This is a genomic window from Blautia sp. AF14-40 (assembly GCF_003479665.1).
Classification (GTDB): domain Bacteria; phylum Bacillota; class Clostridia; order Lachnospirales; family Lachnospiraceae; genus Fusicatenibacter; species Fusicatenibacter saccharivorans.
The window spans coordinates 179179-236398 of record NZ_QUHK01000001.1 but is presented as its reverse complement, the minus strand read 5'-3'; the positions used below and the strand labels follow the sequence as shown (position 1 = coordinate 236398).

Below are 57220 nucleotides of genomic sequence, written 5' to 3'. Positions count from 1 at the left end.
TTTTGCTTCCATTGGAAGCATATCGTATAAAAAGACGTCATTTGCCGTAACCCGGACGACACACTGTGCCTGAAAATGGGATTCCCGAAGGACATCCGGCATTTTTTTCAGTACAGAGTACGGAATCCGTACCCGTTCAAGCCCCGTCGCTGCCTGTACAGCCCAGGTTACTCTCTCGTTATCCGGCATCGTATCATCCAGAGTAGGCTCTTCCATTGAGATTGTAATCACCTGCATGCTGTTTTTCAATTCCAGGCCGGCGTCTGTAATTTTCTTTTTCGTATCTTCAAAAATTGCAATTTCACTCGGTGAACTAAGGTCTGCCACTTTCATGCGGCTCCGGTAAGCGGATGCAATGTCCGGCACTTCCACTTCAACATCGCCTTTGACGGTGCTGACGCACGCCAGTCTCCAGCCATTCTGATATTCTTCCTCAGAAATATGGCGGGTTATTTTGGAATCCAGCTCACCGCTCACAAGACGAACGCGGCATTTACCGCACGATGCGTTTCCGGAACACGGTGCATCAATCGGCACATTGCTCTTCTGCGCTACTTCAAGAAGGCGCTCACCCTCGGTTGCGTAGGTGACTACCGGTTCTCCTTCTTCAAATCGAAAGGTTACTTTTGCCATAATCTGTAAATCCCCCAGTCGTATATATTCTCCGCTTTTTTTATTTTTCCGCTTTTAGATAGAAAAACCCCTGATGGTGCCTCAGGTTTTCGCAAACGCTGCGGCACCATCAGGGGAAAACCTGCGAGATTTAAAGATTAAAGCTCCAGATAAGAATCTGCATACAGAGTGTTGCCTTTGAATACGTCACAGGATTTAATGGTCTCCATCAGTCTCAGGTCATTCGGGTTAACGATGGCGCTGGTCAGACCCTGCATCATAGCCATAGCTACAAGTGCGGAATCCATGATCGGACGGATGTTTTTCGGCATACCGTTGGAGTTGTTGGAAAGTCCGCCGGTAGAATTCAGTCCCATATCGCTGAACATCTTGATGCACTCAAGAACTTCCATCTGTTTGTCCTGCATTCCTTTTACAACCAGAAACAGCGGGTCAAACCACAGATCGGTCGGCTCCATACCATGCTCCATACCTCTTTCCAGAAGGGTCTGGCAGTACATCATACGCTCGTCGTTGTCTTTTGCAATTCCTTCACCGTTGCAAAGTGCAATAACGATTGCATCGTTTGCAGCCGCAAGGTCAACGTACTCGATTCTTCCTGCAGCATCTGCAGAGTTTACGATCGGTTTTCCTTTGGAACGATTGTATACAGAGATACCAGCCTCAATTGCTTTTTTGTTGGATGTATCCAGAGCCAGCGGAACATTGTCAAAATTGCTCTGCAGCAGCTCAACAGCCCACTTCATAATGTCCTCTCCATCATTTTCAGCCGGTCCGATGTTTACATCAAGGTAAACGGCACCAGCGTCCAGCTGCTGTTTTGCTCTCTTTAAAATTGGCTCTTCATCTCTTGCTGCGAATGCTTTGTTTACAGTAGGAGCTGTAACGGAAAGTCTTTCGCCGATGGTTACAAATTTTGCCATATCTCTTCTCCTTTTCTTTTGGGAATCCCCCATAATTATTTTTTCACGGAAGAAACTTCCGGATACCGGAGTTCCTCCCGGATTTTTTATGTATTACAGTTCTCCGTTTGCCTGCAGATCTTTCATGAATTTCACAAGCTGAACTGCCTCAAGCGGAGCAACGATTACTTCCCATCCAGGAAGTTTGGACTCAATGTCGCCCTTTAATACGGCTACTTTACCAGGAATGATAACTTTTCTGGATTTTACTTTATCTTCTACATTCTCTTTGAAGAATTTGGAGATAGAGTTACCGGAGAATTTACCTGCTGCCCAGGAAGTCAGTACGGAAAGTCCGCCGGCATCGTTGATTACAAGGTTAACCGGAACTCCGGATCTCTCGAGCTCTCCGGATACCAGGAAATAGGTCAGGGCAAAGTCTACTGTGGTCAGGCAGATCGAATTTTCATCTGCGCCGTTCAGCGGGTAGATGCCCGGCTCTACTTTCATCGGTTTCTGCGGATCGGTAAATACGTTCTGGCGAAGTCCGAATACCGGAAGTGCCTCTGCGTATCCCATCTCCTCAAGAACGATGATGGAACCGTATTTCATGGTGAACAGGGAAAGCAGTGCCTGCTGCATATATCTGTCGCCCTGTGCGATTTTTGCCAGATTTACAATAGACGGATAACCGAAGGTACGGTCTGTATCCTTTAAGGATGCACGTCTTACCTGTACGGTAGTAGCGAAAGTCTCTTTGATGGTCGCTTCTGTGGTATCAAGAACAAGGTTCTTGTTGCCGAGTTTCTCGATTGCTTCTACGGTGTCGTGAAGCTCATCAATGTTTGCGCCGCTAACGCCGAGAACAACGCCTGCCTCTGTGGCAAGTTTGCTCATCTCTTCATAGTTGGATGCATTTGCACCATTCAGGATCGGTTTGCCTGCTTTGCATACTTCCAGAGCAGCTTTTGCAGCATCTGCGTCTTCACAGCCAAGTACCAGAACTTTTCCGGTTGCTGCTGCTTTCGTTACAAGAGATACGTATTTGTCTACGCCATTTCCGGCATAGTTTACATACAGCATCTCTGCGCACATACGCTCACCGATACGGTCGTAATCAACTTTTTTGTCTTCTTCCAGTTTTGCATCGATCTCTTCGTCAGACATGCAGCTGCAGAGAGATACCGCATAACGGGTTTTGCTTACAAATGTTTTCTCATGACGATAGAGGACCGTCTCTCCGCCAAGAGTGTACTCACTGTCGCCGGTTCCGACTTTGATCGTCTTCATTGGCGGTGCGGTAGCTTCGGAAAGCTGTGCCATAGCGTCGTCAGACATATATGGGCACGCTGAAATATCCATAGCGCCCTGTGCAACCTTCATGGAGAATGCCATACAGGTCGGACATCCGCACTCCTTACAGTTTTTCTTTGGGGTCATTTTAAAAATCTGAATACCTGATAATGCCATAATTCTTTATCCTCCTAATCTCTTCCTTACGTACTGATTACATCAGTTCCTGAATCATTTTGGAAATGGTTGCAACAGACTGTGGATGTTTGAGGATAACTGCATCAGAACCAGAAGCCAGAGATGCGGCTGCTGTCTGAATCTCCATAGAGACTCCTCGTACTTCCTGATTTCCCCATTCCGGAGATTCCTCTTCTGTTGCCATTGCCTCTTTTACATTCCATGTCTCAGAAGCGATTGGAGTAATAATTGGCATCTGCAGCATTTTATCGTCCTGGGATAATGCTGCTGCTTTGATACGGTCCAGTGTAGATACTACGTACTCATATCCGTATCCGACTGCTGCAGAACCTACGTTCATAACAATGCTGTCTGCGCTGACACCGAGCTGGGTCATAACAACATTCAGCTGTTTTGCAAGGTTGATATCTACAGCGGACTCAGCGCCGACTTTCTGGTTGTATGCCAGACCTGCGGCTGCACCAACTGCCTTGTAATCTTCTTCTCTTGCGGACATAACAAGAACGTTTCTTCCCTGAAGGACCTCTGCTACTTTTGTGAGCAGTTCGGAATCCTTCTCAACGTTTTTACATCCTTCTACAACAAGCGGCACGTCAACGGCATCAGCAACCTCTTTGACTGTCTCAATGAGTTCTTCTACCGATTTGTTCAGACCGTTCGGGTCTCCGCCTGCCAGACGAAGGCAGAGGAAATCTGCACCTTCCATAGCTGCTGCTTTTTTTGCAATCTCGCCCATGGTAGCTGCACCTTCATAGTATGCTTTTACGCTTTCCGGTTCTCCTTCCATACCAAGGTCTGTGATTTCAACGCCGACCTTCGGTCCGTTTTTGATTTCACCGTCGAAAGCATAGAATGGTAATACGTTTTCTCCGCCAAGAGTTACGGTTTTGTCTCCGCTGCCGATTACAACGGATTTAATTGCTGCATTAAACTTTTGTGGTTTGCGATTAAACGGCATAAAAAAAGCCTCCTTAAAAATAAAATTCCATACAGGCATATCTCCATGATTCCGCTTCATGGACACACCTGTTATTATTTTAACGTTTTTTCCCGGAGAATGCAAGATTTACCAGGATATTTTCCAAGATTTTCTGACAAAAAGTATCCGTTTTCTTTTCGTCAGCCGTTTTTTCCCAGAAAATCACTTTACAGCTGCCGGCATGTGCCGGAAAGGGCTTCCTCCTCCGCTTTGGAATCCCCTCCCAAGCCATGCCGGTCTGCTTATTCTTTCACAGGATAAGCCTGTAAAATACGAATTACATCATTGGATCCATGCCAAGTGCCGGATGACCTTTCTCGGTCAGGAATGCAACCAGTGTCTCCGGATCTTCTGCGATGGTCTCATCACCGATCATATCGGTAAAGTTGTCGATACCGTACAGCTCTTTTGCTGTTTCATTCAGTTTCTCTGCAACCTGCTCTTTCAGCTCTTTCGGCATCCATACGATACGGGCAACACCGCCTTCTGCTTTCATAAACTTCTTGGAAGCGATAAAGTGTTTGCCGTGTCCCATGAATCCAGGAGTCTGAACACCGCCGCCTGTCATGGAAGCCAGCTCGGAGAAAGTCATTCCCAGAGGAGTCATGCCTGCGTACTCACGGTTTGCGATGCAGACACCGTTGGAGAACGGCTCGATACCACAGATACACTCGAAGCATCCGCAGGATGTCATTGGTTTTTCCATGATGGAGTACAGAGATACATCATCAAGAGCACCCTGGGAAAGTTTACGAACAGCCTCGTTAACATCCTCGTACTCACCGATTCTCTCATCGATTACTTTTTCTTTTGTGATAACCTGGCAAGGTCCGTTCGGATCCAGCTCGTTGGTAGCTTTTGCATCCAGCCATGAAACAGCACCGCAAAGTCCGAGACGCTCTGGTGTAACAACACATACATGGCTCGGGGAGAATGCCTGGCACATGATACAGCTGTAGTATACCGGTACGGATTCATCTGTCATGGTAGACAGACGCTCGTCACGTTTGTCGAATACCGGGATTGCAATTTCGTGGCGGATCTTGGTACAGTCTTCCGGATTGGTGTAGATCTTAACCTGGCATTTGTCAACAACAGCCTCGAACTCGTTCTTCACCTGTGCGTACAGAACTTCTCCGAAGTGTTTTGCACGGAAGCCTGCGTTGAAAGCTTCTTTGCTGACACGGATACGGATCATATCACGCTGTCCGGTATGCATCACACCTTCGATGCAGTTCAGGTAGCTGTGGAATTTACGCTCAAATACAGGCTCGAAATCCGGCTGCATGCTCTTTCCGGCAACCTCAACAACGTATGCAATGCTGTGCTTGGAACCTACTTCGAACTCGTCGATGTCCGGTCCGATCAGCTCGATCTTGTGATCTTCTACTTCGGAAGCATCTTTTGTCTGAACCAGCTCGCAGCAGTCTACGCGGGAACCGTCAAACTCAACCTGCATATCACCACGGCGGATGATTTCACCCTCGAATGCAGATGCGAATGCAACCGGGATATCAATGTTGGTGATTTTGATCTTGATATCGCGTGCTTCCAGAGAAGTTGCGTTGAATTTGGAAACGTCCTTCTGGATAATAAGGCTCTTCGGAATAGCCGGAACGTCTTTGTCATCGTTTGTGATAACCGGAAAGCCAAGTGCAATCGCACCAGCGCCGCATGCAACGATCACATCATCCAGAGGAGCAAAAGCATTTACGAATGCCGGTACACGGTCTTTGGTGTAGGTCATCAGTGCGCCTGCATCGCCTGCAGTTACGTTACCGAAGATCAGGGCTGCACGGATTGCTACGGATACAGCATGGATAACAGATGTTACGTCTTTTCCAAGCGGGATGACACGTACGTTTGCGCCGGTCTTGTATCCCAGTTCCTGACACTGATCAATGATTCCGCCAACCAGTGTTACAAGAATACCCTGTGCCTGATAGCTCTTAACCAGATCCACGCCTTCCTGTGCGGTCGGAGCGCTTCCAAGGATAACAGCTACGCCCGGGATATCGCCTGTTACAAGCGGCACACCAAGCTCACGGATGATGGCATCGCTTAAATGGCCGTAGCACGGCTCATCATATGGTTTTGCACCGTCGATGTATTTAATTGCCTCGATGAACTCTGCGCAGAGTGCAGTTGCAACACCGGACATAAATACATCATTCAGCTGATTTTCTCTTGTCATCAGAGATTTTACCACGCCAAGAGCCTCTTTCATCTCTTTTAAGTTGGTAACCTTTACTCCTGTTACAGCATAGTAACACGGAAGTGCGTAAGCAGTGTCCGGGAAGCTGACTGCTTTTTCCTCTCCGTTTGCTGCGATTGCGGCATCAACGGCAGCTTCGGTAAGACCGTATACTGCATCATTTCCGCCAAATACTCTCTCGAATAATGTCATGTGTTTTTCCTCCTATCACACTTTTTCCATGCCAGGCATGTTTGACTTATCGATTTTTGTTTTTATTTTCCGTATCTCTTCTACTGCAGCCGCGCTGTAATCATATGGAGACGAACCTTCCCTGTCCGCTTCCATAATTTCCGGGTTGTAGTGGACCATGCCCAGAAGATCCTCCGGGGGGATACGGTCCTGTATGAATGCCTCATCTTTTTCGTCGCGTACTTTGTTTGCCACGACATGAACCTGATGAACGCCAAGCTCTTCGGCCAGACGTTTGACATTCTTATAGGTCTGAATACTTCTTGCACCCGGCTCGATGACTACGATGAACATATCCATGCCCTCCGTCGTTCCTCTTCCCAGATGCTCAAGGCCTGCTTCCATGTCGAGGATGACAACATCCCCTCTGTGAAGGACCAGGCTGTTGATGATTCTCCGCAGCATCACATGCTCCGGGCAGACACAGCCGCTTCCGGCCGTCTCCACGGTGCCAAGCGTCAGGAGTTTGACTCCGTTGTACTCTTTGCTGTATTTATCGGGAATATCACTTACTCTCGGATTTATTTTGTAAAACCGGTTGTCTGCACTTGCCTCGGTGCGCTCTTCGATCAGTTTTCTCATTTTGGTAATCGGAACGATCGAATCGAGGATTTCTTCCGGAAATCCAAGCGCAAGGCCCAGATTGGCATCCGGATCGACATCTGCAGCCAGAACCGGATGGCCTTCTTCTGCATAAAGTCTTGCAAGGGTCGCTGCGATGGTTGTTTTTCCTACGCCACCCTTTCCAGTTACTGCTATTTTCATTTTACACCTTTTCACTTCAAAAAGGGCGGTCTCTTTTTACGTCAGGGACCGCCCTGTCCTTTTTATACGCCGAGTGCGGCACGTTTCTCTTCGATTCGTGCGAGCATTGCATCGCCCAGCTTGTCGATGTCTTTTTCTACTGTGTAAGCTGCCTCAACCCAGTCGCGGACACCGTTGGTCAGAAGTCCTGTTACCTCAGTGGATCCGGATACGTACGGCTCTACGCCAAGGTAAGTATCGATACCGGTTGCTACAACATAGTTTCCGATGGAAACTGCTTTCTCAGACATCCACTCCGGAGCACATCCGACAACCGGAAGCTGGGAAATATTGACATTACCGATTTTAGCAAGTTCTGCTACAAGAACCATCATACGGGAGATATCAACGCAGGATCCCATGTGGAGTACCGGCGGGATATCAGCCAGCTCGCAGACACGTTTCAGGCCTGCACCGCAGAGATCTTTAGCACGTTTGTCCATCAGACCTGCTCTTGCTGCTGCCTGTGCAGAGCATCCGGAAGCAACGATGATAACGTCGTGCGCGATCAGCTTCTTCATCAGCTCGATGTGAGCGGTGTCCGGACGGACTTTCGGGTTGTTGCATCCTACCATGGCAACTGCACCGCGGATAACGCCGGATGCCACACACTGCCACAGCGGCATCAGAGTTCCGGTCTGGTCAACCTGGGAATTGGTTACTTTATCCAGAGTCTTAATGATGGACTCAAAAGAGTATCCCACGGTTGCTTTCTGCTTCATATGCGGGATATGTACCAGCTCCGGTTTCCGGTTTTTAAAGTTTTCAATTGCCATTTTTACGATGGCTTTTGCATTCTCACCTGCTGTTTTTGCGTTGAAACGAATGTATTCTGCATCCGGCATCTGCGCAATCGGGCTGGTGGTAACGAATTTAGTATGGAAACATTTGCTTAAAGGTCCAAGGGCCGGGAAAATACACTGTACGTCAACAACGATGGCCTCGCAGGCACCGGTCAGTACCACGTTTTCCTGCTGCAGGAAGTTACCTGCCATCGGCACGCCGCGGCGCATTGCTACTTCATTGGAAGTACAGCAGACACCTGCTACGTTGATTCCCTTTGCTCCCATTTCTTTTGCATATGCGATCATCTCCGGATCGTCTGCGTATTCGCAGATCATCTCGGAAAGTGACGGATCATGGCCATGAACGATGATATTTACTTCATCTTCTTTCATAACACCAAGGTTTGCCTCGGTTTCGATCGGCTTTGGAGTTCCGAACAGTACGTCAGAGAACTCGGTACCCATCATGGAGCCGCCCCATCCATCGGAAAGTCCGGAACGAAGGGACTGGCGAACGAGTGCTTCCGGAAGGGAAGAACATCCCATATGGGTCATATGAAGAGAACATGCAACCTCACGGTCAATCGCACGCGGTGCGATTTCTTCTCTCTCCCAGATTTCCTGTGTATGCTGCGGAGCACGTTTCAGGAATCTCTGTGTTCCGAACGGTTTACCATACTCTAAAAGAGCCAGCTCGGACATCTCATGTGCCAGATCATAGATATCTTTTCCTTCTGTCTCTACGCCCCACTCTTTTGCAATACGGATCAGTTTCTCCGGATCTTTTACTTTGTAGTTTCCGTTTGGATCAGCCTCATGCAGTGTGTGGCAGATCTCACGGCCATGATCGGAATGTGTTGCGGAACCGCCTGCTGTAAAGCGCAGGAAGTTACGTCCTACAATACCGTGTACATCGCATCCGCAGATTCCTCTCGGTGCCTTTGGTGTAATACGGCAAGGTCCCATCGTACAGATACGGCAGCAGGTTCCCTGCTCACCGAATTTACAGTGCGGGGTCTGGTTTTTTACACGAAACTGCCATGCGTCAGCGCCAACCTTTGCACCATTTTCCAGGAGCTCATTCGTGGCCTGTTCGAATTCTTCTACGCTTGTTAATTTGAATTCGCTCATCTTGTCCTCCTCAAGATTGTATTTTAATATTTTTATGGTAAAAACATCCTCCCATGGGGGATATTTTACTTTTGAAATATCCCTCCGTCTGCAGCGTGTACAAAGCGGAGGGCAGATTCTCTGTTTTTATAAATCAAGGTTTTCTACGATTTTCTTTAATGCCGCGCGTACCGGAGAGTCTTCCGGCAGACGTACGGTTGGTTTTCCGTCACAGTCATATTCATAAACCTGATCATCGTGCGGAACAACGCCAAGGAGAGTTAATCCCTGTTTTTCAATTTCCTCACGGGTTCCCTCATTTAACACGCCATTCGGCGCACGGTTTACGATCAGTCCTACCTGCTTCGGCTTCATATCGCATTCTTTGATCAGCTCCGCGATTCTCGCAGCGGCCTGTACTCCTCTTCTTGAGCAGTCACTGACCAAAATAGCTGTATCCATTCCCGGAAGTATACCACGGCTGATATGCTCCATGCCTGCCTCGTTATCCACAACCATGAAGGGGTAATTCGGATACAGCTTTGCAAGCTGATTCTGCAGAAGTCCATTGACGAAGCAGTAGCAGCCTTTTCCCTGTGTTCTTCCCATCACAAGCAGGTCAAAATCATCTTCCTCAGTCAGAGCGCCTGCAAATTTAAATTCCGCATAATCTGCCTTGCTCATACCTGCCGGAATCGGGTTTTTGGATGCCATCTCTGCACGGGCAATCTCCTCCCGGATATCTCCAAGGGTAGCTTCTACTTCTACACCGAGTACCTCATTCAGGTTTGAGTTTGCGTCCGCATCAACTGCAAGAACAGGACCTTTTCCTGACTCGCAGAGATACTGGATCAGCAAGCCGCATAATGTTGTTTTTCCAACGCCGCCTTTTCCGGCGACAGCTATTACGTGTGCCATAAAAATCGGATGCCTCCCAAATTCAAGTAATTAATTCATTAAACCAGTGTGCAAAGGCCGGATCTGTCGATGATTTCAGATACGTCTTTCCATTTATTCAGTGCATACAGATGAATTCCATTGACACCGAGTGCACGGTATGCATCAATCTGTTTTACGGTATATTCGATACCCTCTTCTTTGAACTCTGCAACTTTCTTGTCGTAGAATACGTCGAACGGTTTGCCCTCTGCATCTTTTGCTGCAAATGGGTTCGGGAACAGCCAGTGTCTGGAGATCATTCTGGAAAGCTCTCTGTCCATCACACAGCCGTTTCTGGAAAGTGCCATGTTGATGGTAGCTGCCTGATCCAGGATCGGCATAACTCCAACGTCTACCGGCATGGTGATTCCTGCTTTACGGATTGCATCGAGCCAGTATTTGAACTGCTCCATATCCCAGCAGAGCTGTGTCATGATGTAGTCAGCTCCGTTGTCCTGTTTCTGTTTCAGAACTGCGATATCAGACTCCAGACTTCTGCAGGAGATGTGGCCTTCCGGTGAACCTGCAACAGCGATTTCAAATTTGTCGCCGTAGGTATCACGTACGAATTTTACAAGATCCGTAGCGTAGTCAAAGTCACCGCAGGTTGTGGTCTCGCCAAGCGGAATATCACCGCGCAGTGCCAGCATGTGGTCTACGCCGTCAGCCAGATACTGATCCAGCTGTTCTTTAATTCCTTCTTTTGTGTTTTTGATAACGGTGAAATGAGTAACCGGTGTGGTTCCGGCATTTTTGATCATCTGACATACTTCACGGTTTGCTCCGACGTTTCCGCCGCCTGCTCCGTATGTACAGGAAATGTAAGACGGGTTGTACTTCATCAGGTGGTCGATGGTACCCGGCAGATTCTGCAGTCCCTTCTCTGTCTTTGGCGGGAACAGCTCAAAAGACAGAAGGGTCTTGTTTTTCATCTCTTCTGAAAGTTTCATAATTCAATTTACCTCCGCTTTAATATAATATATTCCTATTCTAAGTCCCGGTTCGCCTGTTCTGTTTGTTCCGATTCGCAGACCCCGGGGTCTTAAAACCGCTTTTATAGAATAACTGGTTCCGTCAACCAATTATCATTCACAGTCCAGCTCTACGATGCTGTTTGCAAGATCTACCATTTTGATCTTACCCTGCAGTCTGATCTCTTCGCCCAGGATGTCGCGGATGAGAACGTATTCTCCATCGACATCGATGCGGCTTACATTTTTACAGACAACTGTGTTCTCCGGATTTTTGTATACCGTTGCAAGGCACATAGCTTACGCCTCCTCTACTTAACTTCTTTCAAATGCTCTTTTACAAGCGTCAGTGCAAGGGACAGGCGCATATTGCCTTTCTGGAAATCGGATACTCCCTCCCTGATCTGTTTTGCGGCGTCCGCCATTCCGGCTTTTTCCAGTTTGTCGGCCATCTCGTCGAGTTCTGCTGCGTGATGTTCATTGTGCTGCAGCATATAGGTTAAAAGGGCAAGATTCTCGTCCTTGCATTTTTCTTCGGAACCGCATGCATTGCAGGCATGTCCGCAGTCTTCTCCCTCGTGATGATGGTCATGGTGATGATGGTGCTCGTCGTGAGCTCCGTGCGGAATGGGATTTCCATTCTCGTCATATAATAAATGCATAATATGGCCTCCTCTGTCCCCGTTTTTCTGCTCTGCCGTCCGTTTCGTCCGCTTTTGTTTTCCTGAAACGTCCTGCAGATTGTACAGGGAATGATAAATAAATATCAATTCAAACTTATTATACTCTATTTCATGCACAAAATCAATACGGCCTCCACAAAATTTCTGTACAATTCGCCGTACAGGCCGTCCTGGCATCCTTCTTTTTTCTTGCGTGGCTTGTTATTTTTTTCATTTCCCGATTGTGTTAAACTTTTTTAATATATTTGGTCTGATTTCTTTAAATTTTCATGTTATACTAAACATAATTATGAGAGAAATACGGCAGAATCTTTTTTTGATTCAAGATACGGAGGGTTTTTATGGCACTTTCTATTCCAACCATCACATTGAACGACGGCAGAGCGATGCCGCTTCTGGGGCTTGGCACTTACAAATCGACAGAAAAAGAGGCAGAAAAAGCAATTGTCACCGCGGCAAAATACGGCTACCGTCTGATCGATACCGCCTCCTCCTATAAAAATGAGGACAGCATCGGCCGCGGGATCCGCGCAAGCGGGATTCCGCGGGAAAACTTTTTTATTACCACAAAGGTATGGAATACCGCGCAGCGGGTCGGTGATATCGAAGGTGCCTTCAACCGCAGCCTCGACCGTCTCCGTCTCGACTACGTTGATCTTTACCTGATTCACTGGCCGGTGCCGGGCTGCTACCCGGAGACATGGCGCGCACTCGAAAAAATCCGCGAATCCGGGCGTGCAAAATCGATCGGCGTCAGCAACTTCGAGGAGCCGCACCTTACCGCCCTCTTTGAATTTTCCGGCATCATCCCGGCCGTCAACCAGATCGAATGCCATCCGCTCTGGAACCGGAAACCGCTCATCGCTTTCTGCCGTTCACATGGAATCGCCGTTCAAGCGTATGCGCCGCTCGCAAGAGGTCTTTATCTGAACCGTGAGATTATGCAGCAGCTGGCAGAAAAGTATGTACGCACTGAAGCGCAGATCGGCCTCCGCTACCTCGTCCAGCAGGGCATCAGTGTCATCCCGAAATCGACACAGCCGGACCGCATTTTTGCCAACGCGGATGTCTTCGACTTCGAACTTTCTGAAGCCGACATGGCGCTCATCGACACGATGGACGAACAGCTCCGCTCCGCTTCCATACCGGATGACCTGCTGTAACTGCGGATTCACAGAAAAAGCAGCACAGAAAATCTGTTTCTTTCCGTTTCAGATTTCTGTGCTGCTTTTTCTGTTTCTCTTTATTTCGAGGATACCATCCAGTCTGCTGCAGGTGCAGATCCAGTCCCCCATTGCTTCGGCTTCTTCTAAATCATGCGTGACCAGAAGTATCGTTTTTTCTTTTCCTTTTCTGCGGATATAGTTCATCGTTTTCTTTTTCGTCCCCGCATCCAGTCCCCGGAACGGCTCATCCAAAAGGAGGAAATCTGCGTCCATGCGCATGGCCCGCAGAACCGCCACCCGCTGGCGCATGCCGCCCGACAGTTCCGATACAGCCTGGTTTTCACAGCCCGAAAGGCCGAGTTCCTCCATCTCCTCCACAAGATGACGGAAGCTTCTTTTTTCTTTTCCAAACATGCGGCGCCTTACCGAGAGCTGGATATTGGCTGCAGCTGTCAGTTCTTCTGCCAGCCGCGGTTCCTGAAAAACCATACTTTTTCTTAAGGCTTCCAGTCCCCCGATTTTTCCGCCGTCCGCCTGCTCCAGGCCTGCCAGAATCCGCAGCAGGGTTGTCTTTCCCGCCCCGGAAGGAGCCATCAGACAGGTCACTGCTCCTTTTTTCAGTTCCATCGTAAGATTCGAAAAAATAACGTGTTCTCCATACGCTTTTTTCAGATGGCAGATTTCAATCGTATCTTCTCTCATTTCATCACCAGCATTCTTTTTTCCGCAAGATCCATTCCTTTTAAAACAGCTTTTTCGAGACAGAAGCTGACGTACACGATCGCTGCCGTCCAGGCAAAGAGTCCCGGTGTGTCGAGATATATTTTTGCCTGATACAGATGCTCTCCGATGGATCGGTTCGGAATGCCGATTACTTCTGCTGCCGTTCCGGCCTTCCAGCAAAGGCCGAGGGAAAGTGAACATCCCGTCCGGATATATGGGTACAGCTGCGGCAGGATCACCCAGCGCAGCCGCACCGGCCGCGGAACCTGAAAAACGTCTGTCATCTCCAAAAGCGCTGTGTCCAGTTCCCGCAGGCCGTTCCGCGTGTTTGTATACAGGATCGGAAATACCATCAGAAACGAAATCACAACCGAAAGATTCTTCGACGAAACCCATATCAGGATCAGAATCACAAAAGAAGCGACCGGCACTGCTTTCACTGCTGCAACCAGCGGCGTCAGGAGTTCTTCTGCAATGGAAAACCGACCGGCAAGTGCAGCTCCTGCAATTCCCGCCGCCGCACCAAGAAGGAATCCGGCTCCGATGCGTGCTCCGGAAAACAGCAGGGACTGCCAGAAGAACGGTTCTGTTACAAGCGTAAAAAGGCGTTTCAAAACAGCGGCAGGAGATGCCAGAAGGATCTCCTGCCCGACAAAAACACTTGCCGCCTGCCAGATCATAAGCCAGAACACGATCGGCCAGCGCTTCGTTTTTCTCTGTTTCTCTTTTTTGTCTTTATTCGGAATAATAGAAGTCATCTCCTGGAAGTTCTCCTCCGACTGCCTCCGGGTTCTGGTCTTTGAGTACACCGAGATAACCGGAAAGCTTCTCTTTCATCTCATCACCGGTGATGCAGACAATGTTGCACGCCGGAAGCGCTTTCTTTGCGACTGCCTCCGGAACAATGTCATAATCCCCGATCAGTTTTGCCGCCTCATCCGTGTTTTCGGTTACGTAGGATACGGATGCCTGGTAAGCTTCCATGAAGTCTGCAACTGCTTCCGGATGCTCCTTGGCAAAGGCAGTGCGCACAACGGTAACACCTGTCACCAGTGTGCTCACTGTTCCTTCGGACTCCTGGATTTTGTTCCATTCTTCGGTCAGGTCAAGTGCGGTGCGCAGCGTTTCTTTTTTCGTCTGTGCCGTCGTTACAAACGGCTGCGGCAGCATGGCGATTCCATCGGCATCTTCTGCAAGTGCTGCCACGCACTCGGCGTGTTCGCTCTTCCACTCGATCGTTACGTCCTCACCCGGTACGAGGCCGTTCTTTTCGAGGATATAATTCAAAGCATACTCCGGAGTTGCACCTTTGCCGCCCGCATAAATGGTTCTGCCTTTCAGATCCGCAATGGAATGTACGGTATCGCCGTCCTCGACGATATAAAGGACACCGAGCGTATTGACTGCGAGCACCTGCACGCCGCCGTTTGTCTTGTTGTAGAGTACGCTTGCAAGGTTCGCAGGAACCGCGGCGATATCCACCTCTCCCTGTACCAGTTTTGCGCTGACCTCATCCGGGGCAGCGGCAAGTTCAAACGTGTCCGCAGGTGACTCTTTGCTGTCGTTATCGCTCATCATTTTTACCATTCCCATGCTGGTCGGTCCTTTTAATGCAAGCACATGGACCAGTGTCTCATCTTCTGTTTCCGATGCCACTGTGCTGCTCTCTGTCTGCGTACTTTCTGATACTGTACTTTCTGATCCTGTGCTTTTTGTCCCGCTGCTCTCCGACTTTGTCTCTGTCTGGCCGCATCCTGCAAACAGAAGTACCATTGCAAGAATCGCTGCCGCAAAGCCCATCTTTCTTTTCTTTTTCACTTTTTTCTCCACCTTGCTGTTCTTTTTAGTCTACCAGCTTGTCCAGTTCTTTTACATATTCTGTCTGGCTGGAAATCTTGTGTTTTGCCTGCGCCGCATATTTGTTGACTGCCGCCTGCGACTTTTTGATTGACTGCATCGTGCCGGCTCCTGCCACGCATCCGCCCGGACAGGCCATGCCTTCGAGAAGATAACCGTTGTACTTTCCGGCCTTTGCCATTGTCAGCAGTTTCCGGCATTCCTTCAGACCTTCTGCATTTGCCATCTTGATTTCGCGGTCCGGGTATTTTTCACGGATTACATTTTCCACAGATTTTGCAACGCCGCCGGAGACAGCAAAGTTTCTTCCGTCCACCGATGCATCGCTGACGCCGTCCGGATCTTCCTCAAGTGCACTCACATCTACCTGGCGCGCATCGAAAATGCCCGACATCTCTTCAAACGTCAGAACGAAGTCCACCTCACTGCGGACAGACCGGCGCATGGCCTCCAGTTTTTTCGCCGCACACGGTCCGACAAAGACAACCTTCGCATTCGGATTGTGTTTCTTGATCAGACGCGCCGTCAGCGTCATCGGGGTCAGTGCCATCGAGATACAGTTAGCGTAATCCGGGAACAGTATCTTCGCCATTACAGACCAGGCCGGACAGCAGGATGTCGCCATAAACGGCAGTTTCTCCGGAACTTCGTTCACAAAATCCTCTGCCTCCTGTGCCGCACAGAGATCCGCTCCGATCGCAACTTCAAAGACATCCGCAAAGCCGAGCTTTTTCATCGCCGCACGCAGTTTTCCAGGCGTTACTTTCGGTCCGAACTGGCCGACAAACGCCGGTGCCAGCGCTGCATAGACGCGCTCTCCCGACTGGATCGCACGGATTACCTGGAAGATCTGGGATTTGTCCGAAATAGCGCCGAACGGGCAGTTGACGAGACACTGGCCGCAGGATACACATTTCTCGTAATCGATATCCGCTTTTCCGTTCTCATCTGAACCGATGGCATCCATTCCGCAGGCTCTCGCACACGGACGCTCCTGAATGATAATAGCCTGGTATCCGCATACCTTGGCACACTGACCACATTTGACGCATTTATCCTGATCAATATAGGATCGTCCATTGGTGCGGTCCAGCGTAATGGCCTTTTTCGGACAGACTTCCACGCACGGATGTGCAAGACATCCCTGACATCCCTCCGTGATCAGAACCCGTTTTTCATGACAGGCGTTGCATGCAAATTTGATGACATTAATGAGCGGCGGTGTATAATACGTCTCCGCCTGGTCCGCCAGTTTGATATTGTCCGAGATCGGGGCGTGCTCTGCCGCGCTTCTGCACGGAAGTCCCATTGCAAGGCGAAGCCGCTCTCCTACAATCGCCCGCTCCAGAAACACATCATTTCTAAAATTTCCGACCTCACCGGGAATTACACGGTAAGGAATTTCCTCGATCGTCTTTTCCACCGGGGAGTCCACGTCATACGCCATTTTTGCAACTTCCGTAAAAATGGCATGGCGGATTTCCTGAATTCTTGTTTCTACTCCTCTCATTCTTTCTTCCTCCTGCTGTATTTTCCTCCGCATCTTTTCAGTTAAAATTATTCCGCTTTCTATTACTATACTTGATTTCGAAAGTATTGTCATCTTTTTCCCGTATTTTTGCTGAAAAATTTCGGTCTGCACAAAAAAAAGAACCTGCCGTCTCTGTATCATTTCACAGAAGTGACAGGTTTCTTATTTTTACCGCTCCCAGAGATCCGGGGCGAGTTCGTCTTTTTTCATACGCTGCATCAGTTCATCCACAGCCTGTTTCGGGTTTTTGTTTTCAAACAGAACCTGATTGACTGCCTGAATGATCGGCGTTTCGATTCCGAATTTTTCTGACAAGGTAAGCCCCGCTTTTGCGGAATAGACACCTTCAACAATCATTTGAACCTCATCCATCGCCTGCTGCATTGTTCTTCCCTGGCCGATCAGATATCCTGCTTTCCTGTTCCGGCTGTGTACGGACGCACACGTTACAATCAGGTCACCGATGCCGGAAAGGCCATAGAAGGTTTCCGCATGGGCACCCATCGCCGTGCCGAGCCGTGCAATTTCCGCGATCCCGCGGGTAATCAGAGCCGCTTTCGTATTGTCGCCGTAGCCAAGACCATCCGCCGTTCCGGCTGCCAGTGCGATGACATTTTTCAGAGCTCCGCCAAGTTCAATTCCCGTGATGTCCGGGCTTGTGTAAACGCGGAAGACCGGACTCATGAACACATTCTGCACATACAGTGCGCTCTCGCGGTCATGCGCGCCGACAACGATCGTGGTCGGCAGGCCGCGGCCGACTTCCTCTGCGTGGCTCGGTCCGGAGAGAACAACGACATTCGCTCCCGGCACTTCCTCCTCGATGATCTGAGACATCGTCATCAGGGTATCGGCTTCCACGCCTTTTGCCACATTGACGATGAGCTGGCCGTCCGGAATATCCGCCGCATACTTTTTACATGTGGTTCGCACGTACGGGGATGCTTTTGCCATCACAAGGATGTCCTGTCCGGAAAGGGAGCCGCGCACATCGCAGGTGAACTTCATTTCATCCGGCAGTCTTACGCCCGGAAGCTTCGTTAGATGCTCTCTGTGTTCCTTTAAGCTCTCAATTTCCTTTTCATTTTCCGAGCAGATCGTCACGTCATGCCCGTTGTTGCAGAGCAGGAGGCCGAGGGCGGTTCCCCAGCTTCCTGCTCCGATGATGCTAATCTTTGCCATATTTTATTTCTCCGACTTTTTGGATAAATACGTTTTCCGCTCTGTTCCCGCGATGAGACGCTTGATGTTTGCACGGTGCTCCCAGAAGGCAAGCACGGCAAGAAGTGCGATCACCACGTACATCTCATAAAGATACGGCGGTTCCAGCGCAAAGCAGCCCGCCTGTCCCATGATAACGGCCATTGCAAAAAAGACAACGTAAACCATCATGGAACCGAGGGAAACATAGTGTGTTACTGCAAGATTCAGGAAAAACAGCGCTGCACAGACCAGCGTGATTCTCCAGTCAAATGAGATAATCAGACCCGCGGTCGCAGCGATTCCTTTTCCGCCGCGGAAGCCTAAGTAAAACGGGAAGTTGTGGCCGAGAATCGTTCCGGCCGCAGCATACACCGTCAGCAGTTTCAGTATTTCCGGGTGCGATGCACCGAAGATCAGCCGTACCGTCAGGACCGCCAGAATGCATTTGATGCAGTCGCCGGCAAGCGTGATGGCGCCTGCTTTTTTCCCTAAAGTCCGGAGCGCGTTGGTCGTTCCTGCGTTTCCGCTGCCGTGTTCCCGGATATCAATTCCCTTCGTCCTTCCATAAATATATGAGGTCTGAAAAAGGCCAAATGCGTATCCGATCAAAAGGCATATGATCCGTACCATAACTCTTTACTGCTCCTTCTCTTTTCGTTCTCTGATGATGAATTTCAGCGGTGTGCCGCGGAAGCCGAACGACTCTCTGATTTTATTCTCCAGATATCGAACATAGGAGAAATGCATCAGTTCTTTGTCGTTGACGAAAATAACAAATGTCGGCGGTTTGACCGAAACCTGTGTCATGTAGTAGATTTTCAGTCGTTTTCCACGGTCTGACGGCGGCTGCTGCATTGCCATTGCCTCGGTCAGAATCTCGTTCAGGACACCGGTCTGTACGCGCAGGTTCTGGTACTGCAGAACCATGTCGATCGTCTCGAACAGCTTCGGAAGACGCTGTCCTGTCTTCGCAGAGATGAAAAGAAGCTCTGCATACGGCATGTAAGCCAATGTATTTCTTACTTTTTCGGTAAAGCGGTAGATCGTCTTGTCATCTTTTTCCAAGGCATCCCATTTATTTACCGCAATGATCATACCTTTTCCACGCTCATGGGCGATACCGGCAATTTTGGCATCCTGCTCGGTGACACCCTCGGTTGCATTGATCAGAAGAACGACGACATCTGCGCGCTCTACGGCAGATACTGTACGGATGATGCTGTACCGCTCCAGCTCCTCTTTGATCTTGTTTTTCTTTCGAAGACCTGCGGTATCGATGAAAATATATTCATTTCCATTGTGCATGATCGTGGTATCGATCGCATCGCGCGTCGTTCCGGCGATATCGGATACGATGACACGGTTCGAGCCCAGCAGTTTGTTGACCAGGGAGGATTTTCCGACGTTCGGTTTTCCGACAATGGCGATGCGCGGAATCTCGCTCTCCTCCTCGTTTTCCATCTCCGGATCAAAGTATCCTGTCACCTCATCGAGCATATCGCCGATGCCGAGCTTTCCGGATGCGGAAATGGCGTGCGGCTCTCCGATGCCGAGGTTATAGAATTCATAAACATCCATCATCTGACGGTCGAAGTTGTCGACTTTGTTGACCACCAGCACAACCGGCTTGCGGCTTCTTCTGAGCATATCAGCTACTTTTGCATCGGCATCTACAAGGCCCTGACGGACGTCAGTGATGAAGATGATGACATTTGCGGTATCAATGGCGATCTGCGCCTGGTCTCTCATCTGGGAGAGAATGATATCTTTGGATTCCGGCTCAATACCGCCGGTGTCTACCAGCGTAAATTTGTGGTTCAGCCACTCCACGTCGGCATAAATACGGTCACGGGTTACACCCGGTGTGTCTTTTACAATCGAAATATTGTCTCCGGCTAATACATTAAACAGGGTGGATTTACCCACGTTCGGCCGGCCCACAATTGCTACAATCGGCTTGCTCATACATTGTTCTCCTTCTGTGTATCGTCTCCTGGTTTTCCTCCACAACGGCTTTCACCAGGTCGCTGCCCGGCTCATCGATAATCTGTACCGGTGTTTTCAGGCGCTCTTCCACCTCTTCCACCGTCACATCGTCGAGAAAGACGTTTTTTCCCGAACGGAGCATGTTGCACGGAAGCAGCAGGCAGTCGCCAAGATCTCTTCCCTCTAACTGCTCCATCAGATCCTTTCCGGTAATCAGACCGGATACGGTAATGGATTCTCCAAAGAAATAGTTGATAATCGTGATAACCTCCGCCTGTACATTCGGATATTTTTCACGAATTTTCTGCATGTGTTTTTCCAACGACGGCGCCGCAGCTTTTCCGGTCGCAATCGTTACATGGCGGTGACGGTCGTCCCCTTCTCGTTTCGAAAGTTCTTCCGCAACCTCGTCCTCCAGAAGCCGGAGCATTCCCACTCCGTTTTCCAGCTGGATATAGCCATCGTAATTTTCCTCCTCCGGGATCGGCTCTCCCGCCAGCAGATACCATTCATCACCAGCATGGATAAAGTGAAGTCCCCACTGTTCATACAGCTTTTTCTGCCATTTGTGAATCGTGGCAAGAACTTCTTTTGCATCCTCCCTGGTAAACGGTTCCAGAGGCGCCAGTCCGTCGCGGTATTTCGAAAGTCCGACCGGGACAACCGAAACACTTTTCAGATGCGGCAGATATTTTGACAGATCCGAAATACTGCGCTCCAGCTCTGCGCCGTCGTTGTATCCCTTGCAGAGCACAATCTGTCCATTCATCTCGATTCCCGCCTCGTAAAGGCGCTGGACCTTCGGAAAGATATTGCCCGCAAAACGGTTGTGCAGCATTTTGCAGCGGAGCTCCGGGTTCGTTGTCTGGAACGAAATATTGATCGGTGCCAGATGGTAGCGGATAATCCGGTCGATATCGTGGTCGCTCATGTTGGTCAGTGTAATATAGTTTCCCTGCAGGAAGGACAGACGCGAATCGTCATCCTTAAAATACAAGGTGGGACGCATTCCCGGCGGCATCTGATCGATGAAGCAGAAAATGCAGTTGTTGCTGCAGGAACGGTACTGATCCATGAACTCGTTCTCGAATGTGATGCCGATTTCCTCGTCATACTCTTTTTCAATCTCCAGATCCCATTCTTCCCCGTTTTTCTTCCGGATCGTGAGTTCCAGATAGGAGTCGTTGGTCTGGAAATGGTAATCAAAAACGTCCTCGATTTCTTCCCCGTTGACACGAAGCAGTTCGTCTCCCGGTTCCAGTTCAAGCTCTTCGGCAATACTGCCCGGTTCTATTTTCTTTATGATGTGTTTCGTTTTGTTTTTCACAGATATTATGTTATGGCCTTTCCTTTTCCTTCATTTTCTGTCCGAAAGGCAGCAGAACTCTGCATAGCCAGCGGACATTCATTCATTATAATAACAACAACCTGCACAAAAAGCAAGGATTCTTTCGTTTTTTGCTTGACGCGCCCTTTGTTTCGATGATATAAATAGGAAGAAAAAGCTTTGTAAAATATGTCGATTACTGGAGGTTTGTATGGCTAATTTAGATTTACTTGAAAATTCCATTCCGGTCGCCCCGTTAAAGCTCGCAGCTCTGCCGGGCAGTATGGAAATGGCAAAAAAAGTCGATTCGTATCTGGTTCAGTTCCGTAAAGAGCTCGCCGAGCGCCGCAACGGGGTTTCCTTTTCCGGATATTCCGAGGATTCTTTTCTGATTGACTGCGAGTGCCCGCGTTTCGGTTCCGGCGAAGCAAAAGGAAAGATCAACGAATCCGTCCGCGGTGCCGATCTTTACATCCTGGTTGATGTCTGCAACTACAGCATCACCTACAAGGTCTGCGGCTACGAGAACCACATGTCACCGGATGACCATTATCAGGATCTGAAACGTATCATCGCTGCTGCAACGGGAAAAGCACACCGGATCAACGTAATCATGCCTTTCATTTATGAAGGAAGACAGCATAAGCGCACCAAACGTGAGTCTCTCGACTGCGCACTTGCTCTGCAGGAGCTGATGAACATGGGTGTTTCCAACTTTATCACCTTCGACGCACACGATCCTCGTGTCATGAACGCAATTCCGCTCGGCGGCTTTGACAACTTCATGCCAACCTACCAGTTTTTAAAAGCCCTTCTTCGTTCCGTTCCGGATCTGACGATCGACAACGATCATCTGATGATCATCAGCCCGGACGAGGGAGCGATGGCGCGTGCCGTATACTTCTCCAACGTGCTCGGCGTCGATATGGGTATGTTCTATAAGAGAAGAGATTACTCCACCATCGTAAACGGAAAAAACCCGATCGTGGCACATGAGTTCCTCGGCGATTCCGTAGCAGGAAAAGATGTTGTCATCATCGACGATATGATCTCCTCCGGTGAGAGTATGCTTGACGTTGCAAAACAGGTCAAAGAGCGCGGCGCTGACCACGTCTTTGTCTGCACCACCTTCGGCCTCTTCACCGATGGTCTGGAGAAATTCGATGCTTACTATGAGAAAGGCTATATCAGCAAAGTCATCACCACCGACCTGACCTACCGTACACCGGAACTCGTTTCCCGTCCTTGGTATGAGCCGGCTGAGATGAGCAAATATATGGCAAGCATTATCGATACGCTTAACCACGACGTATCCGTTGCAAAAGTACAGTCTACGACAGAGAAAATCAATAAGCTGCTGGCAAAACACAGATAATCGATTTTGTGTCCGCCGGATGCATACAGCAAAAAAACGGATCTGTTTTTTCCAGGTCCGTTTTTTGATGCTTTCTATTCTGTTTTCGATCCTGTTTTCAGACCAGGGAAAGGAATGCCGCGAGGTTTCCTCTTTTTCCCTTCGATGCACGGTGGGAATACAGGAAATCCGGGTTGCAGCAGGTGCAGAGGTTCGGCAGATGAATCTGCTTCTCCGGCACTCCTGCCGCAAGAAGGATCTGATGATTCGCCTCCCAAAGATTTAACTGGTATTTTCCATCTGGTTTTCCGCAGAACAGTTTCTCATGCAGTGTTTCCGGGAATGCTGCCCGGAACTCTTCGATCACGTCACCGCTCACCTCGTAGCATTCCTGGCAGATCGACGGGCCGACGGCTGCGATCACATCTTTTGCTTCTGTTCCAAACCGTTCGTGCATCGCATCGAGCGTTGCCTGTCCCATCTTGTGGACCGTTCCACGCCAGCCGGAATGTGAAAGTCCAATTGCACGGTGCACCGGGTCGACAAAGTAGAGCGGCACGCAGTCCGCATAGAATGTCGCAAGTACGACGCCCGGCTCGTCAGTGATCATACCGTCAATATCATGAAAATCGCGGTCTCTTGTCACGCCGCTGCCGCAGTCTGCTTTCGTCACATAACGGACCTTCGTTGTGTGTGCCTGATCGGAGGTAACAATGTTTTCCACTTCAAACCCCGCCGCCTCACAGAATCTTCTGTAATTCTCCCGCACATTCGCCGGATCGTCGCCGCGCGAAAAGCTGAGATTCATGCTGGAAAGATGTTCCTTACTCACCCCGCCGATCCGTGTGGAAAATGCATGGCGGATGCCCTCAATTTTCTCAATCGCCGGCCAGGTCAGATAGACCACGCCGTTTTCCGCCTCGTTGACATGCATCGTTTTTTTATCGTTTTGTTTCCATTGAATTGGTATCATAAAAACTCCTTTCCTACCAGCCGCTCCCCTGATAATAAAACGCGTTCGCATAGACGCGGATCTCCTCCGGTGTCTCTGCCACGACGTCGAAGCGGCAGGGCACATCCATCGGGATCTGGTGGAGCATGCGGTAGTAATCTGCTGTTTTTGAAATTTTCTTCTGTTTCTTTCCATCCACGGCGCTTGTCGGGTCTCCGGCTGTCCGGCCGGTGCGGTATTTTACTTCGATAAAAATGTATGTGTCGTCCTGTTTTGCGATCAGGTCGATCTCACCGAAGCGGCACCGGAAATTCCGCACCAGGATGTGATATCCCAGGCTTTCCAGATATTCTGCCGCACGGCTCTCCTGTCTCGTTCCTACTTCCCGCTGATTCAAATGCGATACCCTCTCCTTTTTTGATGCGGTGCCTTTACACGAAATGGCCGATAAACGACTGCCGGTGGATCGGTGACGGGCCGATTTCTTTTAAAGCAGCGATATGCTCTGCCGAACCGTAGCCCTTGTTCGATGCAAAACCGTAGCCCGGAAGCACCTTGTCGTACTCTTCCATCAGGCGGTCCCTTGTCACCTTCGCAACAATACTTGCCGCCGCAATCGAAACACTCTTGGCATCTCCCTTGATGATCGGCACCTGGCGGATGTCCACCTGCGGGATTTTCACCGCATCGTTTAAGAGCACATCCGGCTTCACGGAAAGCTTGCTGATCGCCTCCCGCATCGCCTCGTACGTTGCCTGTAAAATATTGATCTCGTCGATCCGCGCCGGGGAGGCATAGCCGATGCCGACGGCCACTGCCTCGCGCATGATCACATCGTACAGCTCGTCGCGTTTTTTGGCCGTCAGCTGCTTGGAATCGTTCAGATACAGGATTTTACTGTCGCGCGGCAGAATGACCGCACCTGCGACCACAGGGCCCGCCAGAGGGCCTCTTCCGACCTCGTCGATGCCGCAGATCCAGCCAAGATCCTCATATTTGTGCTCGTAGATCTTCATCTGTTCCGTGCGCTCGCGCTCTTTTTTTAAGGCCTCTTCCTGTTTCTGGTATTTTTGAATCAGATTTTGTACGCCGGCACGGGAATCCTCTTCATATTCCAGATAAAGGGCGGGCAGCTCCGTCTCCGAAGCTGCCGCAAAAATTTCCCGTATGGCGGATATCGATTGTTTTTTCTCTGTCATCGTTGTTCTCCGCATTTTTTATTTTGATAAATCCATTTATTCCGGTTTTTCCAGCGTGATTCTGCCGAGCTTTCCGCTCCGGAAATCATCCATCAGAAGCCGTGCTGCTTTTTCGTAATCGAGCTCATTTCCCTTTTTCAGGCAGCCGCGCACACGCGCAATCTCACCCAGGATTTCCACACGATCCGTCATGCCTTCAAAGCCAAAGCGTTTCTCCAGCGTTCCCGGATACTCTGCCGTCAGATAATCGATGACGGACAGCGCCAGCTCCTCCACGTTCAGGATCTCATCGTTGATGGAACCGATCATCGCAAGATGCAGTCCCACCTGCTGGTCCTCAAACTTCGGCCACAGGATACCAGGTGTGTCCAGAAGCTCCAGCTGTTTGCTCAGACGGATCCATTGTTTTCCCTTCGTGACGCCCGGTTTGTTTCCGGTTTTCGCACAGGCTCTGCCCGCATACGCATTGATAAATGTCGATTTTCCGACGTTCGGAATACCGACAACCATCGCGCGGACCGGACGGTTCAGGATGCCGCGTTTGCGGTCGCGCTCGATTTTCTCTTTGCAGGCCTCCTGTACGGCGCTGTTAATCGCTTTCATGCCGGCTCCGGAACGGGAATTGACCTTCACAACAGAATATCCCTTTCCCTTGAAATATTCCATCCAGGCATCGTTTCCGCGCTCATCGGCAAGGTCCGATTTGTTCAGCAGGATCAGCCGTGCTTTGTTCTTTCCAAGTTCATCTATATCCGGGTTGCGGCTCGCTGCAGGAACTCTCGCATCGACCAGCTCAATCATCAGGTCGATGAGCTTTAAGTCTTCCTGCATCTGTCTGCGGGCCTTCGTCATATGACCCGGGTACCACTGATAATTCATGTTTCTTCTCCTTCTATGCTGCGTTTACACGAAACCGATTTTCTTCCACGGCGAAATCGTAAACCAGAGCTTTCCGACAATGCGGTCCGAATCCACGAGTCCCATGCCGTTGTGGCGGCTGTCCTCGCTGTTGTTCCGGTTGTCGCCGAGCACAAAGTACTGTCCCTTCCCGACCGTGATCGGCTCGGAGGCAAGTCCCGCGTTTGTGATGGCCGGAAATTCATCTTTTTCATTATAGACTTCCCCGTTGATGAGGATCTGTCCGTCTTTGATCTGTACCGTCTCGCCCGGCAACGCAATCACACGCTTGATGTGGATGCTCGCCTTCTTGTCCTCACTCGTCCGGAACGCGATGATATCCCCGCGTTTCGGAGAACTTAAGCGGTACCAGGCGGAGTCCATCAGCACACGCTCCCCCGGCACGAGAGTCGGCTCCATCGAGCCCTCCTGCACCACGACACTTCTGCAGAAAAACCAGGAAAATGCCGCCGCAAGAAGAATCACTGCGATGATTTCCAGATTCCATACAAACATGGAACGGATCTTTTTCTTGTAGAAATATTCTTTTACATATCTGGTATTCATACCCATAGTGTAATTCTCCGTAAGACAAAACCGGAGAAACACAATTGCTCATGTTCCTCCGGCCATCCTTTTAACGACTTATTATTTTACCAGCTCTTTCACTTTCGCTGCTTTACCAACACGGTCTCTTAAGTAGTTCAGTTTCGCACGTCTTACTTTACCACGTCTGATAACTTCTACTTTTTCAACGTTCGGAGAGTGTACCGGCCATGTTTTCTCAACGCCTACGCCGTTAGAGCTCTTACGAACAGTGAAGGTCTCTTTGCTTCCGCCGCCCTGTCTTTTCAGGACAACGCCTTCGAATACCTGGATACGCTCGCGGTTACCCTCTTTGATTTTACCGTAAACTTTAACGGTATCACCAACGCGGAACTCCGGTGCTTCTGCTTTTAACTGTGCATCTTCGATTTTCTTAATAATGTCGTTCATTTCTTTATCTCCTTTTTTTACCCTGGATGTTCTTAATGCCTTTTTGCAACAGCGGACCATCTCTTTACTCACAACAAGATATATTATACTATAATGCATCCGCAGATGCAAGTATTTTTTTCACTTTCCATTCGCCGCTGTACAGCAGACTGCGAAGCGCGAAAGAAAACCGCTGCAGGCCGTCCGCGGACGGTATGCCGGTAAGCCGTGCGACCAGACGGAAACCGTTTTTTTCCAGCTGCTCTTCGAGTTTTTCTTCCTCTTCTGAGAATCCGTCCGGGCACAAAAACACCAGCGGTGTTTCTTTTCCGGCAAAGCTGCGGATATACTCGCTCTTTGCTTTCATACCCTCCTCAAGCGTTCCCGGAAGCTGCAGAATCAGCAGATCATGGTCATCAAACAGATTTTTCTGTTTCCGGATCTTCTTTCGTCCGAGATCAAGGCTTACACCATAGCGTGTCATGCCTGCCAAAAGATCGTGCGCCCAGGCAGACGATTCCTCTTTTTCATTGCATGCGCAGGAAATCTGGAATGCATTTTCCAGAAGGTCCGGCCGCCGCTCGGCTGTCCGCACCAGGGATGCCTCATGACGCCACGCTTCGATCTTTTTGTGGTCACCGGAAAGAAGCACCTCCGGAACTTTTTTCTCGTGCCATGTCTCCGGTCTTGTGTAATGCGGATACTCAAGCAGATTGTCCTGCAGCGACTCAAACTGCGAAGATTCCTCGTTGCTTAAGACACCCGGCACAAACCGCGATACCGCATCCACCAGCACCATTGCACCGAGTTCTCCGCCTGTTAAAACATAATCCCCGATCGAGATATAGTCCGTTACCACTTCCTGCAGTACGCGGTCATCGATGCCCTCATAGTGGCCACAGAGCAGCACAAGATCGTCCTCAAGCGCCAGCTCTTCCACCATCGTCTGGTTCAGTACTTTTCCCTGCGGTGTCAGATAGACCGTGCGCGGCTTTTTCCCGATCTTTTCGGCTACCGACTGGTAGGCGCGGAACACCGGCTCCGCCTCCATGACCATGCCCGCACCGCCGCCGTACGGGTAATCGTCCACGCGGTTGAATTTATTTGCTGAAAAATCCCGGATATTCGTCGTCTCGAGGGAAATATAGCCGTTGTTGATGGCTCTTCCGAGGATGCTGGTGTGCAGCCCCTGCTCGATCATCTCCGGAAACAGCGTCAGAATATGATATTTCATCGTTCTTTACTCTCTTTATCAGTCAATCAGGCCCGGAAGAAGGTGAATCGTCATCTTCTGTTCATCCAGGTCCACATCCAGAATGCAGTCATGGATCGCCGGAATCAGAACCTCTCCGTGCTCTTTCGAATCTACAATATAGACGTCGTTCGCACCGGTCTCCATCACATCGCGGAGCGTGCCGAACAGTTCGCCGTCCTCGGTGTACATCTGCATTCCCTGCAGGTCTGCGATATAGTATTCGTCCTCTTCCAGCGGAATGGCATCCTCTCTCGTCACATAGAGGCTGCAGCCTTTATACCGTTCGATATCGTTGATGTTGTCAATTCCTTTGAATTTTACAATGGCAAGCTGTTTGAAAAAACGCACGCCAGTTACATGGAGTTCTTTTTTTTCTTTTCCTGTATCGAGAAAAACGCGGTCCAGAGAAAGAAAACGCTCCGGATCTGTCGTCGGGTATACCTTTACCTCACCGCGTACGCCGTGGGTTGTGGTAATTACGCCAATCTGCAAATATTCTTCCATTCAAAAACCCTTTCCAACCAGTTCTACTGTGTATTGCGACTCGAGAAACACGCTTTGCGAGTTTCTCAAGTTATCGCGGCAGTCGCCAAGGTCCCGTGCAAGCACGGACTTTGTCTCGTTGCCCGCGTAAAGAAAGGAACCGGCAACAACTGTCGGTTCCTTTTCCTATCTTTTACTTACTGTAAAATTTCTACGACAACTTTTCTGTCGCTCTTTGAGGAAGCTGCTTTTACAACCGTACGGATTGCTTTCGCAATGCGTCCCTGACGTCCGATGACTTTTCCCATATCTGACGGATCTACTTTGAGTTCCAGCAGAAGGTCATCACCGCTGACGGTTTCTGTCACAACTACCTCAGATGGATGATCAACCAGAGATTTTGCAATTACTTCGATAAGTTCTTTCATTACAAGATACCCCCGTATGAATTATTTCTCGATACCAGCCTGTTTTAAGAGTTTGGCAACGATTTCGGTCGGCTGTGCGCCGTTAGCCAGCCATTTTTTAGCAGCCTCCTCGTTGAAGCTGATTGCGCTCGGCTCGCGGTTCGGATCGTAAGTTCCGATCTCCTCGATGAAACGTCCGTCTCTTGGGGATCTGGAATCTGCTACAACGATTCTATAAAAAGGAGCTTTCTTCTGTCCCATTCTTCTTAATCTCATTTTTACTGCCATTTTTCTTTACCTCCATTGTAAATTCATGTATTTATTTATATTTTTTCTTTTATGCTAAAAGGGAAGTTTGAATCCTCCTCTTTTACCACCCTTACCGACCATTCCGGTCATCTGTTTCATCATTTTTCTTGACTGTTCAAACTGTTTGATGAAACGGTTTACCTCCGCGATGTCAACACCGGCGCCTTTTGCAATTCTCTGCTTTCTCGACGGATTGATGAGATCCGGGTTTTCTCTTTCCTTTGGCGTCATAGAAAGTACAATAGCTTCCTTTCTTGCCATGTCTTTTTCATCCACCATGCTCTCAAGATCCTGGCCCTTCATTTTCGCGCCGACGCCCGGAAGCATATTCAGGATGCTGGAGATGCCGCCCATATTGCGCATCTGCTCCATGGAATCCAGATAATCGTTGAAGTCGAACTGCGCCTTCTTCATCTTCTGTTCCATGGCTTTTGCTTTTTCTTCGTCGATGTTTGCCTGCGCTTTTTCAATCAGGCTCATCACATCGCCCATGCCGAGGATACGGGACGCCATACGGTCCGGATAAAACTGCTCCAGATCCGAAAGCTTTTCGCCCATGCCGACATAGAGAATTGGTTTGCCGGAAACTGCACGGATTGAAAGTGCCGCACCGCCTCTGGTGTCACCATCTAATTTTGTAAGTACTACACCGTCGATGCCGACTTTATTGCTGAACATCTCGGCCACATTGACTGCGTCCTGTCCGGTCATAGCATCTACTACCAAAAGGGTCTGATCCACAGGAACAGCCGCTTTGATATCCTGTAATTCCTGCATCATCTCTTCGTCGATGTGCAGACGGCCTGCCGTATCCAGAATCAATACGTTAAAGCCGTTTGTCTTTGCATGCACCAGCGCTGCCTTTGCGATATCCACCGGACGGTTTTTATCTCCCATAGCGAACACTTCCACGCCCTGCTTTTCTCCGTTGACCTGCAGCTGTTTGATCGCTGCCGGGCGGTATACGTCGCAGGCTGCAAGGAGAGGTTTTCTTCCCTTGGCTTTTAACTTTCCTGCAATCTTTGCGGTTGTGGTTGTTTTACCGGCTCCCTGAAGACCTGCCATCATAATAATGGTAACTTCACTCGCCGGGCGCAGTGCGATTTCCGTTGTCTCGGAACCCATCAGCTTGACCAGCTCGTCATTTACGATTTTAATGACCATCTGACCCGGATTCAGTCCGTTCATGACGTCCTGTCCGACTGCCTGCTCCTGTACGGATTTGATAAACTGTTTTACTACTTTGAAGCTGACATCCGCCTCGAGAAGTGCCATTTTTACTTCCTTCAGCGCAGTCTTTACATCCGCCTCGGTCAGGCGGCCCTTGCTTCTGAGATTTTTGAAAACATTCTGGAGTTTCTCGGTTAAACTTTCAAATGCCATGCTCAAAGCTCCTCTAATATATCCGATGCAATTGCTGCAATCCGCTGCATCACATCTTCTTTCGGGGTATCACCGGATGGGTCTGTCAGCTTTCGGATCTCGTTTACATTCTCCCGGATCTGCACAAAGCGTTGTACCAGATGAAGCTTTTCTTCATACTCTTCCAGTGTCTTGTTGCAGCGTCTGACCAGATCGTGAACTCCCTGGCGGGAAATGCCCCGCGCTGCCGCAACCTCGCTCAGGGAAAAATCGTTGAGCACCACGTCCTCATATACCTGACGCTGATGTTCAGTCAGAAGTTCGCCGTAAAAATCATACAGTAATGTCTGTTCCAATATTTTTTCCATTGCGATCACCTTGGTTATCATACACGAAAAGGCGCAGGGTGTCAAGTATTTTTTCTTGACAGTTTTAAAATTTTTCTGATCCGTTTCAAAAGCCGCAGAAAGGGCGCATTTTCCGCGTTTTTTCGCAGAAAACACGCCCCTTATAAAGACTTTTGTATACCTACTGCAGCTCCGCAATCCTCGTCACAGCCACATAAATCGACTGAATTTTGTACCATGTCGGATAATCCACAATGCCGGAAACCGGCAGGCCGAACAGCCGCTGGAACGCTTCGACGGCGTCCTGCGTCTCTTCATCGAAATAGCCATTTTCATAGACCGTCGGAATCGATGAATACACCTCCGCAATCACGTTCAGCTGCTCCTGCATCTGCAGTACCTTGTTCCCGGACGAGCCGATGGTGAGGTCATACCCCGGCCAGGAGGACGGGATGCCGGAAATCTCCTCCGCCGTGTTGATATACATATTGTCTCCATAATAATTGCGGAGAATCTGAATCGTTGAATACCCTTGGTCCGCCAGGTTTTTGGACCCCCACTGGCTCATCCAGTTCGGGCAGCTCACACGGTTTCCGTCACAGTACTGCGTCAGAATCGGCTGTTTCACATTCGGGCGCGACAGGTAATCAGCAAAAATCTCATCGACCACAAGGGAAATGCTGTCGAAAATATTCCTGCCGTAAATCCATTTGTGATCGTAGGCCGTCGACGAAGTGATCGTAAAATCGTATCCCTTGTTGCGGTACCATTCTGTATAGACACGGTTCAGCGTAAATGACATGATTGCGAGGATATTCGCCCGGATCGCCGCATCCGGCCATGTTGCATAGATTTCCGAGCACGCCACGTTTTTGATGTAGTCGCGGTACCGCACATAATAGTCGCGTGCCGTGCTGTCGGTCGGCGCTCCGTCGTGGACGATGATATACTCCGGGATCACGACACGGGACAGCACAATCTCACCGCTCTCCCTCGTCGGCTTGATCTCACTTTCCGGAATTTTCGCCGGATATTCGCCGAACAACGTATGGTCCGGGATCGTCACATCCGCAAACGCTGCGCCCTCTGCCAGTTTGAGGTCCACCTGCTGGACGGACTGTTCTCCTGAAAGAAGCTCGGAGCCCGTCACTTCAACCAGTTCATACCCTTCCGCCTCCACTTTCACCGTATATTCGGAATACGGCTGATTCACATTCGGTTCCAGACTGTACTCGAGCGGCGGCGTCGCCAGATCCAGCGTCTCCGTTCTGCCGTCCCCGTCGGTAATCAGCTCCTCGATCACATTCTGCGGATCTCCCGTATACGAAACCGTCACCCGCGCCCCGGAAACAGGCCGCGCCTGGATTCTTGTATTTACCCGGATTTCCAGCCGCCCGCGGTCAGTCATTTCCTGCTGCATACGCAAATTTTTCATAAAAAAGCCCCATATCCTGCACTCCTTTTATGGTATGCAGAATATGAGGCTTTGTTGCTTTTCATTTTTCGATTTACAGGATCCGCTGGACGTCGTGGATCATGACGTAGACCATCAACGCCATCAGAAGCACCAGGCCCGCGAAGTGAACCATACCCTCCAGGTCTCGCCGGATTGGTTTTCTGCGGATGGCTTCTATGATCAGAAAGACAAGCCGTCCGCCGTCGAGTGCCGGGAGCGGCAGCAGGTTCATGACGCCAAGGTTTGATGACAGCAGAATCACCATGTTCAGCATCGTCATCACCGTAACCAGAACGCCCTGCGATTTTACATCATCATAGGCGGTTCCGATCGCATCCACCACGCCGACCGGGCCGGAAAGATCGTTCACAGAATACTGTCCGGTGATCAGCATACTGACGCTGTCAATGACGGTGCGCACCCAGTATTTGATCTCCAGCACGCTGTATTTCAGCACGCCGATCGGGGACTGTTTCTCCCGGAGCTGATACGAAAACTGTACATTCGCATACGTATTTTCAACCGGTGTCACCGTAATCTCTTTCGTCTTTCCGCTGTGCTCATACTCCAGCGTCACAGCGCTTCCATCGAAAGGATGCTCTGTCTGGTAAGCAGTAAAATCTGCCACACAGGTGATCGGCGCTCCGTTGATCGATACGAGCAGGTCGCCCGCGACAACACCCGCAGCGGCAAGCGGCATATTCTGCTGCACATACGTGAATTCCATGCCGCGGTCACAGTCATCGTAGTTAAAGCCCATCATATACCGCGTTGTCACCGTCGGTTCATATGTGATCGTTTTCTTTTCCCCGTCGGCCTTTTTAACCTCCAGCGTAATCTCATCCGTCGGCACACCCCGTACCGTCATCACAGAGTTCAGCTCTTTTCCGATGGAAATATGTCTTCCTTCATAGGAAGTGATGATATCTCCCGCTTCCAGGCCTGCCTCTGCCTCCGGCGAACCGTCTGCCACTTCTGTGACGCGCGCCGGGGAACTTCCCGCGTAACTGATCACAAAGATTGCGCAGAAAAATGCCAGAATCATGTTGAACACCGGTCCCGCCGCAACGACGGAAATTCTTGCCCACACGGATTTGCTGTTAAAGGTTCCTTCCCCCTCCTCTTCACCGTCCTCGCCGAGCATCTGGCACGCACCGCCGAAAGGCAGAAGTTTTAAGGAATAGACCGTTCCTCCTTTTTCTGTCTTTACCACCGTCGGGCCAAAGCCGATCGAAAATTCCGTCACGGTAATACCATTCGCTTTCGCCAAAAGAAAATGCCCCAGCTCATGGATAATGACGGTGATTCCGAAAATGAGTACGGCTATCAGGATTTTTACAATCATGCTGTCTTATTCTCCCATCTTATATCTGTTCGCAATCCATTCATACGTCTCCTGCTCCGCCGCGAGAATCTGCTCCAGCGTCGGATCGGCAATCGTTTTGTGTGCTTCCATTGCACCGGCGATCACGTCGTAAATCTCGAGGAAACGGATCTTCTTCGCGAGGAACAGTGCAACGGCGCGTTCATTTGCCGCATTGAAGACCGTCGGCATGGAGCCGCCCGTCCGGGACGCCTGCATTGCCATCGGAAGGCCGAGGAAGGTATCCATATCCGGTTTTTCAAACGTGATCTGTGTCAGCGCCGCAAAGTCGAGGCGGTCGCCTGCAAGGAAGCGGCGCTCCGGGTAATACAGTGCGTACTGGATCGGCAGTTTCATATCCGGTGTGCCAAGCTGTGCCATGACAGCGCCGTCTTTAAATTCTACCATGGAATGGATAATGCTCTTTGGCTGTACCACAACCTGGATGTGGTCGAGATCAACACCGAACAGCCATTTTGCTTCCATGACTTCCAGTCCTTTGTTAACGAGTGTCGCGGAATCAATCGTGATCTTGTGCCCCATCGACCAGTTCGGATGACGGAGCGCCTGCTCTACCGTTACGTTTTCGAGCTCCGCTCTTGTTTTTCCGCGGAACGGACCGCCGGATGCAGTAATCAGAAGTTTTTCAATTTCTTTTCTGTTTTCCCCGTGCAGACACTGAAAAATCGCCGAGTGCTCACTGTCCACCGGAAGGATCTGCACACCGCATTCCTCTGCCAGCGGCATAATAATGTGTCCCGCCGTTACCAGTGTCTCTTTGTTTGCCAGTGCAATGTCTTTTCCTGCCTTCATCGCCGCAACCGTCGGGCGGATGCCGATCATGCCGACGATCGCTGTCACAAGGATTTCGCTCTCCGGCATCGTGGCAAGCTCGATCATGCCGTCCATGCCGCTGCCGATTTTTACAGGAAGATCCTTCACTCTGTCACGGAGTTCTGCCGCTTTCGCCTCATCGCCGACTGCCGCAAACTTCGGATGAAATTCCCGGATCTGCTGCTCGAGCAGTGTAATATTACTTCCGGCGCTGATGCCGACCACCTCAAGATCGCCGTTGGCACGCACGACATCGAGGGTCTGGGTTCCGATCGAACCGGTTGAACCAAGAATTGCTATTTTCTTCATATTCCAGTTTCTCCCATCTGCTTCCCGTTTATGCTGTAGGGGAAGCTTTTTTAATGAATCAGAAGCACCGACAGGAAATAGATGATCGGTGCGGTAAAGATCACGCTGTCGAAGCGGTCAAGAATACCGCCGTGGCCCGGAATCAGCTTTCCGTAATCCTTGATGCCCTGATTTCGTTTGATTGCGGATGCCGCAAGGTCTCCGACCATGGAGATCAGCGCGCCGACACCGCAGATGATGGCGTATTCCACCATGCCGCCCTTTGTCGCAGCCGCATAGATGATGCCGAGCAGAATCGCTCCGACGACACCGCCGACAGCTCCTTCTACGGATTTTTTCGGGCTTAAAACCGGCGCCATTTTATGTTTTCCAAAGAGTACGCCGACACAGTATGCACACGTATCGCAGCCCCAGGAGCACAGGAAAATCAGCCATACATGGAATTTTCCGCCGTCCAGCATACGGGTCTGATATACATAGGAAAGCATTACGCCGACATAGACAATCGCAAAGAACGCCGGCATCACCTGATTGGCGTTGTATTTCGGATAAGTAAATACGTATACTGCCATCAGAAGCACGAGATCCAGGATCAGCGCGAGCATCTGGTACATCGGGTCATGAAGCAGCAGGGACAGATAGAAAATCACAACGCCCGCATAGCCCGTAATTTCCAACAGATTCCATTTATCTTCTCTTACCTTCATCACGCGGAACAGCTCTCCTGCGCCGATCAACGACAGGCACAGAACCGTCATATAGAGCACAGTTCCGCCGCTGCAGATCGTAAGCAGCGCCACAAGGACGAGCACGATGCCGCTTAACAGTCTTGTCTTAAACATCTTTTTTATTCCTCCTTCACGCCGCCGTAACGCCGGTCTCTGTTATTATATTGTTCGATGGCTTTTCTCAATTCCTCTTCGTGGAAATCCGGCCACGGAACCTCGGTAAAGTAAAATTCCGTGTAGGCCAGCTGCCACATCAGGTAGTTGGAAAGGCGCTGCTCGCCGCTTGTACGGATCAGAAGATCTGGATCCGGGATTCCGGCGGTGTCGAGGTAGCTCTCAAAACACTGCTCCGTCAGTTTTCCGTTCTCATCAAACGCATTCTCTGCGAGAGTTCCGTTTTTCACATCCTCGATCATGCGGGTCATGCCGCGCAGAATCTCATCGCGGGAACCGTAGTTCATTGCGATCTGGAAGTACATGTGATCGTAATCTTTGGAGCACTCCTCCAGTTCATGAATGCTGTCCTGAATATCCTGCGGGAATGCGCTCGGATCTCCGATGATTTTGACGCGCATCTGATTTTTATGTGCTTTTTTGATGCATCGTTTCAGATACTGGCGGAACAGCTTTAAGAGGCCCTCCACCTCGGCGCGGGAGCGTTTCCAGTTCTCGGTTGAGAACGCATAGACGGTCAGATATTTGACACCCATGTCTTTAATCACGTCACACATTTTTTCCAGATTGTCGCATCCGACGATATGGCCGTAGCCGCGCGGCATATTGCGTTTTTTCGCCCATCTGCCGTTTCCGTCCAGGATGATGGCGATGTGATTCGGCACTTTTAATTCATTATCCATACTTTTTTCCTCCGTAAACGATAACAGGCTGCCTGCAAATGACAGGCAGCCCCTCGTTTTCTTTGTATTACACGGTCATAATTTCTTTGGATTTTACGTCCACCATCTGATCTACTTCTTTGATATATTTGTCTGTTAATTTCTGGGTCTGCTCCTCGAGCTCTTTGATTTCGTCCTCGGAAACGTCCTCTTTGGCAAGTTTCTTGAACGCATCATTGGCATCGCGGCGGATGTTGCGGATGGCTACCTTTGCGCCCTCTGCTTTTTTCTTTACCTCTTTTACCAGCTCTTTACGACGGTCCTCGGTAAGCTCCGGGAATACCAGACGGATGACTCTTCCGTCATCGGACGGGTTGATGCCAAGGTCAGACATCATGATCGCTTTCTCGATCTCTTTTACCAGGGATGCTTCCCACGGCTGGATCTGGATCATACGTGCTTCCGGAACAGAGATGTTTGCCACCTGCTGCAGCGGAGTCGGTGTTCCATAGTAATCTACAGTAATGCGGTCCAGTACGTGCGGGTTTGCACGGCCTGCGCGGATGGTTCCGAATTCGGAATCGAGGCTTGCAATGGATTTGCCCATTTTTACCTCAAACGGTTTTACTCTCTCGTCGATCTGATTTGCCATATTAAATTTGTCCTCCTGCTATCTCTTATACGGTCACAGTTCTGCGAACTGTGACATTCGCAGCTCTCATTTAAAGTTTTGCTTCGCAAAAGGAGAGCTGCTCACACCTGAATCATTTTCTTACGCAGTAAAACAGCAAGTGTTTTACTGCTGAATTTTTATTAATTATACCGTTACTCTTGTGCCGTTAATTTTTCCGTTTGCAGCATTTACAATGCTGTTCTCTTCATTTAAACCAAATACCAGCATCGGCATTTTGTTTTCCTTGCAAAGGATGGATGCGGTCATATCTACCACTTTCAGATCCTTTTCAATGACTTCCTGAATGGAAATCTCGTCAAATTTCTTTGCATCCGGGTTTGTTTTCGGATCGCTGTCGTAGACACCGTCTACTGCTTTTGCAAGCAGAATCTCGTCTGCCTCGATCTCAATCGCGCGAAGTACGGTTGCCGTATCGGTTGAGAAATATGGATGGCCTGTACCGCCGGCAAAGAATACAACCATGTTGTGCTGGAAATATTTGTTTGCACGGTCTTTGGAAAATCCTTTTGTGAACTCTCCGCATGGAAATGGAGTCAGAACTGCGGTCATCATTCCCTGGGAACGGAAGATTTCTGATACATAGATACAGTTCATAACGGTTGCCAGCATACCGATCTGGTCTGCTTTGGTACGGTCGATATTTTCGGAACTGCGTCCTCTCCAGAAGTTTCCTCCTCCGATTACGATGCCGACTTCAATCCCCTGGTCTACCAGAGTTTTTACCTGTTTTGCCACTTTTGTGACGGTCGGCTCGTCAAAACCGGTGTGTTTCTCTCCTGCAAGAGCTTCTCCGCTCAATTTCAGTAATACTCGTCGTTTCATCTTGCATCCTCGTTCCTTTATGATATTTTTTCACAAATGTCTTGCATTTATGAAATGATTATACCATCTGTTCCCAAAAACGACAAGGGCAAAATTCGTTTGTGTTCCGCAGATCGTCTGCCGCTGCGAGAATCCGTCTCCACTGCAGATATTCCATCGGCGTCCGGTGCAGATACGCTTTGAAAATCCGCTGACATTCCCGTGGAGAGAGGTGAACGCTTGCGGCGGCTTCTGCGAACCGACGACCTGGATCATCTGCTGTGTGGTAATCTGTATTTTTACATTCACCATTCGAAAAGAATCCCGCGATACGGCGGCATAAAAACCATAAAAAAATCTCTGTCGGAAGTTCAGACTCCTGACAGAGATTTTTTATAGATTCATTTTAGATCTGCGCTACGACAAAGATATCATAAATTGCTTTGATTGCTGTTTCAAAGTCGCGGTTTTCAACGCCAATGATGATGTTGAGCTCGCTGGAACCCTGATCGATCATCTTGACATTAACGTGTGCATGCGCCAGTGCGGAGAAAATCCTTCCGGCTGTGCCTCTCGTTCTTCTCATGCCGCGTCCTACAACAGCAATCAGCGCCAGATCGGATTCAAGATCAATAGAATCCGGCTGTACGGCACGATGCAGTCCTGCGATAACCTGCTGTTCTTTTGCTGCAAACTCACTCTGATGAACAAATACCGTCATGGTATCGATGCCGGACGGCATATGTTCGAAGGAAAGATTGTTGTCCTCAAAAACACCGAGCACTTTTCTGCCAAAGCCGATCTCGGTATTCATCATGCTCTTCTCAACCGTAATGGATGCAAAGCCTTTCTTTCCGGCGATACCGGTGATGGTGAATTTCGGTTTGCTGCAGGTGTTCTCCACAATCATGGTTCCCGGATCCTGCGGTGCGTTGGTGTTCAGCACGTGGATCGGGATTCCCTCCTGACGGAGTGGGAAGATGGAGTCCTCATGAAGGACGGTAGCTCCCATGTAGGAAAGCTCACGCAGCTCACGGTAGGTAATGGTGGAAATGACTTCCGGATCCTTGACGATACGCGGATCGGTTACCAGGAAACCGGAAACATCGGTCCAGTTCTCGTAGATGTCAGCGTGTACGGCCTTTGCCACGATGGAACCAGTGATATCGGATCCACCGCGGGAGAAGGTTTTTACGCTTCCGTCCGGTTTTGCGCCGTAGAATCCAGGAACGACTGCGTTATCCAGATCTTTTAAACGCTCGGAGAGCACTTCGTCAGTCTTGTCTGCAAGGAAGTTTCCGTTCTCGTCGAAGCAGATCACTTCTGCAGAATCAATATACGTATATCCCAGATAATTTGCCATCACGATACCGTTCAGGTACTCTCCGCGGGATGCGGCGTAGTCCTCTCCGGCTGCTGCGGCAAAGTTTTCTGCGATTTTTTCAAATTCCGGGGAAAGATCCAGGCTGAGGTTCAGACCGTCGATGATCTCCTGATATCTCGCTTTGATGTTCTGCAGTTTCTTCTTGAAATCTCTTCCAGCAACTGCAGTGCGATAGCAGTCATACAGCATATCGGTTACTTTCGTATCAGCAGAATTTCGTTTTCCAGGAGCGGAAGGTACCACGTATCTTCTTCCCTCATCTGCGCGGATGATGTCTCCGACCTTCTTAAACTGCTCTGCGCTCGCGAGGGAGCTGCCGCCGAATTTTACTACTTTCTTCATAATAATCTCTCCTTGCGTTCTTTTCGGATATCTTTCGAAATCTCGTTTTTCAGCCCGTCACTTTAACGTTAGAAAGCTGTTACGTACTAGATTAGAACAAAATCCCGTATGCGTCAAGAACTTTTTGGGCTGATTCATTCATTCCACAGATAAATTTCCGGTTTTTTCTCCATTTTATAGGAGAATGTCTCTCCAAGCCCGTAAACCGCCTGGCTTAATACGTACTCGCCGTTGTTTGCATAAATTTCGATCATATTCGGATCCACGAAAATCTCAAGAAGATCGCCCTCTTTTAACTGCGGCGTCTCGGCATGAAGCCATCCTTTTGCACCGGATGGATAGACATCCGTGCGGTCTGCGCAGACTTTTCCGCTCTGCCGCCAGATCTTATAGCCGCCGATTTCCAGGCTCTCACCCTCTTTTAATTCGGCGCGGATCATGGCACACTCTCCGCATGCCGAAACGAGGGAATCCGTCTTTTTGCAGAATCCGTCGCGGATCGCAGGCAGAACACGGAAGTAAATATGATCGTTCTGTACATCCACCACACGCGGCAGGCAGAACATGCCTTGCCATATACCATCTACCGGTTCCGGCATCCGAAGCCATGCGATGGAAATCCGGTTTCCGTCCGCATCCGTCATGGTCTGCGGTGCATAGAGGTCACCGCCGCAGTCCAGAAGCTGCCAGTTCTCCGGAAATTTCATTGTGCAGGTTTTTTCATCAAACTCAGGCAGCATACAGATCGCCCGATCCGCATAGCCGTCGGGGTCCTCGATCAGTTCCATCGGGGAGAATACAAAGACGCTGCGTCCGTTTACGTTAAAGAGATCCGGGCACTCCCACATCCAGCCGAGCTTCTGTTTCGTCGTCGCCTGTCCGGCCAGATGCCAGTGGGAAAGATCCTCACTCTTATAGAATAATGCCTCGCCCTTGTGATCCTTCGTCGTGCTTCCAAGCACCATATACCATGCGTCGCTTCCCTTCCAGACTTTCGGGTCACGCGTGTGCGTATTGTCGCCGATTTCCGGATCGGTGAGTGCCGGGATAACAACCTCCTTATCCCCGAAGACATCAAAATGCATACCGTCCTTCGAAGTAAGGTGAAGCTGCGCCGAGGTAAAATCCTGATCAAGGCACTGATGAATATCCTTCGGATTTACCTGATTATAGTGAACACCCGTGTAAAAGAGATGCATCACGCCGTTCTCTTCTACTGCGCTTCCGGAAAAGCAGCCGTTCTGGTCCTCGGAAAGACTCGGGAACAGGGCAACGCCGACATGCTCCCAGTGAATCAGATCCGGACTCACCGCATGGCCCCAGTGCATGGTGCCCCAGCGCGGCGCGTACGGAAAATGCTGATAAAAAAGATGATACTGTCCCTTATAATAAATCATGCCGTTCGGGTCATTCACCCAGTTGCCCGGCGCTTTTACGTGTAATCTGTTTTTCATGTGTTTGATTTCCTTTCTGTCTCTTTCTTGTTGTCTCTGATAAGAAAAGCCGGAAAAAGAAAGCATTTTTAATTCCGCCCTCCTTTGCCCGGCTTGTTCTTGATTTCTATGATTTACTTATTTAACTGCTCCGGCTACGACACCGTTGATGATCTGTTTCTGCAGTGCCACGTACAGAATCAGGATCGGGATGACGCAGAGCAGAAGACCTGCCATGATGGTTCCGTAATCTGCGGAGTAAGTTCCGTAGAAGCTGTAGGTGGAAAGCGGCAGAGTCAGCAGCTTTTTGTCGGTCAGCACCAGGGACGGCAGCAGGAAGTCATTCCAGAATGCCATCGCATTCATGATTACCATGGTGGAAATGATCGGCTTTAACAGCGGGAACACGATGCGGAAGAAGGTCTGGGTGTGGGTACAGCCGTCGATGTAAGCGGCCTCCTCCAGCGCCAGCGGGATACTTCCGCGGATGAATCCGTGGAACATGAACACGGACATCGCCATGGAAAATCCGGTGTGCATGAAGATCAGGGTCAGTCTGTGGTTCAGAATGTTTAAGGTTCCGCCGTATACACTGACAAGCGGGATCATGATTGCCTGGAACGGAATGATCATGGATGCAACCATCAGTGCAAAGATGATATTGGAAAATACGTTGACATTACGCACGATGTAGTAAGCCAGCATGGCTGCGAGTACCGTAACCAGTACGGTTGCTGTTACGGTTACAACCAGAGAGTTCTTGAAGGCATTCAGGAAGTTCATCTGATTGAATGCTTTTACAAAGTTGTCAAACGAAAGACCTTTGATCGTAAACAGCCAGGAGAACGGGCTCTTGATGATATCACGTTTCTGTTTTAAGGAGTTGATGATAACCATGACAAACGGGAACATGAACGCACAGAAAACGATGATCATAAGGAGCATAGCCAGCGCGTCAGTTACTTTTTTCTTTGTTCCGCCAATTTTCTTCTGATTCATTATGCTTCAACCTCCCTCTTCTTGGTGGTGTATACCTGAATACCGCTGATGCAGGCTACAATGATAAACAGGATAAAGGCTTCTGCCTGGCCGACACCGAACTGTCTCGATGTGAATGCTTTCTCATATACGTGCATGGCTGCCATCTCGGTGGTTCCGTACGGAGCACCGCCGGTTAAGGACAGGTTGACATCGTATACCATGAACGCACGGGACAGGGTCAGGAAGAGGCAGATAGTAACGGAGGACATCATCAGCGGAAGGATAATGTTTTTCATTTTTACCCAGCCGGATGCACCGTCGATGCTTGCCGCCTCGAGCACGTCCTCGGAAAGTCCCATAAAGCCGGCGACGTAGATCAGGATCATATAGCCTGCCAGCTGCCATACTGAAACGAGCACCAGCGCTGCAAATGCTTTGTTCGGGGTAGAAAGCCAGGAAATTTCAAACAGGCTCCATCCTGTGGTCTCACCGATGCTGACGAAAACACGGGAGAATACGAACTGCCAGATGTATCCAAGTACGATACCGCCGATCAGGTTCGGGGTGAAAAATCCGGCGCGGAAGAAGTTCTGACCTTTGATGCCGCGGGTCAGGATATAAGCCAGTAAAAAGGCGATCACATTGACGAGAACAACAACCGCAATGACATATTTAAAGGTTAACAGCAGGGATTTCCAGAACTGCGCGTCGCGCATAACGGCTGCGAAGTTGGAAAGTCCTACAAAGTTTTTCACGCTGGAAACACCGTTCCAGTCGGTTAAGGTCAGGTAAATACCGTAGATAAACGGTACCATGACGACTGCCAGGAAGCAGAACAGGCCCGGCAGCGCAAATACACAGAAATCTTTTCCCTTGTTGCTTGATTTCATTTTCGTTCCTCCTTCATATCCTCCGGCTTACTGCTCATCCCAGTATGCCTGGATGGAATCTATCAGTTCCTCGCGGTCACTTCTTCCGGCCAGATATTTCTGCATTGCCGCACCAAGGACAGACCAGTGATCGTTCGGCACGATCGCAGATGCGTTGAATGCTCCGCCGTTCTGTACTTTTTCGTAAATGTCGCGGCTTAACGGATCGCTTGGCTCGTTCGGGTTGTTTTTAAACGGAGGGATCAGGCTGCAGGTCTTTACAACCATCTGCTGTCCGATCTCACTGTAAACCAGCCAGTTCAGGAACTCTTTTGCTGCTGCTTTCTGCTCGTCGGTAGCCACGATATCATCCAGCATGATCTGTTTGGACGGGGATGCCTGGATTTTGCTGTTGACGAAGTCGTCCGGATCATTGTTCAGGAAGTATGGAAGGAAACCGTACTCGTCGGTCGTCTCGGCTCCTGCCTCCTCAAGGTTCGGCCATGCCCAGTTTCCGTTGAACCAGAAAGCGGTTTTTCCGTCTGCCAGGTCAATTGCCATCTCATCGTAATCTGCGCCGAGTGGATCGCCCTTTGCTACGTTGTACTCTTTTAACAGGTCAAAGGTATTCAGGAACTCGTTCATGCGGGTGTAGTCCGGCAGATATAAGGTTCCGTCCTTCAGCTCGTTGATGACTTCTGCTGCACCGTCGGAGGTTCCGTTGTATGTCTCGTAGATGTACTGCAGCTGGTGTGCTCCAAGGGACCAGTCTTCTTTTGCCATGGAGATCGGATTCTTCATTCCGTTGTCCCGCAGGCTCTGGAGAAGTGCTGCGAAATCGTCCTGGGTTTTGATATCGGATGGATCGAACTCGGTACCTAAGGTATCTTCAATCACGCTCTTGTTGTAGATAATACCGCGGCCCTCGATACAGAGCGGGAAGCTGTAAACCTTTCCGTTGATTTTGGTCAGGTACTCTTCTGCCTCGCCGGTCCATGCTTCATTGCTTAAGTCGGCTGCTTTTTCTTCTGCCAGTGCAATGACATCGGTCGTATCCAGAATGGAAAGTGTCGGCGGGTTTCCGGAGTTGTAGAGGCTGACTACTTTGGTATAAGGAGAATCGCCGTCCGTTACCGGCATGATCTCAATATGTACGCCTGCTTTCTCCTCGAACACTTTTGCAATCTCTTCCAGTGCTGTCTGGATTTCTGCTTTTGTGTTCATGATGACGATACTCGTTCCGGAAAGCGACGTATCGTACTGGAAGGTATCAGTGGTCATGTCGATCGGCACTTCTTCTTTTACTGCGTTCGGGTCATCCGGATCGCTTGCGAAGCCGAAGGTGCATCCGGTCAGTGCAGAAGTAAGAAGCACGCCGGACATTCCAAGAGCTGCCGCCCTGGCACTAAATTTCTTTCTCATCACAATTCCTCCTGTTATCTCTGGACAGCTGGTCCTGTCCTTCGTTTTGTGTAACCGGTCAAGTAACCGGTTACTTTCGTTGTCTTTATCATAGCATTGACAGTGGGTTTCGTCAATATTTTCTTTACTTTTCGTGATTTTCCATAATTTTGTTTTTGGCTTTTGTGGAACTTTTACAAAACCGGTTACTTAACCGATTCCCGCTTGTTCCGGCGGGCGAGAAATGTTATACTATATTCATATATTATTTGTTTTTTTCTGAAAGCTTACATGATTCACGCAACACTTTTGAAGGGAAGGACACTTGAACTTATGGCACGAAAAAAAAATGTAACCTTTAATGATATTGCACAGTATACGCATTTTTCCAAAACAACCATTTCCCGGTATTTCAACAACCCGGATTCCCTGACACCGGAAAATCAGCAGATCATTTCCGATGCACTGGATAAACTGAACTATAAAGAAAACAAAGTGGCAAAAATTCTCGCGAACGGACAGACCGAATTTGTCGGCGTCCTGATCCCGAGTCTCTCCATGAACTACTATTCCGAGATGCTGAATCAGATTCTTGCTTCTTATGAGAAATATGGCTATAAATTCCTCGTCTTCGCCGGAAACGGCCACGACGAGACGGAGCACCGCTACATTCAGGAGCTGATGTCGTACAAAATCGAGGGCCTCATCGTCCTCTCCCATACACTCTCCTCCCGCGAACTCTCCGATCTGCAGATCCCGGTCGTTGCAATTGAGCGCGAAGACCAGTTCGTCAGCAGTGTCAATACAGACAACTACCTCGGCGCGTACGAAGCGACTTCGCTTCTGATTCATAACCACTGTGATGTCCTGATTCATCTGAACTCACCGACCAAAGAAAATGTTCCTGCCTACCGCCGTCTCGCCGGTTTCCAGGATGCCTGTGTAAAGGCCGGTGTACCGCACAAGGTTATCATTCGGGATTTTGGACTCTCCTATCAGGAAGCCGCAGCACCGCTGCAGGAAATCTTTGACAACATCGAACAAAAATATGCCGGTCAGAAAAAGGGCATCTTCCTCTCCAACGATGATCATGCCAATATTCTTTTAAATCTTCTGATCCGCAAATACCATACCCTGCCGGACGATTACGAACTCATCGGCTTCGACGGTGCGCCGATTTCCGAGCAGGCTATCTATCCGATCAGCACTGTCGGCCAGCAGATTGACCAGATTGCAGACGAGGCTGTTTCCCTTCTGGTCTCCCAGATGCAGGAACGGAAAAAACGCCACCCGGTGCCGCTTGCCGAGCCGGTTCACAAGACCGTTCCGCCGCTTCTGATCCGGCGTCAGACGACCACTTGATTTTAAAAGCAGATTTCTATCATAAAAATGTTTTTATCAAAAAAGTGTCATCCACCTGCGGGCTGTGTGCCCTGCAGTTTGTGGATGACACTTTTCTTATCTTCTTACTCTTTTTTAGTTCTGTCCGTAATAAGCATTTGCACCATGTTTACGGTAATAGTGTTTATCCTGCAGCTCCTGCGGTGCCGGCTGGATTCTCGGGTTGATGGTCTCGGCACGGTATGCCATTTTGGCAACCTCTTCGAGGACAACAGCATTGTGAACAGCCTCATGCGCATCTTTGCCCCAGGTGAACGGTCCGTGGTTCTTGCAAAGAACGGCCGGAACGGCTTTTACATCTTTTCCCATCCGTTTGAACTCATTGACGATCAGATGGCCGGTGTTTTCCTCGTATGCCTCGTCAATCTCTTCTTTTGTCAGGCAGCGCAGGCACGGTACTTCACCGTAGATGTAGTCTGCATGGGTTGTTCCGTAGCACGGAATGCTTCTTCCCGCCTGTGCCCAGCTTGTCGCATAGGAGGAATGGGTGTGAACAATGCCGCCGATCTCTGGAAATGCTTTGTACAGCTCCAGATGGGTCGGGGTGTCAGAAGACGGACGGTAGCGTCCTTCTACTTTGTTTCCGTTCAGATCCATGACAACCATATCGTCCGGTGTCAGCAGGTCGTAATCCACGCCGCTTGGTTTGATGACGAACAGACCGCTTTCCCGGTCAATCTCGCTGACATTTCCCCAGGTAAAGGTAACCAGTCCGTATTTTGGAAGAAGCATGTTGGCTTCGTATACTCTTTTTTTCAGTTCTTCTAACATTGTGTTGTCCTTTCTGTCTTTCCCAAACGATGGTTCATTTTAAGCTCTCTACTGCTGCACGCTCAATCGGCAGGCCTTTTTTGTAGCGCTCGGTGAATACTTCAAATCCAGCGACGTCTGCCGGGTCCGGATCCATCTTGGTTCCAGCATTTCCTGCGAAGACTTTTGCATCGAGGTAATCCTCGAGTGTTTCATTCTCTTCTTTATTGATCATATAAGAAGCCAGCAGTGCGATGCCCCAGGCTCCGCCCTCTCCTGCTGTCTCCATGACGGAAACCGGTGCGTCGATTGAACCTGCGAGGATCTTCTGGCCGACACCTTTTGTCTTGAAGAGACCGCCGTGGCCGAGAATCTGGTCGACCTGAACATGCTCCTCTTTCATCAGGATATCAAGGCCGACTTTCAGGGCGCCAAGGGAAGTAAACAGGTTGACTCTCATAAAGTTTGCCAGATTGAATTTCGCATCCGGAGTACGCGCGAAGACAGGACGGCCCTCGTTGAATCCGGTTACGTGCTCGCCGGAGAAGTAGTTGTAGGCAAGGAGTCCGCCGCAGTCTGCGTCGCCCTCCAGGGCTTTGTTGTACAGCTTGCCGAACAGATCATTCGTGCTGATTTCCATGCCGAAGGTCTGCGCAAATTCACGGAAGAGATTGACCCATGCATTCAGATCAGAAGTACAGTTCTGGCAGTGCACCATGGCAACCGGATGACCGGACGGGGTTGTTACCATATCGATCTCCGGGTATACTTTGGAAAGGTTCTTCTCCAGAACGATCATAGCAAAAACGGAAGTTCCGGCAGACACGTTTCCGGTTCTGACGCGGACGCTGTTTGTTGCTGCCATACCTGTTCCGGCATCTCCCTCCGGCGGGCAGAGCGGAATGCCTGCTTCCAGATTTCCGGACATGTCGAGAAGTGCGGCACCTTCTTTTGTCAGAACACCGGCATTGTCACCTGCGTTCAGAACGTGCGGCAGAACATCGAGTGCTTTCCATGAATATGCTTTGTCTGCGACTGCCTCGTCAAATTTGGCGATCATGTCGGCAAAGTAAGTGTTGGTTTCAGAATCGATTGGAAAGATTCCAGATGCCTCGCCGACACCAACGACACGCTCGCCGGTCATTTTCCACTGAATGTATCCGGCAAGGGTTGTCACGTAGTCGATATCTGCCACATGCGGCTCACCGTTTAAGATTGCCTGATACAGATGGGCGATAGTCCATCTCTGCGGGATGTGGAATCCGAAAAGATCGGTCAGCTTCTCGCTTGCTTCTTCTGTGATATTGTTTCTCCAGGTGCGGAACGGCACGAGGAGGTTTCCTGCTTTGTCAAATGCCATATAGCCGTGCATCATGGCACTGAAGCCGATGGCTCCGACGCGGGTCAGAGTAATGTCGTATTTTTCTTTGACATCAGCTGCCATTTTGGTATAGGCATCCTGCAGGCCCGTCCAGATGTCCTCGAGGGTGTAGGTCCACACGCCGTTGTCATAGCGGTTTTCCCACTCGTGATCTCCAGATGCAATCGGGGCGTTGTCTGCGCCGATCAGGACGGCTTTGATTCTGGTTGAGCCGAACTCAATACCAAGTGCTGTTTTCTGTTCGAGGATTGCTGTTTTTGCATCCATTCCCATTGTTTTTTCCTCCCTTGGGTTCTTTTCTATTTTTTCGTCTCTGTTGACAGATTTTTTCCTGCAGTGGATTCTCTTACGATGAGTTCCGGGGAAATCAGGCGTTTGACGCTGCTTTCTTCTTCCGGGACTTTTCTGATTTTTTCGAGAATGAGCTCTGCTGCCATCTCACCGAGTTTTTCCTGCGGATGGGCAATGGTCGTGATCCCGATCGGACTGCTCTGGCCGATCAGCGAGTTGTCGTATCCGGTGACGGCGATGTCTTCCGGCACGGAGATTCCCTTTTCTTCCAGCATGGAGATGACGGCGAGCGCGATCTGGTCGTTGTAGCAGACGGCGGCATCGACGGACTTTTTGCTGTCGAGCAGCATGGAAAGCATCAGGGACGGTTTGGTTTTCCGGTCTTCGGTGTGAAACCAGATGACGTTTTCGGGATCATACAGGATTCCGCTTTCCTGCAGCGCCTGCACGTAGCCTTTATGGCGCTGGGCGCCCTGGCTGTCGTCGGCCTTGAAGATGCCGATGATGTTTCGTCGGCCGGTCTCTAAAAGGTGCCGGGTCAGCAGATAGCCGCCTTTGCAGTCATCCATCAGAATGCAGGGCTTGTCTGCCATCTGGGGGTAGCAGCCCTGGATGAAGACATACGGGATCTGGTACTTGTCCAGCATTTCGTACAAGTTGATGTGGCGGCAGAGGATCTGGCTTTTGCTCGGCTCGATGATGAGGCCGTCGATGGGCTTGTCGAGGAGTTCTTTTAAGACTTTTTCTTCTTTGGAGCGGCTGTTGCAGGTGTTCTTTAAGATAATGCTGTAGCCGTTTTCGCTCAGCACTCGATCCATTCCCTGGATGAGACGGGGGAAGATGTAGTCGGACAGGTAGGTGGTGGTGACGGCGATGTTTTTTGAATTATGACGCTGGATTACGCGCTCGGAGCAGAAGGTTCCTTTGCCGTGCTGGGCGGTGATATAGCCTTCATTTTCGAGAAGAGCGAGGGCCTTTCGGACAGTGTGGCGTGAGAGGGCGTATTCCCGGGTCAGTTCGTTTTCGGAGGGAAGCTTCTGGCCGGGTTTTATGGTTCCGGAGAGAATCTGCTCTTTTAGGGCTTCCATCAGGGTGTAGTATTTGGCTTTGCCGGTGGTTGGTTCCATGTGATTGGTGATTCCCCTTTCTGGAATTTATAATACAACTTGTACGGTTGTTGTAACAAGTTGTATTTTTGTTGTGGGAAAGGGACGCTCAGGAGTATCGGGAGGGCGGGTGGGTCCAATACCTTAATGAGTGGACGGGGACACTTTCTTGCGGATGGCCTCTTCGTAGACGGTGCATTCTTGAGGACAGTGCATTCGCGGGACGGGGTCACCTTTTAGGAAATGGTAGCGGATGTAATAGAGGGTATCGTCTTCGCCGCGTTCCGAGAGCATGCGCAGCAGAAATTCGAGCTGCGAGAGTGTCTCGGGATGGACGAACCAGAGGTGGCCGATTCCTTTTTTGAGATACTGGTACGGCGCCTGATCGGTATAAGCGTCTCCGAGGTAGACGCGGGACGCGCTGATGCGGTCCATAATCATCTCGGCGACGTAACGGCGCGGCATTGGGACGCCTTTGATGATGGTGTCACAATTGATACCGTAATCAATCCAGTATTCAAAATGATGTTTGTTGCGCCCTTTATGGTGCATCCAGGATTTTGACATGCCGGTGTCTTCGCGCTCGGCGTTATTGGGACTCCGGTCGCCCTGATAGTATTTCATGCCGACCAGAAATTCCGTCGGCGAATATTTCGAGAGGTCGTGGGTCAGTCCCTGCCAGTACAGTCCTATTTTGAAGCAGTACCGCATGACCCACATTTTGTGTGTGGTAATGGTTTTAAAGTGCTGCCATGCTTTCATCATTCTGCCTCTTCTCCTGCTTTCCTGTTAAAATTATGATACTGCGCGGCGGCACGATGACCGTTTTTGCGCTGACTTTTTTCTGATTTTCTTCTGTCAGGAAGACTTCCGGTGTGTTGGTGTCGGCCGTCAGATACCAGACCTTCTGTTCCGGGAGGGACGGCAGTGCCAGCTCATGCGGATTCCAGTGCATGTTGTAGGCAATATAAAGATCGTCGTCCTTGTTGCCGTCTTTATCCTGGAAATAGCTTCCGCAGTACATGACGCCGATAAAACGGCACGTATTTTCCATCTGGGAGAACCAGGCTCTCTGGCTGTGGAAGGACATATCCGGGCAGCCGTAGGATTTGTAGTCGATGAGGCGCGGCTCGCGTTCGCCGTGCAGCGCCGGATGCGCTTTCCGGAAGGCGATTGCTGCTTTTACAAAGGCGGCAAACTCCGGATTCCGGGCGGCTGCTTTCCAGTCGATCCAGCCGGTTTTGTTGTCCTGGCACCAGGCGTTGTTGTTGCCCTTCTGGCTGTTGCCGAATTCATCACCGCCGTAAATCAGCGGTGTTCCCTGGCTTGTCATCAGCATGAGAACGGCATTTTTCAGCTGGCGGAGACGCAGCGCGCGCACAGCCGGTTTCCGGGTCACGCCTTCTGCGCCGCAGTTCCAGGTCAGGTTTTCGTTGGAACCATCCATATTGTCTTCGCCATTGTCCAGATTGTGTTTCTGTTCGTAGGAAACGCTGTCATACAGGGTAAAACCGTCGTGATCCGCAAGATAATTGATCACACCGTGTGTCTCCGGGCTTCTTCTCAGATAATAGGTGAAGTCGGAAAGGCTGCCCTCATCGCCTTTTAAGAAGCGGCGGATATGGTACTGGTAGCCCTGATTGTGTTCCCCTAAATTCCGGAACCACGGGCGTTTTCCCTGATAGATCCGTGCGCCGTCAAAACCGAGGAAAATCAGTTTCGTCTTCCGAAGGAGTGCATCTTTGGACGCTTCTTCTGCCAGCGATGCATCGCCGACCAGATGGAAACCGTCGATCTGGTAGCGGAGCTGCCAGTGGTGCAGAACCTGCAGGGCAAAACCAGAAGGCGTTCCCGGGGCAAAACAGAATTCCATCAGGCATTCGATACCATTCTCATGCAGGGCATCGACCATCTCTGCGAACTCTGCGACGGCATCTGCGGATGCAGCATACGAAGCTTTCGGAGCAAAATACAGGGCCTTTGTGCCGTATCCCCAATAATTCACGCGCTTCTCTTCCGCCGGCGCCGGATATACATAGGCTGGCTCCGTAAGGGAGGTCCACTCAAAAAACTCGTAGGACGGCATCAGTTCTACTGCATTGATACCGAGTTCTTTTAAGTATGGAATTTTTTCGATCACGCCGCGGAACGTTCCCTTGTTCTTTACACGGGAGCTTCCGTCTTTGGTGAAACCGCGCACATGGAGCTTATACAGAATCGTCTCCTCATACGGCCGGTGCAGTGAGGTGGTGCGCATTACCGGGTACTCCGGGAGAAGGCAGCAGCAGGCGCCCTCTTCTTTTTCCATCGGTGCACCGAAGGTTTCTCTTCCTTCTACTGCTCCCGCATACGGATCCAAGCAGAAAGCTTCGTCCATCCGGTAGGCATACGAAAACTTTCCTACCGTCAGGCCTGTGATTTCCACGGAACTGATCACGCCAGTGCGCTCCTCTTCCGGAAGCGGCACGGTAAGAAACGGTTTCTGGTGACCTTTCCGGTACAGCAGAAGCTCTGCTTTTTTTCCATCTGATACTTCTACGGCAAAATTGTATCCGTCTTTCGTCGCCGATGCGCCCATTTTCTCCGGATTTCCCGGCAAAATTCGATATTTTCCTCTGTTTTTTGTCTGTATCATAATTCCCGCCCTTATTTTTTATAATTTGTTGCAATTGTCATACTATTAATGTAAATCATTTGAATAAAATTGTCAATTGACCAATGTTACCAATTGTTATACCTCTAAATCCAGTTCCACCGGGCAATGGTCGGAACCGAGAATTTCGGTATGGATTTTGGCATCTGCAACTGCATCTTTTAAGGACTCTGATACCATAAAGTAATCAAGCCGCCATCCTGCATTCCGCTGGCGTGCCTGGAAGCGGTATGACCACCAGGAATACGCCACGGTGTCCGGATACAGCATACGGAAGGAATCAACAAAGCCTTTTTCTTTGATCACAGCAAATTTTTCGCGCTCCTCTTTCGTAAAGCCGGCGTTTTTCTCATTTGCCTTTGCATTTTTGATATCCATCTCGGTCGCTGCGACGTTCAGATCTCCGCAGAAAATCACCGGTTTTTCCTGCTCCAGTCCTTTTAAATAAGAAAGAAACGCATCCTCCCACTCCATCCGGTAGGCAAGGCGTTTTAATTCATCCTGCGAATTCGGTGTGTAGACGGTTACAACAAAGTATTCTGGAAACTCTGCCGTAATCACACGGCCTTCCATATCATGTTCTTCGATTCCGATACCATAGCGAACGGAAATCGGCTCCTCTTTGGTAAACAGGGCCGTACCGGAATATCCTTTCTTTTCCGCATAATTCCAATACTGATGATAGCCGGGCAGCTCAAGGTCGATCTGTCCTTCCTGCAGCTTTGTCTCCTGCAGGCAGAAAATATCGGCATCTGCCGCCTCAAAGTATTCCTGAAAGCCTTTCTTCATACAGGCTCTCAGTCCATTTACGTTCCAGGATATCATTTTTTTCATACGCAATTCATCTCCTTTTCCTGACAGTCTGTTCTCTGCGGTTTCTGTTGCAAAGCGCTGGGAACCGACTTCCGTTTTCTTTTATTCCTCTTTCAGAACATACAGCACTTCCAGCGACGCATCCGACGGTCCGTGAAATTCGCAGCCGTCTGCTTTATACTGGCGCATCAGTTCCAACATTTCTCTGCTGTACCGCTCGCCCGGGCAGATGAGCGGGATTCCCGGCGGATATGGGGCTGCCATCTCGGCTGCAATTCGTCCTTCCGCTTCTGCAAACGGAACGGCTTCCTTCTCCGCAAAATATGCCTCGCGCGGTGTCTTTACCATCTCCGGCAGGCTGCGGAACAGCCACTGCTTTTCTGTAAACTTCGTCCGCCCCGTCGTTTTCCCGCTCTCTGCTGCCGAAATTCCTGCCAGCGCATCGATCAGCCGTGTGATATCTTCCTCGCTGTTTGCCCAGGTAATAACGCAGACCACGTTCTCCTCGTCGGCAAGCTCTGTACTGACGCGGTATTCCTCGTACAGACGCACCTGCAGATCGTAGCCGGAAATACCAAGTTCTCTTGCCGAGAATACAAGACGCGTCAGGTCGATCTTCCATACGCCGCACGTTCCTTCCATCTCGGTCCCAAGAACTTCGATTCCTTTGATCTTTGCAAGCTCCTGCCGCGCCCTCTGGCCGAGTTCCAGCGCGCGTTCCATTCGCTCTTTTCCGTGCAGCGCCATCCCGCGCCGCGCCGCATCGAGGGATGCCATCAGAAGGTAGGACGGCGATGTACTCTGTACCATCTGCAGATTGGCGGCCACTCTTGCCTCATCGAGACGGCCAGAACCGAGTGATAAGAAGGAGCTCTGTGTAAAGGAACCCGCCGTTTTGTGGATACTCTGCGCGCAGGCATCCGCACCACTTTCCAGTGCGCCGAGAGGAAGCTGTTCGGAAAAATAGAGGTGCGATCCATGTGCTTCATCGACAAGAAGCGCTGCGTTGTGGCAGTGACAGATTTCTGCGATCGCCTGCAGATCACTGCAAAGACCGTAGTACGTCGGGCTGACCAGAAGTACGGCTTTCGCATCCGGCGTTTCCGCGAAGGCTTTTTCGATCGTCTCCGGCGTTACGCCGCCCCACATCTGCCATTTCGTGCTGTACTCCGGCATCACATAAACCGGTGTGGCTCCGCTTAAAATCAGGCCCATCAGCACCGATTTGTGCACGTTTCGCGGAACAATGATTTTTTCGCCCTCTTTCACAGACGAAAGCACCATCGCCTCGTTGCCGCATGTTGTGCCGTTGACAAGAAAAAAAGTTTTTTTTGCCTTCCACGTTTCCGCCGCCAGTTTCTGCGCCTCTGCAATCACGCCCTCCGCGTGATGCAGATCGTCAAGCCCTTCTGCCTCCGAGAGGTCATACGCCGCAAGCGACGCTCCGTTTAACGTCTCATCCAGCCCGCGCTCAAACCGGTGTCCCGGAATACGGAAATAGGCCGGTGCTTCCTCCCGGAACTGTTGTAACGCCTCCACAAGAGGCATTCGATTCTGATCCATTCTGCTTTGTTTCCTTTCAAACGATTTCTGAATCTTTTTCTGAAGCGAAAGAATCCTCCCCGCACCGCTGTGCGGGAAGGACCCCCTTATCTGCATTTTTCTGTTTTATATGGTTTATTCTACCGGAGTAGTCCAGCCATATTTATCTTCCAGTTTACCCCACTGGATACCGGTCAGGGTATCGTACAGTTTCTGGGTCAGCTCACCGATCTTGAAGTCATTTACAACAACAGAATCGTCCTTGTATACAAATTCACCAACCGGAGATACAACTGCTGCTGTACCAGTACCAAATGCTTCTTCCAGTGTGCCGTCATGACCTGCTTTCATCAGATCGTCAACCGACAGATGTGTTTCGTTTACTTTATATCCCCAGTCTCTTAAGATATGGATCAGGGAATCACGGGTTACGCCCGGAAGAACAGTTCCTTCCAGCGGTGCGGTGTAGATTTCGCCGGCAATCTTGAACATGATGTTCATGGTTCCAACTTCCTCTACATATTTACGATGTACGCCGTCCAGCCACAGAACCTGGGTGCATCCCATCTTCTCTGCTTTTACCTGGCCTGCGATGGAACTTGCATAGTTACCGCCGCATTTTGTAAATCCTGTGCCACCTTTGACTGCACGAACATATTCATCCTCAACCAGGATCTTAACCGGGTTGATGCCCTCTGCATAGTATGCTCCAACCGGAGTGGTGATGATAACGAATTTGTAGGATTTTGCCATATGTACGCCAAGGCTTGCCTCAGTAGCGAACATGAACGGACGGATGTAAAGAGATGTACCTGGCTCAGACGGTACCCAGTCTTCCTGTGCTTTAACCAGTGCTTTGACAGCCTCTACAAACATCTCCTCCGGTACACCCGGCATGCAGAGTCTCTCGTTGGATTTAATCATACGGCGTGCGTTCATTTCCGGACGGAACAGCTGGATCTTTCCTTCTGCTGTTCTGTAGGCTTTCAGTCCCTCGAACGTTTCCTGTGCATAGTGAAGTACCATGGTTGCAGGATCCATCTGGATTCCGCCGTACGGTACGATTGCTGCATCATGCCATCCCTGCTCTTTGTCCCAGTCCATGACAAACATATAGTCTGTAAAGTGTTTTCCGAATCCAAGATTTTTCTGATCCGGTTTTTCCTGTAAATGTTCTCTTTTTTCAAATCTGATATCCATTTTTTGCCTCCCCGGCAGTTGAGGATAAGTTTGTTCAGCTGCCTGTATATTTAGATTCAATAGTGATAGTATAAAACTGTACCCGAAAACAGTCAATAGAAAATACGACTAATTTTTCATTTTTTCGTTCTTATTTATTGTATCTTTTCCGTATTTTCCTGTATCAGCCGCATTTTTTCTGCTTTCCCGGCACAGCCATTGTGTTTTTTTCTATTATCTGTTAGAATGGCAGACAAGAACCTGATAAGACTTGAACACGAAAAAGGAAGGTAATACAAATGAGTGAAGAATTATTCAACAGCGCATCCTGCAGCGGAGACTGCGCAGACTGCGGCAGCGACTGCCAGGATCTGGATCAGCCGACTGTTACCCTGACACTGGACGACGATACCGAAGTAAAATGTGCCGTACTGACCATTTTCCCAGCTCCGAACCAGAAAGAGTACATCGCTCTTCTGCCGCTCGATGAAAACGGCGAGAACGAAGACGGCGAAGTTTATCTGTACCGCTATTATGAAGAGAACGGCCAGCCAAACCTCGACAATATCGACTCGGATGAAGAGTACGAAATCGCAGCAGACGCATTCGACGAACTGATGGATACGGAGGAATTCAACGAGCTGGAAGAAAATTCCACCGAAGAGTAAGCGCACAGAATCTGAAACCGTTTCAAAACCCGGCAGGAGACCTTGTTTTCCTGCCGGGTTTTTCTTTTTCCCTCTCACGATCCAGTTATTTCTTATTTGTACAGCTTTTCTGCATCTCTCTTTAAGATCTGTTTCTATTCTTTTACAGAAGTATAATATATGTGAGTAGTATTTTTCATACTGCTACATTACATAGGAATACGAGGTATCTTTTTATGAGAGATAAAGATGTGATACAGCATATCCAGGATTTATGCCGCGAGCGCTCCTGGACTTATTACCGCCTTGCAAAAGAGGCAGACATTCCCTATTCTACCTTAAACAATATGGTAAACCGCACCAATATTCCAACCATCCCTACCCTGCAGAAGCTCTGCGACGCTTTCGGCATCACACTTGCCGATTTCTTTCTCGACGAGCCGGATGCCCTGCAGCTTACCGAAGGACAACAGGAAATCATTACGCTTTACAATAATCTTTCGCTGGAGAAAAAGAAAATCTTAAAGGCTTATATGAAAGGTCTTCTGATGGAAGTCTGACTTTTCCGGCATCATAAGTATCACAGATAAAGAAAGTTCCGTTTTTTGTTTTTCTGAAACAGAGGCGGAACTTTTTTTCTGTCGATAAACTTTTCTTAAATTTTTCTAAAGCCCGGGACTTTTCCCGTATTTCGTTGTAGAATAAAGGACAACTGTTCACATATTAATCACAGAAGGAGTTACCCTTTTATGCTACAGATTCAGCATATCAAAAAAGAATACCGGACCGGGACGCTGGTACAGAAAGCGCTCGACGATGTGTCCTTAAATTTGCGCGACAACGAGTTTGTCGCTATTTTAGGGCCGAGCGGTTCCGGAAAGACGACGCTTCTGAATATCATCGGCGGCCTCGACCGCTACGACAGCGGCGATCTGATCATCAACGGCATT

Annotated in this window: 58 protein-coding genes (2 of these 58 running past the window's edge); 6 read left to right on the top strand and 52 right to left on the bottom strand. The window is 49.8% G+C overall.

All coding sequences use genetic code 11. The annotated features are described in order from the left end of the window. The 11 genes from acsV to DWW13_RS01110 all read right to left on the bottom strand — a co-directional run. On the bottom strand, positions 1-633 hold the beginning of the coding sequence (gene acsV / locus DWW13_RS01160; protein ID WP_118600600.1) for a corrinoid activation/regeneration protein AcsV. 1293 nt of this gene lie to the left of the window's left edge; 633 of the gene's 1926 nt are visible here — the first part of the coding sequence; the start codon lies at positions 631-633; the stop codon falls past the left edge of the window. Positions 634-770: 137 nt separating this feature from the next. Next, on the bottom strand, positions 771-1556 hold the full coding sequence (acsE, locus tag DWW13_RS01155) for a carbon monoxide dehydrogenase/acetyl-CoA synthase methytransferase subunit (protein WP_022462424.1): 786 nt from the start codon (positions 1554-1556) through the stop codon (positions 771-773). 93 nt (positions 1557-1649) lie between these two features. Further along, positions 1650-3005, bottom strand: a complete 1356-nt coding sequence (acsC, locus tag DWW13_RS01150; RefSeq protein WP_022462425.1) for an acetyl-CoA decarbonylase/synthase complex subunit gamma — start codon at positions 3003-3005, stop codon at positions 1650-1652. A gap of 37 nt (positions 3006-3042) precedes the next feature. Then, a complete protein-coding gene (acsD, locus tag DWW13_RS01145; protein WP_055226450.1) occupies positions 3043-3984 on the bottom strand; it encodes an acetyl-CoA decarbonylase/synthase complex subunit delta in 942 nt (313 codons plus the stop codon). Between the two features lie 298 nt (positions 3985-4282). Further along, positions 4283-6412, bottom strand: coding sequence for an acetyl-CoA decarbonylase/synthase complex subunit alpha/beta (gene acsB / locus DWW13_RS01140; protein WP_022462427.1), 2130 nt, complete (start codon positions 6410-6412; stop codon positions 4283-4285). Between the two features lie 15 nt (positions 6413-6427). Beyond that, positions 6428-7216 carry an ATP-binding protein gene (locus DWW13_RS01135; protein WP_022462428.1) on the bottom strand — a complete coding sequence of 263 codons (789 nt, stop codon included), beginning with the start codon at positions 7214-7216 and terminating at the stop codon, positions 6428-6430. A gap of 62 nt (positions 7217-7278) precedes the next feature. After that, positions 7279-9171, bottom strand: a complete 1893-nt coding sequence (gene cooS, locus DWW13_RS01130; protein ID WP_117760360.1) for an anaerobic carbon-monoxide dehydrogenase catalytic subunit — start codon at positions 9169-9171, stop codon at positions 7279-7281. Positions 9172-9297: 126 nt separating this feature from the next. Continuing rightward, complete coding sequence (locus DWW13_RS01125) at positions 9298-10068, bottom strand: ATP-binding protein (protein WP_022462430.1); 771 nt, start codon at positions 10066-10068, stop codon at positions 9298-9300. 38 nt (positions 10069-10106) lie between these two features. Continuing rightward, positions 10107-11039: a methylenetetrahydrofolate reductase gene (locus tag DWW13_RS01120; RefSeq protein ID WP_022462431.1), complete on the bottom strand. Its 933-nt coding sequence runs from the start codon at positions 11037-11039 to the stop codon at positions 10107-10109. A 135-nt stretch (positions 11040-11174) separates the two neighbouring features. After that, positions 11175-11357 (bottom strand): CooT family nickel-binding protein, encoded by a 183-nt coding sequence (locus DWW13_RS01115; RefSeq protein WP_117509049.1) that lies wholly within the window; start codon positions 11355-11357, stop codon positions 11175-11177. A gap of 14 nt (positions 11358-11371) precedes the next feature. After that, positions 11372-11722, bottom strand: a complete 351-nt coding sequence (locus DWW13_RS01110; RefSeq protein ID WP_055218122.1) for a hypothetical protein — start codon at positions 11720-11722, stop codon at positions 11372-11374. A gap of 362 nt (positions 11723-12084) precedes the next feature. Between DWW13_RS01110 and DWW13_RS01105 the strand changes: the two genes are divergently transcribed. Next, a complete protein-coding gene (locus DWW13_RS01105) occupies positions 12085-12906 on the top strand; it encodes an aldo/keto reductase (RefSeq protein ID WP_055218124.1) in 822 nt (273 codons plus the stop codon). Between the two features lie 48 nt (positions 12907-12954). On the opposite strand, the gene DWW13_RS01100 is transcribed toward DWW13_RS01105, so the two are convergent. The 8 genes from DWW13_RS01100 to DWW13_RS01065 all read right to left on the bottom strand — a co-directional run bounded on the left by DWW13_RS01100 (position 12955) and on the right by DWW13_RS01065 (position 21536). Then, positions 12955-13611 (bottom strand): ATP-binding cassette domain-containing protein, encoded by a 657-nt coding sequence (locus tag DWW13_RS01100; RefSeq protein ID WP_117760361.1) that lies wholly within the window; start codon positions 13609-13611, stop codon positions 12955-12957. Beyond that, positions 13608-14390: an ABC transporter permease gene (locus DWW13_RS01095; RefSeq protein ID WP_117760362.1), complete on the bottom strand. Its 783-nt coding sequence runs from the start codon at positions 14388-14390 to the stop codon at positions 13608-13610. Before DWW13_RS01095 ends, DWW13_RS01100 begins: the two co-directional genes overlap by 4 nt. Beyond that, positions 14368-15450 carry an ABC transporter substrate-binding protein gene (locus DWW13_RS01090; RefSeq protein WP_226906312.1) on the bottom strand — a complete coding sequence of 361 codons (1083 nt, stop codon included), beginning with the start codon at positions 15448-15450 and terminating at the stop codon, positions 14368-14370. The genes DWW13_RS01095 and DWW13_RS01090 overlap by 23 nt, the downstream gene beginning before the upstream one ends. A gap of 25 nt (positions 15451-15475) precedes the next feature. Next, positions 15476-16999: a 4Fe-4S dicluster domain-containing protein gene (locus DWW13_RS01085; protein ID WP_118718996.1), complete on the bottom strand. Its 1524-nt coding sequence runs from the start codon at positions 16997-16999 to the stop codon at positions 15476-15478. 189 nt (positions 17000-17188) lie between these two features. After that, positions 17189-18202, bottom strand: a complete 1014-nt coding sequence (locus tag DWW13_RS01080; protein WP_117760363.1) for an NAD(P)H-dependent glycerol-3-phosphate dehydrogenase — start codon at positions 18200-18202, stop codon at positions 17189-17191. Positions 18203-18205: 3 nt separating this feature from the next. Beyond that, on the bottom strand, positions 18206-18853 hold the full coding sequence (gene plsY / locus DWW13_RS01075) for a glycerol-3-phosphate 1-O-acyltransferase PlsY (RefSeq protein ID WP_117760364.1): 648 nt from the start codon (positions 18851-18853) through the stop codon (positions 18206-18208). Positions 18854-18859: 6 nt separating this feature from the next. After that, positions 18860-20188, bottom strand: coding sequence for a ribosome biogenesis GTPase Der (gene der / locus DWW13_RS01070; RefSeq protein ID WP_117760365.1), 1329 nt, complete (start codon positions 20186-20188; stop codon positions 18860-18862). Then, on the bottom strand, positions 20142-21536 hold the full coding sequence (locus DWW13_RS01065) for a DUF512 domain-containing protein (RefSeq protein ID WP_117760366.1): 1395 nt from the start codon (positions 21534-21536) through the stop codon (positions 20142-20144). The genes der and DWW13_RS01065 overlap by 47 nt, the downstream gene beginning before the upstream one ends. 211 nt (positions 21537-21747) lie before the next feature. Between DWW13_RS01065 and DWW13_RS01060 the strand changes: the two genes are divergently transcribed. Next, positions 21748-22911, top strand: coding sequence for a ribose-phosphate pyrophosphokinase (locus DWW13_RS01060; protein ID WP_022461516.1), 1164 nt, complete (start codon positions 21748-21750; stop codon positions 22909-22911). A 97-nt stretch (positions 22912-23008) separates the two neighbouring features. On the opposite strand, the gene pgeF is transcribed toward DWW13_RS01060, so the two are convergent. The 25 genes from pgeF to DWW13_RS00935 all read right to left on the bottom strand — a co-directional run bounded on the left by pgeF (position 23009) and on the right by DWW13_RS00935 (position 44528). Further along, entirely contained in the window at positions 23009-23863 is an 855-nt protein-coding gene (gene pgeF / locus DWW13_RS01055) for a peptidoglycan editing factor PgeF (RefSeq protein WP_226906311.1), read from the bottom strand. Positions 23864-23876: 13 nt separating this feature from the next. After that, positions 23877-24239: a YraN family protein gene (locus DWW13_RS01050; protein WP_022461514.1), complete on the bottom strand. Its 363-nt coding sequence runs from the start codon at positions 24237-24239 to the stop codon at positions 23877-23879. Positions 24240-24273: 34 nt separating this feature from the next. Further along, positions 24274-25041 (bottom strand): ribonuclease HII, encoded by a 768-nt coding sequence (locus tag DWW13_RS01045; RefSeq protein WP_055266587.1) that lies wholly within the window; start codon positions 25039-25041, stop codon positions 24274-24276. A 36-nt stretch (positions 25042-25077) separates the two neighbouring features. Continuing rightward, the gene (ylqF, locus tag DWW13_RS01040; RefSeq protein ID WP_055226467.1) at positions 25078-25920 is read right to left on the bottom strand and encodes a ribosome biogenesis GTPase YlqF; all 843 of its coding nucleotides are present in this window, start codon (positions 25918-25920) and stop codon (positions 25078-25080) included. Between the two features lie 24 nt (positions 25921-25944). Next, positions 25945-26505 carry a signal peptidase I gene (gene lepB, locus DWW13_RS01035; protein ID WP_226906862.1) on the bottom strand — a complete coding sequence of 187 codons (561 nt, stop codon included), beginning with the start codon at positions 26503-26505 and terminating at the stop codon, positions 25945-25947. A gap of 81 nt (positions 26506-26586) precedes the next feature. Continuing rightward, complete coding sequence (gene rplS / locus DWW13_RS01030) at positions 26587-26934, bottom strand: 50S ribosomal protein L19 (protein ID WP_022461510.1); 348 nt, start codon at positions 26932-26934, stop codon at positions 26587-26589. Positions 26935-27022: 88 nt separating this feature from the next. Beyond that, entirely contained in the window at positions 27023-28147 is a 1125-nt protein-coding gene (gene trmD / locus DWW13_RS01025; protein WP_117760368.1) for a tRNA (guanosine(37)-N1)-methyltransferase TrmD, read from the bottom strand. A gap of 18 nt (positions 28148-28165) precedes the next feature. After that, entirely contained in the window at positions 28166-28672 is a 507-nt protein-coding gene (gene rimM, locus DWW13_RS01020; protein WP_022461508.1) for a ribosome maturation factor RimM, read from the bottom strand. 176 nt (positions 28673-28848) lie between these two features. Then, positions 28849-29079, bottom strand: a complete 231-nt coding sequence (locus DWW13_RS01015; RefSeq protein ID WP_022461507.1) for a KH domain-containing protein — start codon at positions 29077-29079, stop codon at positions 28849-28851. 21 nt (positions 29080-29100) lie between these two features. Next, complete coding sequence (rpsP, locus tag DWW13_RS01010; RefSeq protein WP_022461506.1) at positions 29101-29346, bottom strand: 30S ribosomal protein S16; 246 nt, start codon at positions 29344-29346, stop codon at positions 29101-29103. Positions 29347-29400: 54 nt separating this feature from the next. Then, positions 29401-30750: a signal recognition particle protein gene (ffh, locus tag DWW13_RS01005; RefSeq protein WP_117509057.1), complete on the bottom strand. Its 1350-nt coding sequence runs from the start codon at positions 30748-30750 to the stop codon at positions 29401-29403. Between the two features lie 2 nt (positions 30751-30752). Next, entirely contained in the window at positions 30753-31097 is a 345-nt protein-coding gene (gene ylxM / locus DWW13_RS01000) for a YlxM family DNA-binding protein (protein WP_330377042.1), read from the bottom strand. Positions 31098-31257: 160 nt separating this feature from the next. Then, positions 31258-32511 (bottom strand): peptidoglycan-binding protein, encoded by a 1254-nt coding sequence (locus DWW13_RS00995; RefSeq protein WP_117509058.1) that lies wholly within the window; start codon positions 32509-32511, stop codon positions 31258-31260. Positions 32512-32584: 73 nt separating this feature from the next. Beyond that, complete coding sequence (rseP, locus tag DWW13_RS00990; RefSeq protein ID WP_022461502.1) at positions 32585-33877, bottom strand: RIP metalloprotease RseP; 1293 nt, start codon at positions 33875-33877, stop codon at positions 32585-32587. Between the two features lie 6 nt (positions 33878-33883). Then, positions 33884-35038 (bottom strand): 1-deoxy-D-xylulose-5-phosphate reductoisomerase, encoded by a 1155-nt coding sequence (locus tag DWW13_RS00985; RefSeq protein ID WP_055266585.1) that lies wholly within the window; start codon positions 35036-35038, stop codon positions 33884-33886. A 50-nt stretch (positions 35039-35088) separates the two neighbouring features. Next, a complete protein-coding gene (locus DWW13_RS00980) occupies positions 35089-35880 on the bottom strand; it encodes a phosphatidate cytidylyltransferase (RefSeq protein ID WP_022461500.1) in 792 nt (263 codons plus the stop codon). Positions 35881-35885: 5 nt separating this feature from the next. Continuing rightward, positions 35886-36623: a polyprenyl diphosphate synthase gene (gene uppS, locus DWW13_RS00975; protein ID WP_022461499.1), complete on the bottom strand. Its 738-nt coding sequence runs from the start codon at positions 36621-36623 to the stop codon at positions 35886-35888. Between the two features lie 67 nt (positions 36624-36690). Further along, positions 36691-37209: a ribosome recycling factor gene (gene frr / locus DWW13_RS00970; RefSeq protein WP_373141022.1), complete on the bottom strand. Its 519-nt coding sequence runs from the start codon at positions 37207-37209 to the stop codon at positions 36691-36693. Between the two features lie 210 nt (positions 37210-37419). After that, positions 37420-38118 (bottom strand): UMP kinase, encoded by a 699-nt coding sequence (gene pyrH, locus DWW13_RS00965; RefSeq protein ID WP_022461497.1) that lies wholly within the window; start codon positions 38116-38118, stop codon positions 37420-37422. Positions 38119-38176: 58 nt separating this feature from the next. Then, complete coding sequence (locus DWW13_RS20100) at positions 38177-38428, bottom strand: helix-turn-helix domain-containing protein (RefSeq protein WP_226906317.1); 252 nt, start codon at positions 38426-38428, stop codon at positions 38177-38179. A 75-nt stretch (positions 38429-38503) separates the two neighbouring features. Further along, positions 38504-39823 carry an aspartate kinase gene (locus DWW13_RS00955; RefSeq protein WP_117800910.1) on the bottom strand — a complete coding sequence of 440 codons (1320 nt, stop codon included), beginning with the start codon at positions 39821-39823 and terminating at the stop codon, positions 38504-38506. Between the two features lie 134 nt (positions 39824-39957). After that, positions 39958-41277 (bottom strand): glycoside hydrolase family 32 protein, encoded by a 1320-nt coding sequence (locus tag DWW13_RS00950; RefSeq protein ID WP_117801219.1) that lies wholly within the window; start codon positions 41275-41277, stop codon positions 39958-39960. A 117-nt stretch (positions 41278-41394) separates the two neighbouring features. Then, positions 41395-42255, bottom strand: a complete 861-nt coding sequence (locus tag DWW13_RS00945) for a carbohydrate ABC transporter permease (protein WP_022461494.1) — start codon at positions 42253-42255, stop codon at positions 41395-41397. Then, entirely contained in the window at positions 42255-43127 is an 873-nt protein-coding gene (locus tag DWW13_RS00940; protein WP_022461493.1) for a carbohydrate ABC transporter permease, read from the bottom strand. Before DWW13_RS00940 ends, DWW13_RS00945 begins: the two co-directional genes overlap by 1 nt. 27 nt (positions 43128-43154) lie before the next feature. Then, positions 43155-44528, bottom strand: coding sequence for an ABC transporter substrate-binding protein (locus tag DWW13_RS00935; RefSeq protein WP_117760371.1), 1374 nt, complete (start codon positions 44526-44528; stop codon positions 43155-43157). A 312-nt stretch (positions 44529-44840) separates the two neighbouring features. Between DWW13_RS00935 and DWW13_RS00930 the strand changes: the two genes are divergently transcribed. Next, entirely contained in the window at positions 44841-45869 is a 1029-nt protein-coding gene (locus tag DWW13_RS00930; protein ID WP_055266684.1) for a LacI family DNA-binding transcriptional regulator, read from the top strand. A 114-nt stretch (positions 45870-45983) separates the two neighbouring features. On the opposite strand, the gene DWW13_RS00925 is transcribed toward DWW13_RS00930, so the two are convergent. The 8 genes from DWW13_RS00925 to DWW13_RS00890 form a co-directional block, all read right to left on the bottom strand. Continuing rightward, entirely contained in the window at positions 45984-46679 is a 696-nt protein-coding gene (locus DWW13_RS00925; protein WP_022461490.1) for an L-ribulose-5-phosphate 4-epimerase, read from the bottom strand. Between the two features lie 34 nt (positions 46680-46713). Further along, positions 46714-48306 (bottom strand): xylulokinase, encoded by a 1593-nt coding sequence (locus tag DWW13_RS00920; RefSeq protein WP_334294899.1) that lies wholly within the window; start codon positions 48304-48306, stop codon positions 46714-46716. Between the two features lie 32 nt (positions 48307-48338). Then, positions 48339-49457: a GntR family transcriptional regulator gene (locus DWW13_RS00915; RefSeq protein ID WP_118697219.1), complete on the bottom strand. Its 1119-nt coding sequence runs from the start codon at positions 49455-49457 to the stop codon at positions 48339-48341. Positions 49458-49580: 123 nt separating this feature from the next. Continuing rightward, positions 49581-50198 (bottom strand): DUF5662 family protein, encoded by a 618-nt coding sequence (locus DWW13_RS00910; protein WP_226906316.1) that lies wholly within the window; start codon positions 50196-50198, stop codon positions 49581-49583. Next, positions 50176-52071 carry an alpha-amylase family glycosyl hydrolase gene (locus DWW13_RS00905; protein ID WP_055218161.1) on the bottom strand — a complete coding sequence of 632 codons (1896 nt, stop codon included), beginning with the start codon at positions 52069-52071 and terminating at the stop codon, positions 50176-50178. The genes DWW13_RS00910 and DWW13_RS00905 overlap by 23 nt, the downstream gene beginning before the upstream one ends. 96 nt (positions 52072-52167) lie before the next feature. Then, entirely contained in the window at positions 52168-52923 is a 756-nt protein-coding gene (locus DWW13_RS00900; protein WP_118718994.1) for an exodeoxyribonuclease III, read from the bottom strand. An 81-nt stretch (positions 52924-53004) separates the two neighbouring features. After that, positions 53005-54465: an aminotransferase class I/II-fold pyridoxal phosphate-dependent enzyme gene (locus tag DWW13_RS00895; RefSeq protein ID WP_158554953.1), complete on the bottom strand. Its 1461-nt coding sequence runs from the start codon at positions 54463-54465 to the stop codon at positions 53005-53007. A gap of 114 nt (positions 54466-54579) precedes the next feature. Next, positions 54580-55644, bottom strand: a complete 1065-nt coding sequence (locus DWW13_RS00890) for a branched-chain amino acid aminotransferase (protein ID WP_118718992.1) — start codon at positions 55642-55644, stop codon at positions 54580-54582. A gap of 278 nt (positions 55645-55922) precedes the next feature. Here DWW13_RS00890 and DWW13_RS00885 point away from each other — a divergent pair, with 278 nt between their 5' ends. The 3 genes from DWW13_RS00885 to DWW13_RS00875 form a co-directional block, all read left to right on the top strand. Beyond that, positions 55923-56291, top strand: a complete 369-nt coding sequence (locus DWW13_RS00885) for a DUF1292 domain-containing protein (protein WP_118718990.1) — start codon at positions 55923-55925, stop codon at positions 56289-56291. Between the two features lie 215 nt (positions 56292-56506). Continuing rightward, positions 56507-56830 carry a helix-turn-helix domain-containing protein gene (locus DWW13_RS00880; protein WP_117800904.1) on the top strand — a complete coding sequence of 108 codons (324 nt, stop codon included), beginning with the start codon at positions 56507-56509 and terminating at the stop codon, positions 56828-56830. Positions 56831-57019: 189 nt separating this feature from the next. Next, positions 57020-57220, top strand: partial view of an ABC transporter ATP-binding protein/permease gene (locus DWW13_RS00875; protein ID WP_117760375.1) — the 5' portion only. The gene runs 3393 nt beyond the window's last position; the window shows 201 of its 3594 coding nt (coding positions 1-201); it begins with the start codon at positions 57020-57022; the stop codon falls past the right edge of the window.

Excerpts from the sequence above, each read along its gene's own strand:
- acsE (WP_022462424.1), bottom strand. The coding sequence starts at position 1,556 with ATGGCAAAATTTGTAACCATCGGCGAAAGACTTTCCGTTACAGCTCCT.
- acsC (WP_022462425.1), bottom strand. The coding sequence starts at position 3,005 with ATGGCATTATCAGGTATTCAGATTTTTAAAATGACCCCAAAGAAAAAC.
- acsD (WP_055226450.1), bottom strand. The coding sequence starts at position 3,984 with ATGCCGTTTAATCGCAAACCACAAAAGTTTAATGCAGCAATTAAATCC.
- acsB (WP_022462427.1), bottom strand. The coding sequence starts at position 6,412 with ATGACATTATTCGAGAGAGTATTTGGCGGAAATGATGCAGTATACGGT.
- DWW13_RS01135 (WP_022462428.1), bottom strand. The coding sequence starts at position 7,216 with ATGAAAATAGCAGTAACTGGAAAGGGTGGCGTAGGAAAAACAACCATC.
- cooS (WP_117760360.1), bottom strand. The coding sequence starts at position 9,171 with ATGAGCGAATTCAAATTAACAAGCGTAGAAGAATTCGAACAGGCCACG.
- DWW13_RS01125 (WP_022462430.1), bottom strand. The coding sequence starts at position 10,068 with ATGGCACACGTAATAGCTGTCGCCGGAAAAGGCGGCGTTGGAAAAACA.
- DWW13_RS01120 (WP_022462431.1), bottom strand. The coding sequence starts at position 11,039 with ATGAAACTTTCAGAAGAGATGAAAAACAAGACCCTTCTGTCTTTTGAG.
- DWW13_RS01115 (WP_117509049.1), bottom strand. The coding sequence starts at position 11,357 with ATGTGCCTTGCAACGGTATACAAAAATCCGGAGAACACAGTTGTCTGT.
- DWW13_RS01110 (WP_055218122.1), bottom strand. The coding sequence starts at position 11,722 with ATGCATTTATTATATGACGAGAATGGAAATCCCATTCCGCACGGAGCT.
- DWW13_RS01105 (WP_055218124.1), top strand. The coding sequence starts at position 12,085 with ATGGCACTTTCTATTCCAACCATCACATTGAACGACGGCAGAGCGATG.
- DWW13_RS01100 (WP_117760361.1), bottom strand. The coding sequence starts at position 13,611 with ATGAGAGAAGATACGATTGAAATCTGCCATCTGAAAAAAGCGTATGGA.
- DWW13_RS01095 (WP_117760362.1), bottom strand. The coding sequence starts at position 14,390 with ATGACTTCTATTATTCCGAATAAAGACAAAAAAGAGAAACAGAGAAAA.
- DWW13_RS01085 (WP_118718996.1), bottom strand. The coding sequence starts at position 16,999 with ATGAGAGGAGTAGAAACAAGAATTCAGGAAATCCGCCATGCCATTTTT.
- DWW13_RS01080 (WP_117760363.1), bottom strand. The coding sequence starts at position 18,202 with ATGGCAAAGATTAGCATCATCGGAGCAGGAAGCTGGGGAACCGCCCTC.
- plsY (WP_117760364.1), bottom strand. The coding sequence starts at position 18,853 with ATGGTACGGATCATATGCCTTTTGATCGGATACGCATTTGGCCTTTTT.
- der (WP_117760365.1), bottom strand. The coding sequence starts at position 20,188 with ATGAGCAAGCCGATTGTAGCAATTGTGGGCCGGCCGAACGTGGGTAAA.
- DWW13_RS01060 (WP_022461516.1), top strand. The coding sequence starts at position 21,748 with ATGGCTAATTTAGATTTACTTGAAAATTCCATTCCGGTCGCCCCGTTA.
- pgeF (WP_226906311.1), bottom strand. The coding sequence starts at position 23,863 with ATGATACCAATTCAATGGAAACAAAACGATAAAAAAACGATGCATGTC.
- DWW13_RS01045 (WP_055266587.1), bottom strand. The coding sequence starts at position 25,041 with ATGACAGAGAAAAAACAATCGATATCCGCCATACGGGAAATTTTTGCG.
- ylqF (WP_055226467.1), bottom strand. The coding sequence starts at position 25,920 with ATGAATTATCAGTGGTACCCGGGTCATATGACGAAGGCCCGCAGACAG.
- lepB (WP_226906862.1), bottom strand. The coding sequence starts at position 26,505 with ATGAATACCAGATATGTAAAAGAATATTTCTACAAGAAAAAGATCCGT.
- rplS (WP_022461510.1), bottom strand. The coding sequence starts at position 26,934 with ATGAACGACATTATTAAGAAAATCGAAGATGCACAGTTAAAAGCAGAA.
- trmD (WP_117760368.1), bottom strand. The coding sequence starts at position 28,147 with ATGAAATATCATATTCTGACGCTGTTTCCGGAGATGATCGAGCAGGGG.
- rimM (WP_022461508.1), bottom strand. The coding sequence starts at position 28,672 with ATGGAAGAATATTTGCAGATTGGCGTAATTACCACAACCCACGGCGTA.
- DWW13_RS01015 (WP_022461507.1), bottom strand. The coding sequence starts at position 29,079 with ATGAAAGAACTTATCGAAGTAATTGCAAAATCTCTGGTTGATCATCCA.
- rpsP (WP_022461506.1), bottom strand. The coding sequence starts at position 29,346 with ATGGCAGTAAAAATGAGATTAAGAAGAATGGGACAGAAGAAAGCTCCT.
- ffh (WP_117509057.1), bottom strand. The coding sequence starts at position 30,750 with ATGGCATTTGAAAGTTTAACCGAGAAACTCCAGAATGTTTTCAAAAAT.
- ylxM (WP_330377042.1), bottom strand. The coding sequence starts at position 31,097 with ATGGAAAAAATATTGGAACAGACATTACTGTATGATTTTTACGGCGAA.
- DWW13_RS00995 (WP_117509058.1), bottom strand. The coding sequence starts at position 32,511 with ATGAAAAATTTGCGTATGCAGCAGGAAATGACTGACCGCGGGCGGCTG.
- rseP (WP_022461502.1), bottom strand. The coding sequence starts at position 33,877 with ATGATTGTAAAAATCCTGATAGCCGTACTCATTTTCGGAATCACCGTC.
- DWW13_RS00985 (WP_055266585.1), bottom strand. The coding sequence starts at position 35,038 with ATGAAGAAAATAGCAATTCTTGGTTCAACCGGTTCGATCGGAACCCAG.
- DWW13_RS00980 (WP_022461500.1), bottom strand. The coding sequence starts at position 35,880 with ATGTTTAAGACAAGACTGTTAAGCGGCATCGTGCTCGTCCTTGTGGCG.
- uppS (WP_022461499.1), bottom strand. The coding sequence starts at position 36,623 with ATGGATAATGAATTAAAAGTGCCGAATCACATCGCCATCATCCTGGAC.
- frr (WP_373141022.1), bottom strand. The coding sequence starts at position 37,209 with ATGGGCAAATCCATTGCAAGCCTCGATTCCGAATTCGGAACCATCCGC.
- pyrH (WP_022461497.1), bottom strand. The coding sequence starts at position 38,118 with ATGAAACGACGAGTATTACTGAAATTGAGCGGAGAAGCTCTTGCAGGA.
- DWW13_RS00955 (WP_117800910.1), bottom strand. The coding sequence starts at position 39,823 with ATGAAGAAAGTAGTAAAATTCGGCGGCAGCTCCCTCGCGAGCGCAGAG.
- DWW13_RS00950 (WP_117801219.1), bottom strand. The coding sequence starts at position 41,277 with ATGAAAAACAGATTACACGTAAAAGCGCCGGGCAACTGGGTGAATGAC.
- DWW13_RS00945 (WP_022461494.1), bottom strand. The coding sequence starts at position 42,255 with ATGAATCAGAAGAAAATTGGCGGAACAAAGAAAAAAGTAACTGACGCG.
- DWW13_RS00940 (WP_022461493.1), bottom strand. The coding sequence starts at position 43,127 with ATGAAATCAAGCAACAAGGGAAAAGATTTCTGTGTATTTGCGCTGCCG.
- DWW13_RS00935 (WP_117760371.1), bottom strand. The coding sequence starts at position 44,528 with ATGAGAAAGAAATTTAGTGCCAGGGCGGCAGCTCTTGGAATGTCCGGC.
- DWW13_RS00930 (WP_055266684.1), top strand. The coding sequence starts at position 44,841 with ATGGCACGAAAAAAAAATGTAACCTTTAATGATATTGCACAGTATACG.
- DWW13_RS00925 (WP_022461490.1), bottom strand. The coding sequence starts at position 46,679 with ATGTTAGAAGAACTGAAAAAAAGAGTATACGAAGCCAACATGCTTCTT.
- DWW13_RS00920 (WP_334294899.1), bottom strand. The coding sequence starts at position 48,306 with ATGGATGCAAAAACAGCAATCCTCGAACAGAAAACAGCACTTGGTATT.
- DWW13_RS00915 (WP_118697219.1), bottom strand. The coding sequence starts at position 49,457 with ATGGAACCAACCACCGGCAAAGCCAAATACTACACCCTGATGGAAGCC.
- DWW13_RS00910 (WP_226906316.1), bottom strand. The coding sequence starts at position 50,198 with ATGAAAGCATGGCAGCACTTTAAAACCATTACCACACACAAAATGTGG.
- DWW13_RS00905 (WP_055218161.1), bottom strand. The coding sequence starts at position 52,071 with ATGATACAGACAAAAAACAGAGGAAAATATCGAATTTTGCCGGGAAAT.
- DWW13_RS00900 (WP_118718994.1), bottom strand. The coding sequence starts at position 52,923 with ATGAAAAAAATGATATCCTGGAACGTAAATGGACTGAGAGCCTGTATG.
- DWW13_RS00895 (WP_158554953.1), bottom strand. The coding sequence starts at position 54,465 with ATGGATCAGAATCGAATGCCTCTTGTGGAGGCGTTACAACAGTTCCGG.
- DWW13_RS00890 (WP_118718992.1), bottom strand. The coding sequence starts at position 55,644 with ATGGATATCAGATTTGAAAAAAGAGAACATTTACAGGAAAAACCGGAT.
- DWW13_RS00885 (WP_118718990.1), top strand. The coding sequence starts at position 55,923 with ATGAGTGAAGAATTATTCAACAGCGCATCCTGCAGCGGAGACTGCGCA.
- DWW13_RS00880 (WP_117800904.1), top strand. The coding sequence starts at position 56,507 with ATGAGAGATAAAGATGTGATACAGCATATCCAGGATTTATGCCGCGAG.